Origin of the sequence: Streptomyces boninensis (assembly GCF_048572725.1) — a bacterium.
GTDB lineage: Bacteria > Actinomycetota > Actinomycetes > Streptomycetales > Streptomycetaceae > Streptomyces > Streptomyces boninensis.
In genome coordinates this window covers 6992453-7047688 of sequence record NZ_CP183837.1, presented here as the reverse complement: position 1 = coordinate 7047688, position 55236 = coordinate 6992453, and the positions used below count along the sequence as shown (strand labels likewise).

Annotated in this window: 57 protein-coding genes and 1 pseudogene (2 of these 58 only partly in view); 20 read left to right on the top strand and 38 right to left on the bottom strand. The window is 71.4% G+C overall.

The window, feature by feature from the left end; all coding sequences use genetic code 11:
• From smc to ACNNMR_RS32260, 3 genes are all read right to left on the bottom strand, one after another.
• Window positions 1-2099: the 5' portion of a chromosome segregation protein SMC gene (gene smc / locus ACNNMR_RS32270; protein WP_419998219.1), read on the bottom strand. It extends 1459 nt beyond the left edge of the window; 2099 of the gene's 3558 nt are visible here — the first part of the coding sequence; it begins with the start codon at window positions 2097-2099; its stop codon lies off the left edge, out of view.
• A gap of 243 nt (window positions 2100-2342) precedes the next feature.
• A complete protein-coding gene (locus ACNNMR_RS32265; RefSeq protein WP_419998218.1) occupies window positions 2343-2546 on the bottom strand; it encodes a hypothetical protein in 204 nt (67 codons plus the stop codon).
• Window positions 2547-2845: 299 nt separating this feature from the next.
• Window positions 2846-3127: an acylphosphatase gene (locus ACNNMR_RS32260; RefSeq protein ID WP_419998217.1), complete on the bottom strand. Its 282-nt coding sequence runs from the start codon at window positions 3125-3127 to the stop codon at window positions 2846-2848.
• Between the two features lie 172 nt (window positions 3128-3299).
• Here ACNNMR_RS32260 and ACNNMR_RS32255 point away from each other — a divergent pair, with 172 nt between their 5' ends.
• Window positions 3300-4196 carry a CAP domain-containing protein gene (locus tag ACNNMR_RS32255; RefSeq protein ID WP_419998216.1) on the top strand — a complete coding sequence of 299 codons (897 nt, stop codon included), beginning with the start codon at window positions 3300-3302 and terminating at the stop codon, window positions 4194-4196.
• A gap of 9 nt (window positions 4197-4205) precedes the next feature.
• Here ACNNMR_RS32255 and mutM read toward each other — a convergent pair whose 3' ends face one another.
• The 9 genes from mutM to ACNNMR_RS32210 all read right to left on the bottom strand — a co-directional run bounded on the left by mutM (window position 4206) and on the right by ACNNMR_RS32210 (window position 12879).
• The gene (gene mutM / locus ACNNMR_RS32250) at window positions 4206-5063 is read right to left on the bottom strand and encodes a bifunctional DNA-formamidopyrimidine glycosylase/DNA-(apurinic or apyrimidinic site) lyase (protein ID WP_419998215.1); all 858 of its coding nucleotides are present in this window, start codon (window positions 5061-5063) and stop codon (window positions 4206-4208) included.
• The gene (gene rnc, locus ACNNMR_RS32245) at window positions 5063-5815 is read right to left on the bottom strand and encodes a ribonuclease III (RefSeq protein ID WP_419998214.1); all 753 of its coding nucleotides are present in this window, start codon (window positions 5813-5815) and stop codon (window positions 5063-5065) included. The genes mutM and rnc overlap by 1 nt, the downstream gene beginning before the upstream one ends.
• Before the next feature lie 17 nt (window positions 5816-5832).
• Entirely contained in the window at window positions 5833-6006 is a 174-nt protein-coding gene (gene rpmF / locus ACNNMR_RS32240; protein ID WP_419998213.1) for a 50S ribosomal protein L32, read from the bottom strand.
• Window positions 6007-6008: 2 nt separating this feature from the next.
• Entirely contained in the window at window positions 6009-6623 is a 615-nt protein-coding gene (locus tag ACNNMR_RS32235) for a YceD family protein (protein ID WP_420000554.1), read from the bottom strand.
• A 93-nt stretch (window positions 6624-6716) separates the two neighbouring features.
• Window positions 6717-7799 (bottom strand): cell division initiation protein, encoded by a 1083-nt coding sequence (locus tag ACNNMR_RS32230; RefSeq protein WP_419998212.1) that lies wholly within the window; start codon window positions 7797-7799, stop codon window positions 6717-6719.
• Window positions 7800-7824: 25 nt separating this feature from the next.
• Window positions 7825-8304, bottom strand: a complete 480-nt coding sequence (coaD, locus tag ACNNMR_RS32225; protein WP_420000553.1) for a pantetheine-phosphate adenylyltransferase — start codon at window positions 8302-8304, stop codon at window positions 7825-7827.
• A gap of 35 nt (window positions 8305-8339) precedes the next feature.
• Window positions 8340-8903, bottom strand: coding sequence for a 16S rRNA (guanine(966)-N(2))-methyltransferase RsmD (rsmD, locus tag ACNNMR_RS32220; RefSeq protein ID WP_419998211.1), 564 nt, complete (start codon window positions 8901-8903; stop codon window positions 8340-8342).
• A 27-nt stretch (window positions 8904-8930) separates the two neighbouring features.
• Window positions 8931-11144, bottom strand: coding sequence for an ATP-dependent DNA helicase RecG (gene recG / locus ACNNMR_RS32215; protein WP_419998210.1), 2214 nt, complete (start codon window positions 11142-11144; stop codon window positions 8931-8933).
• Window positions 11145-11169: 25 nt separating this feature from the next.
• On the bottom strand, window positions 11170-12879 hold the full coding sequence (locus tag ACNNMR_RS32210) for a DAK2 domain-containing protein (RefSeq protein WP_419998209.1): 1710 nt from the start codon (window positions 12877-12879) through the stop codon (window positions 11170-11172).
• Window positions 12880-13024: 145 nt separating this feature from the next.
• Here ACNNMR_RS32210 and rpmB point away from each other — a divergent pair, with 145 nt between their 5' ends.
• Window positions 13025-13210 carry a 50S ribosomal protein L28 gene (gene rpmB, locus ACNNMR_RS32205; RefSeq protein ID WP_165240806.1) on the top strand — a complete coding sequence of 62 codons (186 nt, stop codon included), beginning with the start codon at window positions 13025-13027 and terminating at the stop codon, window positions 13208-13210.
• 63 nt (window positions 13211-13273) lie between these two features.
• Here rpmB and thiD read toward each other — a convergent pair whose 3' ends face one another.
• Together thiD and ACNNMR_RS32195 are read right to left on the bottom strand one after the other, a co-directional pair.
• Window positions 13274-14068, bottom strand: coding sequence for a bifunctional hydroxymethylpyrimidine kinase/phosphomethylpyrimidine kinase (gene thiD, locus ACNNMR_RS32200; protein ID WP_419998208.1), 795 nt, complete (start codon window positions 14066-14068; stop codon window positions 13274-13276).
• Complete coding sequence (locus ACNNMR_RS32195) at window positions 14069-15031, bottom strand: thiamine-phosphate kinase (protein ID WP_419998207.1); 963 nt, start codon at window positions 15029-15031, stop codon at window positions 14069-14071.
• 203 nt (window positions 15032-15234) lie between these two features.
• Here ACNNMR_RS32195 and ACNNMR_RS32190 point away from each other — a divergent pair, with 203 nt between their 5' ends.
• Together ACNNMR_RS32190 and ACNNMR_RS32185 are read left to right on the top strand one after the other, a co-directional pair.
• Window positions 15235-15468 (top strand): Lrp/AsnC family transcriptional regulator, encoded by a 234-nt coding sequence (locus ACNNMR_RS32190; RefSeq protein ID WP_419998206.1) that lies wholly within the window; start codon window positions 15235-15237, stop codon window positions 15466-15468.
• Between the two features lie 19 nt (window positions 15469-15487).
• Complete coding sequence (locus ACNNMR_RS32185) at window positions 15488-15985, top strand: DUF3515 domain-containing protein (protein ID WP_419998205.1); 498 nt, start codon at window positions 15488-15490, stop codon at window positions 15983-15985.
• Here ACNNMR_RS32185 and ACNNMR_RS32180 read toward each other — a convergent pair.
• The 4 genes from ACNNMR_RS32180 to ACNNMR_RS32165 form a co-directional block, all read right to left on the bottom strand.
• Window positions 15954-16166, bottom strand: a complete 213-nt coding sequence (locus tag ACNNMR_RS32180; RefSeq protein ID WP_419998204.1) for a hypothetical protein — start codon at window positions 16164-16166, stop codon at window positions 15954-15956. The two genes, ACNNMR_RS32185 and ACNNMR_RS32180, sit on opposite strands and share 32 nt — an antisense overlap.
• 109 nt (window positions 16167-16275) lie before the next feature.
• Window positions 16276-17430 carry a D-alanine--D-alanine ligase family protein gene (locus ACNNMR_RS32175; RefSeq protein ID WP_419998203.1) on the bottom strand — a complete coding sequence of 385 codons (1155 nt, stop codon included), beginning with the start codon at window positions 17428-17430 and terminating at the stop codon, window positions 16276-16278.
• Between the two features lie 33 nt (window positions 17431-17463).
• Window positions 17464-18465, bottom strand: a complete 1002-nt coding sequence (locus ACNNMR_RS32170) for an NAD(P)H-dependent glycerol-3-phosphate dehydrogenase (RefSeq protein WP_419998202.1) — start codon at window positions 18463-18465, stop codon at window positions 17464-17466.
• Entirely contained in the window at window positions 18462-19202 is a 741-nt protein-coding gene (locus tag ACNNMR_RS32165) for a lysophospholipid acyltransferase family protein (RefSeq protein WP_419998201.1), read from the bottom strand. The genes ACNNMR_RS32170 and ACNNMR_RS32165 overlap by 4 nt, the downstream gene beginning before the upstream one ends.
• 90 nt (window positions 19203-19292) lie before the next feature.
• On the opposite strand from ACNNMR_RS32165, the gene cofC reads away from it, so the two are divergent.
• Together cofC and ACNNMR_RS32155 are read left to right on the top strand one after the other, a co-directional pair.
• On the top strand, window positions 19293-19985 hold the full coding sequence (gene cofC, locus ACNNMR_RS32160; RefSeq protein WP_419998200.1) for a 2-phospho-L-lactate guanylyltransferase: 693 nt from the start codon (window positions 19293-19295) through the stop codon (window positions 19983-19985).
• A 9-nt stretch (window positions 19986-19994) separates the two neighbouring features.
• A complete protein-coding gene (locus tag ACNNMR_RS32155) occupies window positions 19995-20198 on the top strand; it encodes a hypothetical protein (protein ID WP_419998199.1) in 204 nt (67 codons plus the stop codon).
• A 137-nt stretch (window positions 20199-20335) separates the two neighbouring features.
• Here ACNNMR_RS32155 and ACNNMR_RS32150 read toward each other — a convergent pair whose 3' ends face one another.
• From ACNNMR_RS32150 to leuC, 4 genes are all read right to left on the bottom strand, one after another.
• Window positions 20336-21040 (bottom strand): HU family DNA-binding protein, encoded by a 705-nt coding sequence (locus tag ACNNMR_RS32150; RefSeq protein ID WP_419998198.1) that lies wholly within the window; start codon window positions 21038-21040, stop codon window positions 20336-20338.
• A gap of 126 nt (window positions 21041-21166) precedes the next feature.
• Complete coding sequence (locus ACNNMR_RS32145) at window positions 21167-21379, bottom strand: hypothetical protein (protein WP_419998197.1); 213 nt, start codon at window positions 21377-21379, stop codon at window positions 21167-21169.
• A 139-nt stretch (window positions 21380-21518) separates the two neighbouring features.
• Window positions 21519-22112, bottom strand: a complete 594-nt coding sequence (gene leuD / locus ACNNMR_RS32140; protein WP_419998196.1) for a 3-isopropylmalate dehydratase small subunit — start codon at window positions 22110-22112, stop codon at window positions 21519-21521.
• Window positions 22113-22117: 5 nt separating this feature from the next.
• Window positions 22118-23542: a 3-isopropylmalate dehydratase large subunit gene (gene leuC, locus ACNNMR_RS32135; protein ID WP_419998195.1), complete on the bottom strand. Its 1425-nt coding sequence runs from the start codon at window positions 23540-23542 to the stop codon at window positions 22118-22120.
• A gap of 144 nt (window positions 23543-23686) precedes the next feature.
• Here leuC and ndgR point away from each other — a divergent pair, with 144 nt between their 5' ends.
• A complete protein-coding gene (gene ndgR / locus ACNNMR_RS32130) occupies window positions 23687-24403 on the top strand; it encodes an IclR family transcriptional regulator NdgR (protein ID WP_165234597.1) in 717 nt (238 codons plus the stop codon).
• 120 nt (window positions 24404-24523) lie between these two features.
• On the opposite strand, the gene murA is transcribed toward ndgR, so the two are convergent.
• The 4 genes from murA to ACNNMR_RS32110 all read right to left on the bottom strand — a co-directional run bounded on the left by murA (window position 24524) and on the right by ACNNMR_RS32110 (window position 27728).
• Window positions 24524-25834, bottom strand: a complete 1311-nt coding sequence (gene murA, locus ACNNMR_RS32125; protein ID WP_419998194.1) for a UDP-N-acetylglucosamine 1-carboxyvinyltransferase — start codon at window positions 25832-25834, stop codon at window positions 24524-24526.
• Window positions 25835-25897: 63 nt separating this feature from the next.
• Window positions 25898-26659 carry a hypothetical protein gene (locus ACNNMR_RS32120; RefSeq protein WP_419998193.1) on the bottom strand — a complete coding sequence of 254 codons (762 nt, stop codon included), beginning with the start codon at window positions 26657-26659 and terminating at the stop codon, window positions 25898-25900.
• On the bottom strand, window positions 26656-26994 hold the full coding sequence (locus tag ACNNMR_RS32115) for a PadR family transcriptional regulator (RefSeq protein ID WP_419998192.1): 339 nt from the start codon (window positions 26992-26994) through the stop codon (window positions 26656-26658). The genes ACNNMR_RS32120 and ACNNMR_RS32115 overlap by 4 nt, the downstream gene beginning before the upstream one ends.
• Window positions 26991-27728, bottom strand: a complete 738-nt coding sequence (locus tag ACNNMR_RS32110; protein WP_419998191.1) for a CPBP family intramembrane glutamic endopeptidase — start codon at window positions 27726-27728, stop codon at window positions 26991-26993. Before ACNNMR_RS32110 ends, ACNNMR_RS32115 begins: the two co-directional genes overlap by 4 nt.
• 133 nt (window positions 27729-27861) lie before the next feature.
• Between ACNNMR_RS32110 and ACNNMR_RS32105 the strand changes: the two genes are divergently transcribed.
• The 3 genes from ACNNMR_RS32105 to ACNNMR_RS32095 all read left to right on the top strand — a co-directional run bounded on the left by ACNNMR_RS32105 (window position 27862) and on the right by ACNNMR_RS32095 (window position 30620).
• A complete protein-coding gene (locus tag ACNNMR_RS32105) occupies window positions 27862-28614 on the top strand; it encodes an RICIN domain-containing protein (RefSeq protein ID WP_419998190.1) in 753 nt (250 codons plus the stop codon).
• Between the two features lie 285 nt (window positions 28615-28899).
• Window positions 28900-29907, top strand: a complete 1008-nt coding sequence (locus ACNNMR_RS32100; protein ID WP_419998189.1) for an AraC family transcriptional regulator — start codon at window positions 28900-28902, stop codon at window positions 29905-29907.
• 413 nt (window positions 29908-30320) lie between these two features.
• Window positions 30321-30620, top strand: coding sequence for a hypothetical protein (locus ACNNMR_RS32095; RefSeq protein WP_419998188.1), 300 nt, complete (start codon window positions 30321-30323; stop codon window positions 30618-30620).
• 102 nt (window positions 30621-30722) lie between these two features.
• Here ACNNMR_RS32095 and ACNNMR_RS32090 read toward each other — a convergent pair whose 3' ends face one another.
• The 7 genes from ACNNMR_RS32090 to ACNNMR_RS32060 all read right to left on the bottom strand — a co-directional run bounded on the left by ACNNMR_RS32090 (window position 30723) and on the right by ACNNMR_RS32060 (window position 37299).
• A complete protein-coding gene (locus tag ACNNMR_RS32090) occupies window positions 30723-31988 on the bottom strand; it encodes an MFS transporter (RefSeq protein ID WP_419998187.1) in 1266 nt (421 codons plus the stop codon).
• 31 nt (window positions 31989-32019) lie between these two features.
• Window positions 32020-33843 (bottom strand): APC family permease, encoded by a 1824-nt coding sequence (locus ACNNMR_RS32085; protein ID WP_420000552.1) that lies wholly within the window; start codon window positions 33841-33843, stop codon window positions 32020-32022.
• Between the two features lie 102 nt (window positions 33844-33945).
• Entirely contained in the window at window positions 33946-34476 is a 531-nt protein-coding gene (locus ACNNMR_RS32080) for a hypothetical protein (RefSeq protein ID WP_419998186.1), read from the bottom strand.
• A gap of 218 nt (window positions 34477-34694) precedes the next feature.
• On the bottom strand, window positions 34695-35591 hold the full coding sequence (locus tag ACNNMR_RS32075; RefSeq protein WP_419998185.1) for a helix-turn-helix domain-containing protein: 897 nt from the start codon (window positions 35589-35591) through the stop codon (window positions 34695-34697).
• A gap of 63 nt (window positions 35592-35654) precedes the next feature.
• On the bottom strand, window positions 35655-36194 hold the full coding sequence (locus ACNNMR_RS32070; protein ID WP_419998184.1) for a GNAT family N-acetyltransferase: 540 nt from the start codon (window positions 36192-36194) through the stop codon (window positions 35655-35657).
• Between the two features lie 152 nt (window positions 36195-36346).
• Window positions 36347-36475, bottom strand: coding sequence for a hypothetical protein (locus tag ACNNMR_RS32065; RefSeq protein WP_419998183.1), 129 nt, complete (start codon window positions 36473-36475; stop codon window positions 36347-36349).
• A complete protein-coding gene (locus ACNNMR_RS32060; RefSeq protein ID WP_419998182.1) occupies window positions 36472-37299 on the bottom strand; it encodes an SDR family NAD(P)-dependent oxidoreductase in 828 nt (275 codons plus the stop codon). Before ACNNMR_RS32060 ends, ACNNMR_RS32065 begins: the two co-directional genes overlap by 4 nt.
• Window positions 37300-38052: 753 nt before the next feature.
• Between ACNNMR_RS32060 and kdpF the strand changes: the two genes are divergently transcribed.
• From kdpF to ACNNMR_RS32025, 7 genes are all read left to right on the top strand, one after another.
• Window positions 38053-38142, top strand: a complete 90-nt coding sequence (kdpF, locus tag ACNNMR_RS32055; protein WP_063801986.1) for a K(+)-transporting ATPase subunit F — start codon at window positions 38053-38055, stop codon at window positions 38140-38142.
• 10 nt (window positions 38143-38152) lie between these two features.
• The gene (kdpA, locus tag ACNNMR_RS32050; protein WP_419998181.1) at window positions 38153-39814 is read left to right on the top strand and encodes a potassium-transporting ATPase subunit KdpA; all 1662 of its coding nucleotides are present in this window, start codon (window positions 38153-38155) and stop codon (window positions 39812-39814) included.
• 2 nt (window positions 39815-39816) lie between these two features.
• Window positions 39817-41943 (top strand): potassium-transporting ATPase subunit KdpB, encoded by a 2127-nt coding sequence (kdpB, locus tag ACNNMR_RS32045; protein WP_419998180.1) that lies wholly within the window; start codon window positions 39817-39819, stop codon window positions 41941-41943.
• A 6-nt stretch (window positions 41944-41949) separates the two neighbouring features.
• On the top strand, window positions 41950-42585 hold the full coding sequence (locus ACNNMR_RS32040; RefSeq protein WP_419998179.1) for a potassium-transporting ATPase subunit C: 636 nt from the start codon (window positions 41950-41952) through the stop codon (window positions 42583-42585).
• A 2-nt stretch (window positions 42586-42587) separates the two neighbouring features.
• Window positions 42588-43271, top strand: coding sequence for a response regulator (locus tag ACNNMR_RS32035; RefSeq protein WP_419998178.1), 684 nt, complete (start codon window positions 42588-42590; stop codon window positions 43269-43271).
• Between the two features lie 81 nt (window positions 43272-43352).
• Window positions 43353-44312 carry an ATP-binding cassette domain-containing protein gene (locus tag ACNNMR_RS32030; RefSeq protein ID WP_419998177.1) on the top strand — a complete coding sequence of 320 codons (960 nt, stop codon included), beginning with the start codon at window positions 43353-43355 and terminating at the stop codon, window positions 44310-44312.
• The gene (locus tag ACNNMR_RS32025) at window positions 44309-45103 is read left to right on the top strand and encodes an ABC transporter permease (protein ID WP_419998176.1); all 795 of its coding nucleotides are present in this window, start codon (window positions 44309-44311) and stop codon (window positions 45101-45103) included. The genes ACNNMR_RS32030 and ACNNMR_RS32025 overlap by 4 nt, the downstream gene beginning before the upstream one ends.
• A gap of 6 nt (window positions 45104-45109) precedes the next feature.
• Here ACNNMR_RS32025 and ACNNMR_RS32020 read toward each other — a convergent pair whose 3' ends face one another.
• The 4 genes from ACNNMR_RS32020 to ACNNMR_RS32005 form a co-directional block, all read right to left on the bottom strand.
• Window positions 45110-48265 (bottom strand): ATP-binding protein, encoded by a 3156-nt coding sequence (locus tag ACNNMR_RS32020; RefSeq protein WP_419998175.1) that lies wholly within the window; start codon window positions 48263-48265, stop codon window positions 45110-45112.
• A gap of 30 nt (window positions 48266-48295) precedes the next feature.
• Complete coding sequence (locus ACNNMR_RS32015) at window positions 48296-48904, bottom strand: TetR/AcrR family transcriptional regulator (RefSeq protein WP_419998174.1); 609 nt, start codon at window positions 48902-48904, stop codon at window positions 48296-48298.
• Between the two features lie 19 nt (window positions 48905-48923).
• Window positions 48924-50510 carry an MFS transporter gene (locus ACNNMR_RS32010; RefSeq protein WP_419998173.1) on the bottom strand — a complete coding sequence of 529 codons (1587 nt, stop codon included), beginning with the start codon at window positions 50508-50510 and terminating at the stop codon, window positions 48924-48926.
• 90 nt (window positions 50511-50600) lie between these two features.
• Window positions 50601-51326: a TioE family transcriptional regulator gene (locus tag ACNNMR_RS32005; protein ID WP_419998172.1), complete on the bottom strand. Its 726-nt coding sequence runs from the start codon at window positions 51324-51326 to the stop codon at window positions 50601-50603.
• A 58-nt stretch (window positions 51327-51384) separates the two neighbouring features.
• On the opposite strand from ACNNMR_RS32005, the pseudogene ACNNMR_RS32000 reads away from it, so the two are divergent.
• The 3 genes and pseudogenes from ACNNMR_RS32000 to ACNNMR_RS31990 form a co-directional block, all read left to right on the top strand.
• Window positions 51385-52116: pseudogene (locus ACNNMR_RS32000) on the top strand (erythromycin esterase family protein); the annotation flags it as partial.
• Between the two features lie 77 nt (window positions 52117-52193).
• Window positions 52194-52649 carry a GNAT family N-acetyltransferase gene (locus ACNNMR_RS31995; protein ID WP_419998171.1) on the top strand — a complete coding sequence of 152 codons (456 nt, stop codon included), beginning with the start codon at window positions 52194-52196 and terminating at the stop codon, window positions 52647-52649.
• Window positions 52650-52730: 81 nt separating this feature from the next.
• A complete protein-coding gene (locus tag ACNNMR_RS31990) occupies window positions 52731-54665 on the top strand; it encodes an amino acid transporter (protein ID WP_419998170.1) in 1935 nt (644 codons plus the stop codon).
• 7 nt (window positions 54666-54672) lie between these two features.
• Here the strand turns inward: ACNNMR_RS31990 and ACNNMR_RS31985 are convergent, their stop codons facing one another.
• Window positions 54673-55236 carry the 3' portion of a LacI family DNA-binding transcriptional regulator gene (locus tag ACNNMR_RS31985; RefSeq protein WP_419998169.1) on the bottom strand. It continues 459 nt past the right edge of the window, so the window shows 564 of its 1023 coding nt (coding positions 460-1023); the start codon falls outside the window, past its right edge — the gene reads right to left on this strand; its stop codon occupies window positions 54673-54675.

Here is a 55236-nt window from a genome sequence, read left to right as displayed (position 1 = left end):
ATCTGGTCGAGGGCGGTGACCCGCTGCGCCCGCGCGTCGGTGGCGAGTCGTTTCCTCTCGGCGAGCCGCTCGCAGGTCGTCTCCAGCTCGGCGAGCTCCGCAGCGGCCTCGTCCACGGAGGCCTGCACCTCCAGGAGGCTGGGCGCGCCGGCCGAGCCGCCGTGCGCGAAGTGCGCGGCGAAGACGTCGCCTTCCGCGGTGACGGCGGTCAGCTCTGGCCGTACGGACACGAGGTCCTCGGCGTCCTCCAGCGTGGCCACGTACACCATGCCGCCCAGCAGCCGCCGCACCGCGGGCAGCAGCTGGTCGGGCCCGCCGACGAGGTTGGCCAGGTGCCGGGCGCCGGGCGGCAGCACGCCTTCGGGCACCGAGGCGTACGGGGCGTCGCCCACGAGCAGCCCGGCCCGGCCCGCGTCGTGCTTGCGCAGCAGCCGCAGCGCGTCGGCGGCCGAGGAGGGCCCGGACACGGCGATCGCGTCGGCGGCGGCGCCGAGCGCGGCGGCCACGGCGACCCCGTATCCGGGGGCGACGGTGAGCAGTTCGGCGGCCGGGCCGAGCAGCCCGGTGAGCTTGTCGCGCGCCTCCAGCAGCGTGCCGGTGCCGTCCTTGCGGCGCAGGCCGAGCGCCAGCGCGTCGTGCCGCGCGGAGGTGGCGGCCCGGGCCCGCTCGGCCTCGGACAGCGCGTCGCGGGCCGCGCTCAGCTCCGCCTCGGCCTCGGCCAGCTCGGCCTTCGCGGTGTCGTGGCGGGCGGCCAGCTCCGCGTCCCCGGCCTCGACCCCGTCGACCTCGGCGCGCAGCGTCTCGTACGCCTCCTGCGCCTCCACCGCCCGCTGCTGCGCCCCGTCCTGCGAGGCGACCAGCCGGTCGATCTCCGACTGCGCCGAGGCCGCCCGGCCGCGGGCCGCGGTGACCTGGCCGCTGAGCCGGGCGAGGCGCTCGCGCCGGTCGGCGATGGAGCGGGCCGCGTCCTTCAGCCGGCGCTCCTCCTCCATCAGCGAGCGCTCCAGCTCGGCGCGGTGCGAGACGGTGTCTTCGAGAGCGCCCTGCGCGGCCTCCAGGGCCGCCTCCAGCTCGGCCTCCTGCTCCCGGATCCGGGCGGCCTCCCGCTCCATGTCCTCCGGGTCCCGGCCGCGCCGCTCCTCGGGCTGCTGCTGGGTGGCGGCCCGTACCCGCGCCTCGGCCAGGCTTACGGTGCCGCGCACCCGCTCGCCGAGCTGCCCCAGCTCGTGCCAGGTCTCCTGGGCGGCGCGCAGCCGCGGGGTCAGGGCGCGCACCTGCTCTTCGAGCTCGGCCTCGCGCTCCTGCGCCGCCTGCAGCTGCGCCTCGGCGGCCTCCTTGCGCTCCTTGAGCGCGGCCTCGTCGGCGATCTCGGCGGCGAGCGCCTCGCGCAGCTGCACGAGGTCGTCGGCGAGCAGCCGCAGCCGCGCGTCCCGCAGGTCGGCCTGGATGACCGCGGCCTTACGGGCCACCGCCGCCTGCCGCCCGAGGGGCTTGAGCTGCCGCCGCAGCTCGTCGGTGAGGTCCTGGACGCGGGCGAGGTTCGCCTGCATCGAGTCCAGCTTCCGCAGCGCCTTCTCCTTGCGCTTACGGTGCTTGAGAACCCCGGCCGCCTCCTCGATGAAGGCCCTGCGGCCCATCGGGTCCGCGTGCAGGACGGAGTCCAGCTGGCCCTGGCCGACGATCACGTGCATCTCGCGGCCGATGCCGGAGTCGGAGAGCAGCTCCTGGATGTCGAGCAGCCGGCAGGTGTCGCCGTTGAGCTGGTACTCGCTGCCGCCGTTGCGGAACATCGTCCGCGTGATGGTGACCTCGGCGTAGTCGATGGGCAGCGCGCCGTCGCTGTTGTCGATGGTCAGCGACACCTCGGCGCGGCCGAGCGGCGGGCGCCCGGTGGTGCCCGCGAAGATGACGTCCTCCATCTTGCCGCCGCGCAGCGACTTGGCGCCCTGCTCGCCCATGACCCACGACAGGGCGTCCACGACATTGGACTTGCCGGACCCGTTCGGGCCGACGACACAGGTGATGCCCGGCTCGAAGCGCAGGGTGGTGGCCGAGGCGAAGGACTTGAACCCGCGGAGAGTCAGGCTCTTCAGGTGCACGCTGAGCTCTCCTCCGGCGACGAATCTCTCTGATCTGCTCGCCGGAGACTCTATCGTTCCCGTCCGTTTCACCGGGGAACGTGCAGGGCACATCAGATGTAAGGGTCACCGCCCAGCGGCGAGACAAACAGGGGTACGACAAACCGCTCACAAATGACGAAGGGACGCCGAAGCGTCCCTTACAACAATCTCAAGCGGCTGACGTGCAGCACTGACTCCGCGTGAGTGACGATGAGCGCGAGGTCAGGTGAGCGCAGGCTCCGCCTGGGGTACGTCGACACTGTCGAACGCCATTTCGCCGTGTGCGGCGGCGGCCAGCATGTCGTTCTCTGCCTGGATGCGTACGAGCTCTGACTCCAGGTCCTGGACACGCTGCTGAAGCCGTCGCATCTCGGCGAGAAGTCGCGGGTCAGTGCCGCCGACGTAACCGAGAAGCGCCTTTGCCATGATTGATGGTCCTCCACACTGAGTGACCGACCGAGCGGTGTGGGTCGTGAGGGATTGGCACCCGCGTCGTCTGGTGTTTCTCGATGACATCCATGCCGAACAGCACGGGTGCGCGGGGCTTCCAGCGTCTCACCAAATAGTTTGACGGTCAACACGATCACGCCCCGCAACCGCGGCCGGCCCGGTATACAGGGCGCCCGGGGGGCTCTGGTGATCTCTGCACCGCTCTTGGGCGGCAGCCTCCCATGACCGGGCCCGGATGGCAACCAGCAGTTCAGAACAGGTACAGCGCGGCGCTATCAGCGGATGTCGAAGGTCGGATAACCACCTCGCGGGGTATCCCAGATTTCCGTCACACCGTCGACCCGCCCGGGCGTGTCGCCCTCCCGCAGCCACGCCAGCAGGCGCTCACAGGCCGCACGCTCCCCTTCCGCCACGACCTGCACGCGGCCGTCGGACAGGTTGGAGGCGAAGCCGGTCAGGCCGCCGATCTCCAGGGCGGTGGCGCGGGTGAACCAGCGGAAGCCGACGCCCTGGACGATCCCGCGGACCCAGGCGGTGAGCCGAACACTCTCGTTCATAGGCGCAAGGTAACCGGCCATTTCGCGGGAATCACATCCGCCCCACCCGACATGGCGTACGGTGGCCGGTCAAATGGATCCCCCGAATGGGTGACAATAGGGGCCGGGTGTTGACACTATCAACCTCCGTCACCCCCGACACAGCCGCCTAGCCATGTAAGGAACGATCCGGATGGGACGCCACAGACGCGACGCCGACGAGCCCGCTGCGGTCCCCACCCCTCGGAGCGGGGAGCGGGGCCAGCACCGCAAGCAGAGCGCCGCGCGCGCCGGCATGCTCGGGGCCTCCGCCGCGGTCGCGGTGGGCGCGCTCGCCATGGGCTCCGGGCTGGTCGGCGGCAACTTCGACCTCTCGCCGAGCGGCGGCGACGGCAAGGTGACCGCGGGCGGCGGCGCGAAGCCGAGCCTGGAGAGCCAGCAGGTCGACCCGGATGACGTGGCGCCGCGCGACTCCTCCCCCGCGAGCCGCGAGTCGTCGCGCTCGCCGCTGCCGTCGACGTCCTCCCCGGCGCCGGAGAAGAAGAAGTCCGAGAAGCCGGCCCCGCCGTCCTCCTCGGCCCCGTCCTCCGACGACGCGCCGGAGTCCAAGAGCAGCACGCCGACCCCGACCCGTACGCCGTCGGAGAAGCCCTCCACCACCAAGGCGCCCGACCCGACGCCCTCGAAGTCGGCCTCCAAGACGCCGAGCGCCACCACCGCCGCCGAGCAGCAGGTGCTGACGCTGGTGAACCAGGAGCGGGCCAAGGCGGGCTGCCAGCCGCTGAAGGCCGACCCGGCGCTGGCCTCGCTCGCCGGTGACTTCAGCGAGGACATGGCCAACCGCGACTTCTTCGACCACACCGACCCCGACGGCGACGACCCCTGGGACCGCGCCCAGTCGGCCGGCGTAGACAACCTCGGCGGCGAGAACATAGCCCGCGGCCAGGCCAACGCCCAGTCGGTGATGGACTCTTGGATGGAAAGCGAAGGCCACAAGGCCAACATCCTGAACTGCGACTTCAAGACCCTGGGCGTGGGTGCGTACTTCGCCGACGGCGGGCCTTGGTGGACGCAGAGCTTCGGGTACTGAGCCGGCGCGCTATCCCTTGCGCGGCGGGCGCTGGCAGCGGGGGCAGTAGTAGCTGGAGCGGTTCATCCAGGGGCGGCGGCGGATGGGGGCGCCGCAGCGGCGGCAGGGTTCGTCCTCGCGGCCGTAGGCGTCCAGTGAGCGCTCGAAGTAGCCGGACTCGCCGTTGACGTTCACATAGAGGCTGTCGAAGCTGGTGCCGCCGACGTCCAGTGCGGCGTTCATCACATCCCGGGCGTGGCCGACGAGGGCCGCGGTCGCCGGGCGGGTGAGGGTGGCCGTGGGGCGCTCGTAGTGGAGCCTGGCGCGCCAGAGGGCCTCGTCGGCGTAGATGTTGCCCACGCCGCTGATGAGGGACTGGTTCAGCAGCGCGCGCTTGACCGTCGTACGGGAGCGGCGCAGGGCCGCGTGGAAGGCGTCCTCGTCGAAGAGCGGGTCGAGCGGGTCGCGGGCGATGTGCGAGATCGCGTCCGGCAGGCCGGCGTCGTCCGTGTCGTGGAGCGACAGGCCGCCGAAGGTGCGCTGGTCGACGAACCGCAGCTCCGAGCCCTCACCGTCGCTGAAGCGCACGCGGATGCGGAGGTGCTTCTCGTCGGCGGCGTCCTCGGGCTGGACCAGGATCTGGCCGCTCATGCCGAGGTGCGCGAGGATCGCGGCCGGAGCGTCGGCCAGGGGAAGCCACAGGTACTTGCCGCGCCGGGCGGGCTCGCCTATGCGATGGCCCTTCAGCCGCAGCGAAAAGTCCTCGCCGCCCGCGGGGTGCCGCCGGACGGCACGCGGATGCAGCACGTCGACATCCGCGACCGTACGCCCGGCGACCCAGCGGGCGAGCCCGCGGCGTACTACTTCGACCTCGGGCAGCTCCGGCATCAGGCGGAGGCCGCGTCCGCCGGCTCGCCGCCCGACGCGGCCTTCGCCTCGTCCGCCGCCGAGCGGATGGCGCGCCACGCCGTCTCCGCCGCCTGCTGCTCCGCTTCCTTCTTGCTGCGGCCGGTGCCGGTGCCGTACGCGACACCACCGACGCGAGCAGCAGCCGTGAAGGTCTTCTCGTGGTCGGGGCCGGTCTCCGAGACCAGGTACTCGGGCACGCCGAGGCCCTCCGCCGCGGTCAGCTCCTGCAGCGAGGTCTTCCAGTCCAGGCCCGCGCCCAGGTTCGAGGAGTGCTCGATCAGCGGGTCGAAGAGCCGGTGCACCAGCTCGGAAGCGGCCTCCAGGCCCTTGTCCAGGTACACCGCGCCGATGACCGCCTCCAGCGTGTCCGCCAGGATCGAGGCCTTGTCGCGGCCGCCCGTGCCCTCCTCGCCCTTGCCGAGGCGGATGAAGGCGCCGAGCTCGAGGCCGCGGCTCACCTCCGCGAGCGCGCGCGAGTTGACCACTGCGGCCCGCAGCTTGGCCAGCTGGCCTTCCGGCAGGTCCGGGTGGGTGCGATAGAGGGTGTCCGTGACCACCAGGCCAAGGACCGAGTCGCCCAGGAACTCCAGGCGCTCATTGGTCGGCAGCCCGCCGTTCTCGTACGCGAAGCTGCGATGAGTCAGCGAGCGCGCCAAAAGGGCGGACTCGACTTCATAGCCGAGCCGCCCTTCCAAGAGCGCGAGGGGCTGGGTCGTGCTGTCGTCCGACATACGCCGTCCCCTGCCGGTCAGACCTCGAGGACCTGGCGCTTGTTGTACGTACCGCAGCTGGGGCACGCGATGTGCGACTGCTTCGGCTCGTGGCAGCGCTCGCACGCCACCAGGTTCGGGACCGCAGCCTTCCACTGCGAACGGCGGTGGCGCGTGTTGCTGCGCGACATCTTCCGCTTGGGAACAGCCACGGCTACTTCTCCTGGTTCTCGCCGGCGCCGTCGCCGGCACCGTTCACGTCGATATCCTTCAGCGCCGCCCACCGGGGGTCGGCTGCTTCATGCTGGTGGTCCGGGTCGTCCGCCAGCCGCGCTCCGCATACGGAGCACAGGCCCGGGCAGTCTTCCTGGCACACCGGCTGCAGCGGCAGTGCGAGCACCACCGCGTCGCGCAGCACGGGCTCGAGGTCGAACAGGTCGTCCTCGAGGTGGTACGACTCCTCCTCGTCGTCCTCCTCCTCGGCATCCGCGCCCTTGAGGGTGCGGCCCTTGAAGTCGATCTCCGGGTAGGAGTACATCTCCTGGAAGTCCACCTCGAGCTCGCGCTCGAGAGGCTCCAGACACCTTACGCATTCACCCGTCGCCTTGGCACCGGCGGTGCCTGTGACGAGCACGCCCTCCATCACCGACTCGAGCCGCAGCTCCAGCGTGACAGGGGCGCCCTCCGGGACCCCGATGACCTCGATGCCGAGATCCTTCGGAGCCTGCACGGAACGCTCGATGCGCTGCATGGCACCGGGGCGCCGACCCAGCTCGCGGGTGTCGAATACGAGCGGGCTGCGGTGGTCCAGACGGCCTTTCACAGCGATGAGCTTCTTCCATGCACCCTGCACGCGGGCAGGGACGAGTGACGCGAACGTTCAGGATACCCGGATGGGGCCGCAAGACCCAATCGGGGTGGATCAGCGGCTGTGGCCGCCCTGGCCCTCTTCATAGCGGCGGACGTCGTCCAGGTTGATCATGCTGGTGTCGAAGAGGGAGGTCTCGTCGAGGGCGGCAGCCTGAGGGGCGAGCTGCTGGTGTTGCTGGTGCTGCTCGTAGCCCTGGTGCTGGTAGCCCTGGGCGGCGTACTGCTGCTGGTAGGCGGCCGGGTCGTACGCGGGCTGCTGCTGGTACGGGTCCTGGTACTGCTGGTAGCCGCCGGCGTCGTAGTACGCGGGCTGCTGCACCTGCTGGGGCTGGGGCTCCGGCTGGACCTGCGGCTGGGCGACCGGCTGCGCCGGGTGCTCGGCCAGGTCCGCGAGGTAGCTCTCCTCGCTGCCCGTCTGGTGCGGGATCAGGGCGCGGTCCTGGTCCTCCTGGCCCGGCATGTGCCCGGACAGCTCCTCGATCGGCTTGGCCCGGCCCTCCAGCTTCTGCCGGCCGCGGCCGACCGCCTCCAGGGTCTTGGACAGCACCGCCTCGAAGGCGCCGAACTGCTTCTGCACGTACTCGTCGGCCCGGCGCCGCAGCGTTTCCGGGTCGTGGCTGCGCTCCGGGGCCTCGTCGTAGCCCGGGTCGGGGTTGTTCGGGTCGTACGGCTCCTGCTGCTGGTCGTAGTCGTCCATGCCGAGCAGCTTGGTGCGGCCGCGGTCCACCGAGCCGATCGTCTTCGTGAGGACGACCTCGAAGTTCGCCAGCTTGCTGTCGACATAGTCGTCGGCGGACGCCCGTACCTCCTCGGCCTCGGCCTGCGCCTCGGCGAGGATCCGCTCGGCCTCGGCCTGGGCGCGGGAAGCGACCTCGGTGTGCGAGATCAGCTCCCCGCGCTGCGCCTGGGCCTGCTCGATGATCCGCTCGGCCTCCATGCGGGCCTGCTCCACCACCTGCTCACGCCCGCCGATCAGCTCCTGCGCCTGGGCGAGCGAGCCGGGCAGCGCCTGTCGTACCTCGTCAAGCAGCTCGAGCAGCTCTGTGCGATTGATCACGCAGGATGCCGACATCGGCATGGAGCGCGCGCCTTCTACGGCGGCGACGATGTCGTCGAGCTTCTTCTGTACGTCCATGGGGGATGACTCTACGGCCAATCCGTCAGCGCTGTGCGAGCCGTTCGGCAAGTGCTGACTGGATGAGCGGCGGCACGTACGCCGAGATGTCGCCGCCCCATGCCGCGACCTCCTTGACCAGCGAGGACGACAGGAAGCTGTGGGTGGGGTTGGTCGGGATGAAGAGGGTCTCCACGCCCGAGAGGCCGTTGTTCATCTGGGCCATCTGCAGCTCGTAGTCGAAGTCGCTGACGGCTCTGAGGCCCTTGACGATGGCAGGGATGTCGCGCTGCTTGCAGAAGTCGACAAGGAGGCCGTGGTACGACTCGGCCTTCACATTGCCGTACTCGGCGGTGACCTGGCGGATCAGGTCGATCCGCTCGTCGACGTCGAAGAGGCCCTTCTTCGACTTATTGATCATCACGGTGACGTAGACCTCGTCGTACAGCTTCGAGGCGCGGGCGATGATGTCGAGGTGTCCGTTGGTGATGGGGTCGTAGGACCCCGGACAGACGGCGCGACGCACAGGTCGTTCCTCGCTCTCCGGTCCGGTCGTGAGGGTCATGAGGCGGCGCGACCGTACCAGAGGGTGCCCTCGCCGTAGCGACGGTCACGGAGGGCTTCGAAACCCTCGGGCCACTGGAACGCACCGCCTCTGGTGCTGCGTTCCACGGTGGCCAGGGCGTCGGCGGCTAGCCAGCCTCCGGTACGGAGTGTGACCAGGATCTCCCGTACCGACTGGTCGGTCACCTCGTAGGGGGGGTCCAGGAAGACGATGTCATAGGGGTTGCCAGGAGGCGGGCCGGTGACCACCTGCTCGGCCTTGGCGGCGCGGATCTCCGTGCCCGGGAGGTCGATGGCCTTGGCGTTGGCGCGGATCGTACGGACGGCTTTCGCGTCGGCCTCGACGATGAGGGCGTGGGCGGCGCCGCGGGAGAGGGCCTCCAGGGCGACAGCTCCCGAGCCGCCGTAGAGGTCGAGGACGCGGCTGCCCTCCACGCCGTGGAGGGACTCCCAGGTGGAGAAGAGGGCCTCGCGGGCGCGGTCGGAGGTGGGGCGGGTGCCATTGCCTGGCGGCACTGCCAGGCGGCGGCCACCTGCAGTTCCGGCGATCACGCGGGTCATGGGACAACTTTATGGCTTGCCATGGCTTCAGCCCTTGTCGAGGTATTGCTCGCGTTCCTCGTCGAGAAGAGCGTCTATGGCCGTGCGCAGGTCCGGGTAGGCGGTCAGCTCCGGGTCGTCCGCGACGATCGCCGTGGCCTCCTCGCGGGCCGCCTCGATGACCTCCTCGTCGTCGATGACGGTGAGCATCCTCAGGCTGCTGCGGGCGCCCGACTGGGCCTGGCCGAGGACGTCGCCCTCGCGGCGCTGCTCCAGGTCGATGCGGGAGAGCTCGAAGCCGTCGAGGGTGGCGGCGACCGCGTCGAGGCGGGTGCGGGCGGAGCTGCCTTCGGGCATCTCCGAGACCAGGAGGCACAGGCCTGGCGCCGAGCCTCGGCCTACCCGGCCGCGGAGCTGGTGCAGCTGGGAGACGCCGAAGCGGTCGGCGTCCATGATGACCATGACGGTGGCGTTGGGGACGTTCACGCCGACCTCGATGACCGTGGTGGCGACCAGGACGTCGACCTCGCCGGCGGCGAAGCGGCGCATGACGTCGTCCTTGGCGTCGGGGGGCATGCGGCCGTGGAGGTATTCGAGGCGGAGGCCCTGGAGGGGGCCGGTGGACAGCTGGTCGGCGATGTCGAGGACGGCGAGGGGTGGGCGCTTCTCGGCCTCGTCCTCGGGGGTCGGGTTCTTTTTCTTGGCCGCCGCCTTGTCGTCCTCGTCGTCGCCGATGCGGGGGCAGACCACGTACACCTGGTGGCCCGCCTCCACTTCCTCGCGGATGCGCTCCCAGGTGCGGGACAGGAAGTGCGGCTTGTCCTTGGCCGGGACCACGTGGGTGGCGATGGGTGAGCGGCCGGCGGGGAGCTGGTCGAGGACGGAGGTCTCCAGGTCTCCGAAGACGGTCATCGCGACCGTGCGCGGGATGGGGGTCGCCGTCATCACCAGGAGGTGGGGCGGCTGCTTGCCCTTGGAGCGGAGGGCGTCGCGCTGCTCTACGCCGAAGCGGTGCTGTTCGTCCACGACGACCAGGCCGAGGTCGTGGAACTGGACCTTGTCCTCGATGAGGGCGTGGGTGCCGATGACGAGCCCCGCCTCGCCGGTGGCCAGGTCGAGGAGCGGCTGGCGGCGGGCCGCCGTGCCCATGGAGCCAGTGAGCAGGACGACCTTGGTGGCGTGTTCCGTGCCGCCGAGCATGCCGCCTTCGGCGAGGTCGCCCATCATCTCCGTAATCGAGCGGTGGTGCTGCTGGGCGAGCACCTCGGTGGGGGCGAGGAGAGCCGCCTGGCCGCCGGCGTCGACGACGGCGAGCATCGCGCGGAGGGCGACGAGGGTTTTGCCGGAGCCGACTTCGCCCTGGAGGAGGCGGTGCATGGGGTGGTCGGTCGCGAGCTCGGTGAAGATCTCCTTCGAGACCTTGCGCTGGCCGTCGGTGAGGGTGAAGGGGAGGCGCTTGTCGAATTCGGCGAGGATGCCGTCCTGTTTTGGCTTGCGCGGTACGGCCGGGAGCTGGCTCTCGGCGGCGCGGCGGCGGGCCAGGGCTACCTGGAGGACGAAGGCCTCGTCCCACTTCAGGCGCTCGCGGGCGATGGCGATGTCGGCCTTGGTGCGGGGGCGGTGGATCTTGAGGAGGGCTTCGGGGAGGGTGGCGAAGCCGCGATCGGCGCGGAGCGCCGGTGGGAGGGGGTCGATGACGCCCTGCCAGTTGGTCGACTCCATTGAGTCGAGGACTACGTCGACTGCCTGCTGGATGCGCCAGGACGCGAACTGGCGGACGGCCGGGTAGATCGGCAGCAGCTTGTTCGCCCACTCGTCCGCTGCTTCGGTGCCGTCGGCGTCCTGGCCGGTGAGGAGCTTGTAGTCCGGGTGGGAGAGCTGGCGCTTGTGGTTGAAGACCGTCACCTTGCCGGCGAAGAGGGCGCGGCGGCCGGGGATGAGCTCCTTCTGCGGCTTGTACGCGCCCTTGCCGAAGTAGACAAGGGTGAGGCGGCCGCTGCCGTCCGTGATCACGACCTCGAGCCGGTGGCCCCGGCCCGTACCGAGCATGCCGGCCTTCTCGACCTGGGCGACGACGGTGGCGTGCTCGTCGACCTCCAGGTCGGTGAGGCGGGTGAGCTCGCCGCGCTCGGCGTACCGCCGGGGGTAGTGGTGGAGGAGGTCGCCGGCGGTGTGCAGGCCTAGGTGCTCGGCCATGACCTTTGCGGTGCGGTCGCCGAGGGATTTCTTGAGGGGCTCGTCGAGGGCCGGCATGCGGTCCATTTCACACCATGGGTGTGACATGGGGTTACTCGACGCCGATGAGGAGTGGTGGGCCTTGGCCGGCCCGGTCGTCGCTTTCGTAGATCACCGTGTCTACGGCTAGGTGGTGGCGCTGGACGTGGGTTTCCAGGCGGGCCGCCAAGTCGACGGGGGCGTGCGGGCCGGTGACCAGGGTGACCAGTTCGCCGCCTGCAGCCAGCATGCGGTCGAGGACTGTTTCGGCGGTGGTTGCCAGGTCCTTGCCGATCACCGCTACGTCGCCGTCGATCACGCCGAGCGTGTCGCCCTCCTCGCAGATGCCGGCCGAGGTCCAGGACTGGCGTTCGGCGATGGCGAGCTCGGCGTAGCGGGTGGCGCCGGCGGCGGAGGTCATGGCTACGACGTCTTCGTCGAAGCGGTGGTCGGGGTCGTGTACGGCCAGGGCGGCGATGCCTTGGACCGGGGAGCGGGTGGGGATGAGGGCGACTCGGATGTCTTCGGCGCGCGTCTGCTCGACTGCTACTGCGGCGGCGTGGCGGAGGGCGGGGTCGTTGGGGAGGAGAACTACCTCGCGGGCGCCGGTGTGCCGGATGGCCTGGGCGATTTCGCCGGCAGGTGGGGGTTCGCCGGGGTGGGTGCGGAGGACGGTGGCGCCGGTGTCGGTGCAGGCCGCCGCCAGGGCGGTGTGGGCGTCCGGGAGCACGATGACGACCGCCCGGGCGGGGGGTGGCTCGGCGGGGGGCTGCTCAGCGTCGCCGCAGAAGTGCGTGACGGAGATGCGGTGCGGGCGGCCGGCTTCGGTGCCGGCTTCGATGGCGGCGCCTGGGTCGTCGCAGTGGACGTGGAAGCGGTAGAGGCCGTCGCCTCCTGAGACGACGAGGGAGTCGGCGTTTTCGAGGGCGTCGAGGCGGGCGCGGAGGCGGGTGGCGGCTGCCTCGTCGGCGTCGAGGAGGTAGATCACCTCGTAGGCCGGGCCGCCTTCGGTCAGGTGGGGATCGTGGGCCGGGGACGGGGTTCCGCGACACCACCGAAAAACCTCTGTGGTCGGCCGCCGTCGGGGACGCTGGGGTTTTTCGGCGGCGTCGCTCCACCCCGTCCCCTCCCTAGCGCTGCCGTGTGCGGTCAGGCGGGTGGTTTCGCCCTCGCCCGCGAGGGTGTCGGCGAGCGACGCCAGGATCGTTACGAGGCCCAGGCCGCCGGCATCCACCACGCCCGCGGTGGCGAGGACCGGGAGCTGGTCCGGGGTGGTGCGGAGCGCGTCCCGCGCTCCCTCGTACGCGGCTATGGCGACCGCCGCGGCGTCGCCCTCCGCAGCCCGCGCGGCGACCGCGGCTGCCGCCGCCACTGTGACCATCGTCCCCTCGACCGGGTGCGCCACCGCCGCGCGCGCAGCGCTCGCGGCCGACTCCAGGGCCGCCGCCATCGCGGCGCCGGTCTCGGTGGCGCTGCCCGGGCCGGAGGCCCCCCGCAGCCACTCCGCCAGGATCGTGCCCGAGTTCCCCCGCGCCCCCAGCAGCGCGCCATGCGCCATCGCCTGCATCGCGTCCGCGGGGCCGGGGCCGCCGGAGGCGGGGTCGTAGGCTGTGGAGACGGCGTCCACTGCCTGGGCGGCGGACTCCACCGTCAGGTAGAGGTTCGTGCCTGTGTCGCCGTCTGCCACGGGGAAGACGTTGATCGCGTCGATCTCCTCGCGGGAGCGGCCCAGGGCGTCCAGGGCCAGGGCGCACCAGGTGCGGACGGCGGGGGCGGGGAGCATGGGGGCAGGGTAGCGATTTCGTTCCGCCGGGACGACCTTGGTATGCTGCTCAGGTTGCCCCGGTATCCACTGGGCCATCATCTTCCCGGCCGACCGTTCTGGCGTCGGGAGTTCCGTTAAGTATCTGAAGTCTTTGGAGTGACCCGTGGCTGCCAACTGCGACGTCTGCGGCAAGGGGCCGGGCTTCGGCAACAACATCTCGCACTCCCACCGCCGGACGCGCCGTCGCTGGAACCCCAACATCCAGTCGGTTCGCACGGTGGTCGGCGGGACGCCGAAGCGCCTCAACGCCTGCACCTCGTGCATCAAGGCCGGCAAGGTCTCGCGCTGACTCCAGCGCAGCCCTTGCCGGGAGCAATGGCCGGTTCGCCTGTGGCGGGCCGGCTTTTTTGCGTTATCTGAGGGCGAAGCCGTGGTCCACCGGGCCGATTCCTGAGCCCAGGGGGAAGCCTGCCCTGATCGCTCCTGTTACGTACTGCTTCGCCGCTCTGGTTGCTCCTGGCACGTCGTAGCCCCTGGCCAGATACGTCGCTATCGCGCTCGCCAGCGTGCAGCCCGTGCCGTGGGTGTGGCGATTGTCATGCCGCGGGGCGCGCAGCCAGTGTTCCTGCGTGCCGTCGGTCAGGAGGTCCACCGCCTCGTCCGACGACGGCAGGTGGCCGCCCTTGATCAGCGCCCACTGCGGGCCGTACTCCAGGATCGCTGCCGCGGCCCGGCGCATGTCCGGCTCCGCCGTCACGCGGACGCCGGTGAGCTGCGCCACCTCGTCCAGGTTGGGTGTGGCCACCGTCGCCGCCGGGAGGAGTTTCGTACGGACCGCGTCCAGGGCCTCTGCCGCGAGCAGTGAGTCGCCGTGCTTCGAGACGCCCACCGGGTCCACGACGGCTGGTGCCGCCGCGGACGGGAGCAGGCCCGCCACCGTCTCCACCAGCTCCGCCGAGGCCAGCATGCCGGTCTTGAGCGCCTGGACGCCGATGTCGTCCACGACGCTGCGGAACTGCTGCTCCACCGCCTCCGGCGGCAGCGGCCAGGCGCCCTGGACGCCGAGGGAGTTCTGCGCGGTGATCGCGGTCAGGACGCTCATGCCGTGGGCGCCGAGCGCCAGCATCGTCTTCAGGTCGGCCTGGATGCCGGCGCCGCCGCCGGAGTCCGAGCCGGCCACGGTCAGTACGCGGGGTGGGGTTGTCATTTACTCGTCGCTTCCGAAGTGGTCCCAGCCGCCGGCGGCCAGCCAGGGCTTGCCGTCCACGGTCACCTGCGGGGTCGCCGACATGGCCTGCACCTCGCCGATGACGCGCCAGCGGGCCGGGAGCTGGCGGCCGCGGGGGAAGGTGGCGACCAGGGCGTGGTCCTCGCCGCCGGTCAGGACCCACTGGAGCGGGTCCACGCCTACTGCCTTGCCGATGTCGGACATCTGGGTCGGGATGTCGAAGCTCGCGGCGTTCAGGTCGATGCGGACCTTGCTGCCGTCCGCGATGTGGCCGACGTCGGCCACCAGGCCGTCGCTGATGTCCGTCATCGATGTCGCGCCGAGGCCCGCTGCCGCCGGGCCCGCCTGGTACGGGGGCTCGGGCCTGCGGTGGGCCTCCACGAAGGCGCGGGGGGAGCGGAAGCCGCGGGAGAGGACCGCGTGGCCCGCGGCGGACCAGCCGAGCCAGCCGGTCACCGCCACCACGTCGCCGGGTCTGGCGCCCGTGCGGGTGACCGGGTCGTGGCCCTGGAGGTCGCCCAGGGCCGTAATTGCGATGGTGATCACATCGCCGCGGACCACGTCGCCGCCGACCACGGCCGCGCCGGCGACCTGGGCCTCGTCGCGGAGGCCGTCCATCAGCTCGGTCGGCCAGGTGACCGGGAGCTCTGCCGGGACCACCAGGCCGAGGAGGAGGGCCGTGGGGACGGCTCCCATGGCGGCGATGTCGGCGAGGTTCTGGGCGGCGGACTTGCGGCCCACGTCGTACGCCGTGGACCAGTCGCGGCGGAAGTGTCTGCCCTCGATGAGGACGTCTGTGCTGGCCACGACCCTGCGGTCGGGCGCCGTGATCACGGCGGCGTCGTCGCCGGGGCCGAGCCGGACGGCCGGGGTGGTGGTGAGCCGGGAGGTGAGCTCGCGGATCAGCCCGAACTCGCCCAGCTCTCCCACAGTGCCCTTCACCGTATGTCCTCCCGAGTCCCGCGTCCTGCCGCACCCATGGTGCTACGTCCTGTCCCGCTGCCGTCGGATGCCATTGTCGTCAACTTCCCGCGACCATGCGTCGCCCTTGGCGCCCCGCAGAGGACTCCCGCCCGCGGCCTGCCACGCGATAGCGTGGGCTCCCCCCTCCCGCATGATCCTCGTAGCCGCCTCCTGGAGGTCCCGTGGTACAGGCGTACATCCTGATCCAGACCGAAGTCGGCAAGGCTTCCGCGGTGGCCGAGGTGATCGCCAAGATCCCTGGCGTGATCCAGGCGGAGGATGTGACCGGGCCGTACGACGTGATCGTGCGCGCGCAGGCCGACACCGTCGACGACCTCGGCCGGCTGGTGGTCGCGAAAGTCCAGCAGGTGGAGGGCATTACGCGCACCCTGACCTGTCCGGTCGTCCATATCTGAGCCCCCGTATGCTCGCCCGGTGAAGCACTACGCCCCACCGGTCCTACTCCGTACCGCCGCAGCCGGCCTCGTGCTCGCGGCCGCTGCCGCCTGCTCGTCCTCCGGCGGGTCCGCGCAGGTGGATCCGCCGAAGCCGGCCGGCGCCGCCCGCAGCGCCTGTGCGGCGCTGACGGACGGGCTGCCCAAGGCCGTGGACGGGCAGCAGCGGCGGGACGCGGAGCCCGCGTCCCGCTACACCGCCGCCTGGGGCGACCCGGCGATCGCGCTGCGCTGCGGGGTGCCCCGGCCGGAGGTGCTGAGGCCAGGCACAGCACATTACAACCCGACCGCGGATTCGGTGGAGGTGAACGGGGTGCAATGGCTGGCGGAGCAGCAGGACGACGGCTATCTCTTCACCGCGCTGGAGCGGGCGGCCTTCGTGGAGCTGTGGGTGCCGGACGCGTACGCACCCGAGGTCGACCCGCTCACCGACCTCGCGGCCTCGGTCAAGAAGGCGGTGCCGAAGACCGGAGTGTGAGGCTGTACTCCTGGGCCGCCAGCACCGCGCCCACCGCCTCCAGCGAGGCCGCGGCCGCGTCGCAGCGGTCCGCCTGGGTGATCACCAAGTCCGGGGCGTACGCGCCCTCGTGGGGCGAGATGGTCGCGCGCAGCTGCGCGCCCTGTTCGCGTAGGGTGCGGGCTTCTTCCAGTACGGTCATGGACCAGGGCTGCCGTCGTTCAACGCCCACTGCCGCCTACCTCACGAAGTGCCTGCCCCCCGGGTCCCCGAGAGGATGCACCACACCGCCGCGGGTGTCCACTTAAGCGTCAACGCAGGCCGGTGGGCCGTCGCAGCGCCGCCTGGATGAGCTTGTCGACCAGCTCGGGGTAGCTGACGCCGCTCTCCTGCCACATCCGCGGGTACATCGAGATGGGGGTGAAGCCCGGCATCGTGTTGATCTCGTTGATGACGAACTCGCCCTCGTCCGTGAGGAAGAAGTCGGCCCGTACGAGGCCCTCGCAGGACACCGCCTCGAAGGCGGCCACCGCCAACTCCTGGACCTTCGCGGTCTCCTCGGCGCTGATCGGCGCGGGGACGACGCCCGACGCCGAGTCGATGTACTTGGCCTCGAAGTCGTAGAAGTCGTGCTCCTGCACCGGCGGGATCCAGGCCGGGACGCTGGCCCGCGGGCCGTCCTCGAACTCCAGCACCCCGCACTCGATCTCGCGCCCGGTGAGCAGCGATTCGACGATGACCTTGGGGTCGTGGCGGCGGGCCTCGGCGATGGCCTCGTCCAGGCCCGCCAGGTCGCTCACCTTCGTAATGCCAAAGGATGAGCCCGCGCGGGCGGGCTTCACGAAGACCGGCCAGCCGTGGTCGGCGGCGAAGTCCACGACCTTCTTACGGGCCGCGGCCTGGTCGCCCTCCCACTCGCGGGGGCGGATCACCACGTACGGGCCGACGGGCAGGCCGAAGGAGATGAAGACGCGCTTCATGTACTCCTTGTCCATGCCGACCGAGGAGGCCAGCACGCCGGAGCCGACATACGGCACCCCGGCGAGGTCGAGCATGCCCTGGATGGTGCCGTCCTCGCCGTACGGGCCGTGCAGCACCGGGAAGACGACGTCGACCTCGCCGAGCGCCTTGGGCACCTGGCCCGGCTCGTTGTAGACGACGTCGCGGCTCTCGCCGCCGCCGACCGGCAGCACCACGCTGCCCGTATCGGACTCGACGAGCTCCTCCACCTGCGGCACCCTGCGGTCGGCGATCGCCATCCGCTCCGGGTCGTCGGCGGTCAGCGCCCAGCGGCCGTCGGAGGTGATGCCGATGGGCAGCACCTCGTACTTGCCGCGGTCGATGGCCCGCATCACGGCGCCCGCGGTGACCACGGAAATGCCGTGCTCGGAGCTGCGGCCGCCGAAGACCACGGCGACGCGCGGCTTGCGGCCGTGCTGGCTGGGGGTGGTGTTGTCGCTGCTCATCGCCGGAAACCCTACCTGTTCGAGCGGGGTGGGTCAGTGCCCCTCGGCCTTGGCGCTGCGCGACATGAGGTCCTTCAGCGCGACGAGCGGGGGCTTTCCGTCGTGCACGATCGAGACGACGGTTTCGGTGATGGGCATGTCGACGCCGTTGCGGCGGGCGAGGTCCAGCACCGACTCGCAGGACTTGACGCCCTCGGCGGTCTGCTTGGTTGCGGCGATGGTCTCCTGCAGCGACATTCCCCGGCCCAGATTGGTGCCGAAGGTGTGGTTACGGGACAGCGGCGAGGAGCAGGTGGCCACCAAGTCGCCCATGCCCGCGAGGCCCGCGAAGGTGCGCGGGTCGGCGCCGAGACCGGCGCCCAGGCGGGCGGTCTCGGCCAGGCCGCGGGTGATCAGCGACGCCTTGGCGTTGTCCCCGAGCCCCATGCCGTCCGCGATGCCGACGGCGAGGCCGATGACGTTCTTGACCGCCCCGCCGAGCTCGCAGCCGACCACGTCGGTGTTCGTGTACGGGCGGAAGTACGGGGTGTGGCAGGCGGCCTGCAGCCGCTTCGCGACCGCCTCGTCGGTGCAGGCGACGACGGAGGCGGCGGGCTGCCTGGCGGCGATCTCGCGGGCCAGGTTCGGCCCGGTGAGCACCGCGACCCGCTCCTGCGGGACCTTGGCGACCTCCTCGATGACCTCGCTCATCCGCTTGGCGGTGCCGAGCTCGACGCCCTTCATCAGGCTGACGAGGACGGTGTCGGGGGCCAGCAGCGGCGCCCACTGCGCGAGGTTGCCGCGGAGCGTCTGCGCCGGGACGGCGAGCACCGTGAACTCGGCGTCGGCGGCGGCCTCCGCCGGGTCCGTGGTGGCGCTGACCGTCTCGGGAAGCTCGGTGCCGGGCAGGTAGTCCGGGTTTCTACGGCCGGTGTTGATGGCCTCGACCAACTCCGGGCGGCGGCCCCACAGGCGCACCTCGCAGCCGGCGTCGGCGAGTACGAGCGCGAAGGCGGTGCCCCAGGAGCCGGTGCCGAATACCGCGACTCGCGTCACTTGTTCTCCTCTGCGGACTTGCGGCGCTGTGCTGCACGGACCTTGCGCGGGTCGTACCGCTCCGCCGGGGCCTTCTCTCCGCGCAGCTCCTCCAGGAGCGCCGTGATGGCGTCCATGATGACGTCGGTCGCTTCCTTGAGGACGTCCGGGGTGGGGTCTTTCCCGTAAAAATCGGAGAGGTCCACGGGCGGTCCGGCGAGGACCTGGAAGGTCTTGCGCGGGAAGAGCTTCGGCTTTCCGTACGGCGGCAGGGCGTGGTTGGCGCCCCACTGGGCGACCGGGATGACCGGGCAGCGGGTGTCCAGCGCGACGCGGGCGGCGCCGGTCTTGCCCGTCATGGGCCACAGGTCCGGGTCGCGGGTGAGGGTGGCCTCCGGGTAAAAGGCGACGCACTCGCCCTTCTCGATCGCGGCGACGGCGCCGCGGAAGGCGGCGGCGGCATTGCCCGATTCGCGGTAAACGGGAATCTGGCCGGAGCCGCGCATGAAGGAGCCGACGAACCCCTTCTGGAAGAGACCGTCCTTCGCGAGGAATCGCGGGACTCGACCGGTGTTGTACTGCCAGTGGGCGTACGAGAACGTGTCGAGGTACGAATTGTGGTTGATCGCGGTGATGAACCCGCCGTCGGCAGGAATGTGCTCCATGCCGCGCCAGTCCCGCTTGAAGAGGACCAGGAGCGGCGGCTTCGCAATCACCGCAGCGAGCCGGTACCAGAATCCGATCTTGCGCCGGGACACCCGCGCTCCCTCCTAGTCCTGAGGCTGTCGTGAACACCGTACGCCTATACGAGAAGCCTGCCCTCCTGGTCAGGGCGACAGGAGTGGAGAATGCCGGTTGATCCCGAAGATTCGGCGGCGAGACGAGGGGGATTCGTGACGGCAGAAGCGGGCTGGAGCCTGCTGATTCCGCTCAAGCGCCTGGGGCAGGCCAAGACCCGCCTCGCGGACGCCGCGAGCGACGAGCTCCGGCCCGCGCTGGCGCTGGCCTTCGCGCTGGACACGGTGGCCGCGGCGCTGGCCTGCGATGCGGTGCGCGATGTGACCGTTGTCACGGACGACCCGGTGGCGGGTGAGCGGCTGGCGGCGCTGGGGGCGTTCGTCGCCGCCGACGCCGAGGGGGGCGGGCTCAATGCGGCGCTGGTGCAGGGGGCGGCCTTTGTACGGGCGCGGCGGCCGGACGCGCCGGTGGCGGCCCTGAACGCGGATCTGCCGGCGCTGCGGGCGGCGGAGCTCGGGGTGGCGCTGGGGGCGGCGGGGGCGTTCGTACGGGCGTTTCTCGCCGATGCGGAGGGCGTCGGGACGACGCTGCTGACGGCGGCGTCCGGGGTCGCTCTCAACCCGGCCTTCGGCGGGCCCTCGCGGGCCCGGCACCGGGCGTCGGGGGCGCGGGAGATCGTGGCCGCCGGGGTCGCTTCGGTGCGCCGCGATGTGGACACGGCGGCGGATCTGCGGGCGGCGCTGGCGCTGGGCGTGGGCCCGTACACCTCGGTGGCGGCGGCCGAGTTGCGGGCGGCCCGCTAACCTGCTGGCATGCAGGCGACGGCGTACACCTATGACGCGGAGAGCAGGAGCGGCAGCGTGCTGCTGGACGACGGGACGCCGTTGCCTTTTGATGCGGCGGCGTTCAACGCGGGGGGCTTGCGCTTGCTGCGCGTTGGCCAGCGGGTACGCATCGAGGTATCCGGGTCCGGGGAGGACCGACGGGTCACGTTCGTGACGCTGCAGACCTTCTAATTCAAGCCCGTCCGGCGTTTGAGGACGAGGCGCGAAGCGCCGATCCGGGGCGAAGCCCCGGTCCCCCTGACGGCCGCGGGCCGGGCCCCCGAAGGAGCCCGGCCCGCTGTGCGGTGTGGGACTGGCCAGCGCCAGCGTCAGCGCTTGCGCGCGGTGGCCTTCTTGGCCGTGGTCTTGCGCGTGGTCGCCTTCTTGGCAGGTGCCTTCTTGGCCGTGGCCTTCTTGGCAGGCGCCTTCTTCGCCGCGGTCTTCTTGGCCGTGGTCTTCTTGGCGGTGGTCTTCTTGGCGGGAGCCTTCTTCGCCGTGGCCTTCTTGGCGGTGGTCTTCTTCGCCGCCGACTTCTTGGCCGTGGTCTTCTTGGCTGCCGACTTCTTGGCGGTGGTCTTCTTCGCCGTGGTCTTCTTCGCGGCCGTCTTCTTGGCCGTGGTCTTCTTCGCCGCCGACTTCTTGGCCGCGGACTTCTTGGCGGTGGCCTTCTTGGTGGCGGACTTGGTGGTCGACTTGCCGCCGGAGAGGCTGCCCTTCGGGGCCTTCTTCACGGCGGTCTCGCCCGTCTTCGGCAGCTTCTTCGCGCCGCTGACCAGGTCCTTGAAGCCCTGGCCCGCGCGGAAGCGCGGCACCGACGTCTTCTTGACCCGGACGCGCTCGCCGGTCTGCGGGTTGCGGGCGTAGCGGGCCGGGCGGTCCACCTTCTCGAAGGAACCGAAGCCGGTGACCGAAACCCGGTCGCCGTTGCACACCGCACGGACGATGCCGTCCAGCACCGCGTCCACGGCCTTCTCGGCCTCGGCGCGGCCGCCGAGCTTGTCTGCGATCTGGTCTACGAGCTGTGCCTTGTTCACGTCTTCCCCTTCGGAGACTTAACTGGAACGAGTTTGTTCAAGCCTTTTCGCACGTTAGGCAGATATATACCGGCAAATCAAACGCGAAACGGTCTAATCACCCTCGTGTCGCAACCGAGTCAACCCTCAGGAGCGGGCTTCGAGCTCCGCCATGAGCCGGTCCAGGCGCCGGGCTGCGGCGGCCAGATCGTGCTTGGCGGCGGCGGTGATGACCAGCAACTGCCTAGTCAGCGCGGTCCGTTCACTCTCCGGTGCGTCCAGAGTCCGCACGCGGCTGTGCGCCTCCTTGAGTCGTGCGGCGACGGTCTCGTACAGGTCGAGTTGGCCGTCGCTTTCCATGCGCCGATTGTGCCATCTGGGGTGAGTTGTCGCCTGTTGGGGGCACAACGAGTCGCCACACGCACGACGGCGCCCCCCACCTCGCGAGGTGGGGGGCGCCGGGGCCGGAAAACCGGGCGTACTTGAGGAAAACCGCCGGTCAGGCCTGCAATGTCCGCGGCTTGAAGGCCGGCCGGGAGGCCTCGTAAGCGGCGATGTCGGGCTCGCTCCGAAGGGTGATGGAGATGTCGTCCAGGCCGTTGAGCAGCCGCCAGCGGGCGTTCTCGTCGAGTTCGAAGTCGGCCGTTACGCCTTCCGCGCGTACCTGGCGGTCCTCCAAGTCGACCGTAATCTCGGCGGTCGGGTCGGCCTCCACCAGGTCCCACAGGGCGTCCACGACCTTTTGGTCGAGTACGACGGTGAGCAGGCCGTTCTTCAGCGAGTTACCGCGGAAGATGTCGGCGAAGCGGGACGAGATGACCGTCTTGAAGCCGAAGTTCTGCAGCGCCCAGACGGCGTGCTCACGGGAGGATCCGGTGCCGAAGTCGGGGCCCGCCACCAGGACGGAGGCGCCCTGCCGTTCGGGCTTGTTCAGCACGAACTCCGGGTCCTTGCGCCAGGCCTCGAAGAGGCCGTCCTCGAAGCCGTCCCTGGTGACCTTCTTCAGCCAGTGGGCGGGGATGATCTGATCGGTGTCGACGTTGCTGCGGCGCAGCGGGACGGCCCGGCCGGTGTGCTTGGTGAATGCTTCCATGGCTCTCAGACTCCAGCCAGTTCAGTTACGTCGGTCAGGTCAGCCGGGGAAGCCAGCGTCCCGGTGACGGCCGTGGCGGCGGCCACCTGCGGGGAGACGAGGTGGGTGCGGCCGCCCTTGCCCTGCCTGCCCTCGAAGTTGCGGTTGGAGGTGGAGGCGGAGCGCTCGCCGGGGGCCAGCTGGTCGGGGTTCATGCCCAGACACATGGAGCAGCCGGCGTGCCGCCATTCGGCACCCGCGGCCGTGAACACCTTGTCGAGCCCCTCCTCGACGGCCTGCAGCGCCACCCGTACGGAACCGGGCACGACCAGCATCCGTACGCCATCGGCGACCTGACGCCCGTCGAGGATCGACGCGGCGGAGCGCAGGTCCTCGATGCGGCCGTTGGTGCAGGAGCCGACGAAGACCGTGTCCACCTTGATGTCGCGGAGCTTCTGGCCCGCGGTGAGGCCCATGTACTCCAGGGCCTTCTCGGCGGCGAGCTTCTCCGAAGCGTCTTCGTACGACGCCGGGTCGGGGACCGCGGACGACAGCGGCGCGCCCTGGCCGGGGTTGGTGCCCCAGGTGACGAACGGGGCCAGTTCCGCGCCCTCGATGACGACCTCGCGGTCGAAAACGGCGTCGTCGTCGGTCTTCAGGGTCTTCCAGTACGCCACCGCGGCGTCCCAGTCGGCGCCTTCGGGGGCGTGCGGGCGGCCCTGGATGTAGTTGAACGTGGTCTCATCCGGGGCGATCATCCCGGCGCGGGCGCCCGCCTCGATGGACATGTTGCAGATCGTCATGCGGGACTCCATCGAGAGCTTCTCGATGGCCTCGCCGCGGTACTCGATGACGTAACCCTGGCCGCCGCCGGTGCCGATCTTCGCGATGATGGCGAGGATCAGGTCCTTGGCGGTGACGCCGTCGGGCAGCTCGCCGTTGACGGTCACGGCCATGGTCTTGAACGCGCCCATCGGCAGCGTCTGCGTGGCCAGCACGTGCTCGACCTGCGAGGTGCCGATGCCGAACGCCAGCGCGCCGAACGCGCCGTGCGTGGAGGTGTGGCTGTCGCCGCAGACGACGGTGGTGCCCGGCTGGGTCAGCCCCAGCTGCGGCCCGACGACATGGACGACACCCTGCTCCACGTCACCGAGCGGGTGCAGCCGCACGCCGAACTCCGCGCAGTTCTTGCGCAGCGTCTCCAACTGCGTGCGCGAGACCGGGTCGGCGATCGGCTTGTCGATGTCGAGGGTGGGGGTGTTGTGGTCCTCGGTGGCGATGGTCAGGTCCGTCCTGCGCACCGGGCGGCCGGCCTTGCGGAGGCCGTCGAAGGCCTGCGGGCTGGTCACCTCGTGCAGCAGATGGAGGTCGATGAAGAGAAGGTCCGGCTCGCCTTCGGCGTGCCTGACGACGTGGTCGTCCCAGACCTTCTGCGCGAGTGTCCGTCCCATCGCTTTCCTCATTCGTAGATTGCGTGCGTGTGCGCCGCCGTCCGCTCCCCACGTCCCGGACGGTGACTGCCGTGCGATACAGAGTGGCGCGTCCCACGGAAATTTGAACTTGCGTTTCACAGTGTGAGACGTGAGTATCGTTGCATGGACAACTCTAGCGGCGTCGGCGTTCTCGACAAGGCGGCCGTGGTGCTCAGCGCTCTGGAGTCCGGTCCGGCCACCCTGGCCGGGCTGGTCTCGGCCACTGGCCTTGCGCGGCCCACTGCCCACAGGCTCGCGGTGGCTCTTGAGCACCACCGCATGGTGGCCCGCGACATGCAGGGCCGTTTCATCCTCGGCCCGCGGCTCAGCGAGCTCGCGGCGGCGGCCGGCGAGGACCGGCTGCTCGCCACGGCGGGCCCGGTGCTCACGCACCTGCGCGATGTGACGGGCGAGAGCGCCCAGCTGTATCGCCGCCAGGGCGACATGCGCATCTGCGTGGCGGCGGCCGAGCGCCTCTCCGGCCTCCGGGACACGGTCCCGGTCGGCTCGACGCTGCCGATGAAGGCCGGCTCCGCGGCGCAGATCCTGCTCGCCTGGGAGGAGCCGGAGCGGCTGCACCGCGGCCTGCAGGGCGCGCGCTTCACCGCGACGGCGCTTTCCGGCGTACGGCGCCGGGGCTGGGCTCAGTCGGTCGGCGAGCGGGAGCCGGGCGTCGCGTCGGTGTCGGCGCCGGTACGCGGTCCGTCGAACCGGGTGGTGGCGTCGGTGTCCGTCTCCGGGCCGATCGAGCGGCTCACCCGGCACCCCGGCCGGATGCACGCCCAGGCGGTTATCGACGCCGCCGGGCGCCTCTCGGAGGCGCTGCGCCGGAGTTCTTGAGCCGCCGTCTCGTTCATGGGCGCGCCGGTTGTCCTCGGCGCAAGCCGGCTGGGCGGCCCGCGAAACGTCCCGGGCCAGCCCGTCCCGCCTTGCGGGACACCCTCCCCCGGAGGTGCGTTGTCAGGCCTCCCGGCTGCGCAAGCGCAGGCCCAGCGCCTGGAATTGCTCCACCGGCCGGTGATAGCCGCGCTCGATGTGGTGGACGCCACGCAGCGTGGACGGGCCCTCGGCGGCCGCCGCCGCCAGCACCGCGGAGAAGCCGGCCCGGATGTCGGGCATCGTGACGTCGCCGCCGCGCAGCTTGGTCACGCCGCGGACCACGGCGGAGTGCACCGCGCCCGTGTCGTGGTAGCGGCAGGCGGGGCCGCCGAGGCACGTGTCGTAGACCTCTATTTCGGCGCCCATGCTCTGCAGGGCGGGCACGTAGGCGAGGCGGTTCTCGTACACGGTCTCGTGCAGCACCGACATCCCGGACGCCTGGGTGAAGAGCACCATCAGCGGGGTCTGCCAGTCCGTCGCGAAGCCCGGGTGGGTGTCGGTCTGGACGGCGGCGGAGCGGAGGCCGTTCGGGGCCGAGGCCATGATCCAGTCGTCGGTGATCTGGAATTCGGCGCCCATCCTGGCGAGGGTGGTGATCGGCGTCACCAGGCGGTCCTGCGGGCAGCCGTGGACCCGCACCTCTCCCCCGGTCACCAGCCCGGCCACGAGATACGAGAACGCCTCGATCCGGTCGCCGCCGAGCCGGGTCTCCGCGCCGCGCAGCGACTCGACGCCCTCGACGACGATGCGGCGCTCGGGGCTGAAGGAGACGCGGGCGCCCATCCGCTGCAGGAACAGGGCGAGTTCGACGATCTCGGGCTCGGTGGCGGCATTGCGGATCACGGTGCGGCCCTTTGCCCGTACGGCGGTGAGCAGCACCGTCTCGGTGGCGCCGACGCTCGGGTACGGAAGGTCGATCCGGGTGCCGCGCAGCTCCTTCGCGCGGGCGTGGATGCCGTCCTCGGCGATGTCCACCTCGGCGCCGAAGGCGCGCAGCGCGTCCACGTGGAAGTCGACCGGGCGGCGGCCGATGGGGTCGCCGCCGACCAGCGGCACGAAGGCCTCGCCCGCGAGGTGGAGGAGCGGGCCGAGCATCAGGATCGGGATCCGGTTGAGGCCCGTGAAGGCCTTGGCCACACCGGCGTTGGCCACCGGGCCCGGCACGACGGTGATCTCGCTGTCGCTTCGCTCCACCCGCATGCCGATGTGCTCCAGCATGGCGGCGGTGAGCCCGGCCTCGCCCACGTCCGGGGCGTTACGGATGGTGCTCGGCCCGTCGCCGAGCATCGCGGCCACCATGTGCTTGCTGACCGCGTTCTTGGCGCCCCGGACGGTGACGTCCCCGCGCAGCGGCCCGGAGGGCTCGATCTCCCACAGCTTCTCGGTCGTCATCAGAGCAGCGTACGGACCGCCGCGGGGACGGCGGGCAGCGGCCCGCTTCCGGGGCCCGCCCGGTCAGCTCTCCGGCGGCCGCCTGCGGTTCTGCCAGGCCGCGTACGCCGCGAACAGGCCCAGCATCCCCAGCCCCCCGACGAGACCCCCGACCGCCGCCCCCGCCGCGCGGGTCAGCCCCTCCCCCGCGTCGTCCTCGGCGAACCCCTCGTACACGCCGAGGCCGGCCAGCACCACCACGACCACCGCCACCGTCGCGAACAGCCGCCAGGTCACGAAGAACCTGCGGCCCGGGGCCGGCGGCACCTCGGCGAGCCGCGCCGCCGGGCCCTCGCTGGCCGCGCGCGGGCGCTTGAAGTACGCGTACGTGGCCCACACCCCGCACACCTCCCACCCGTCCGGCGCCAGCCGCGCCTCCAGCTGCGGGCGGTCGCCGAGCACCAGCTCCCTGCGGTACTCCCAGCGCTGCGGCTGCTCGGCGTCGCGGCGGCTGATGAAGCGGCCGAGCGGGTCGACGCGGTGCAGCTCCCAGCCCTGCTCGCCGTACTCGTTGAGCAGCCGCTCGTCGGAGGCGGCACCTGCCGACCAACGCCACTCCTCGGCGCCGGCGGGCGGCGCCGCCGCGCCGGAGACGCCCTCATCCCCCGCCAACTGCGCCGCGAACTCGTCCACCGGGCCGAACTCCTCCTCGGCCGCCGCCCCGGTCTCCTGCAGATACGCCGCGAGGTCGGCGACCGTCGCGGCCCTGCGGTCCGCGGGCATGCCGCGCTTCTCGAGCCCGTATCCGAGCGCGTCCAGATACCGTTCCGCTCCCCGTCCGGTCACCGGACTCCCCCCTTGTTCAGCAGTGCGCGTACGGATTCGTCGAAGGCCAGCCACAGCCGGCCCTGCTCGCCGAGGACCTCGGTCCCCGCGTCGGTCAGCCGGTAGTAGCGCCGCCCGGGACCGCGCTCGGTCGCCCGGAACTCCGCGGCCAGCAGGCCCGCTTCCTCCAGCCGGTTGAGCACGGGATAGAGCGTGCCCCCCTTGATCTGCCCGAGCCCGGCCCCGTCGAGCCGCTTGGCGATCTCGTAGCCGTAGCTCTCGCCCTCGGTCAGCGCGGCGAGCACCAGCAGGTCGAGTACGCCCTTGAGCCAGCTGGCGCGGCGGTCTGCGGTCACACGGTCTCCGGTTCGGGTGCGGGCGAGGGGCTCAGCGCGAGCAGGTCCCTGGCGGTGAGGGCGGTGGAGGCGAGCGCCACCACCAGCAGGCTGCCGGTGAGCAGGTACAGGGCGGTGAACCCGACGGCCACGAAGGCGAACAGCGGGATCCGCGAGACGCCTTGGTAGATCCCGGCCAGCGAGAAGATGGCGATGGATACGGCGGCGGCCGCGTACACGCTGCCGAAGAGGTCGGCGAAGAGGGCGATCAGCAGGCCCCGGTAGACCAGGCTGCCGCAGACGCCGTCGACGACCGCGACCGCCAGCGCGAGCCGGCGCTCGGCGGGGGTGCGCGGCAGCATCGGCTCCACGTCCGAGAGGCCGGGCACATTGCGGCCCTCGGCGGTGAGCTTCCGCATGTGCACGGCGCCGAACACGATCATCGCGAAGAAGAACGCGACGACGGCGGCGGCCGCGAAGGACCACTCCGGCGCGGCGAGCCCCGCGTCGGCGGCGCTCACGTCCGGCGCCAGCAGCAGGGCCGCGCCGGCCAGCGCGCCCAGGGCCACCCAGGCGGCGATGACCTGCGTGTAGTAGCGGGTGAGGGCGCCTTCGTCGTGGTCGCGGCGGCGCTTCAGGTCCGCGTACATGCGGCGGCCGAGCCACGGGTCGGCCACGGTCAGATAGGCGGCGATCACCAGGGCCAGGACGAGTCCGGCACCGGAGAAGTCAGGTGTTATGTCGTCGAGCTGCATGTGTCCCCCATTGACTCGCTGCCGGTTCTCCGGCACTAGCTAGACCGTAGAGCGACCTAGTTAGGAATGCAACCTAGTTGGCGAAACCAGCCTGGTAGCTTCGGGGCGTCCACCTCAGTACCCCGGAGCCTTCGTGACTGACCCCCAGCCGCCCGAGAGCGAGGACCCGACGGAGGTCATCCCGGCGGTCCCGCCCACGCCGCCGCAGGAGTCGACCGCGGTGATGCCGCCCATCACCGACGGGCCGCCGCTCCCGCCGCCGCCCGCGCCGGCTCCCGAGCGCCGCGTTCCGGTACGGGCCTGGGTGGCCGTCGGCGCGATCCTCGCCTGCGCGCTCGCCGGGCTCGGCATCGGGGCGCTGATGACCGCGGACGACGACTCCGGCCCGCCACCGTCCGACGCGAAGGGCAAGAGCCCCGCCGCCAGCCCCTCCCCCGGCGAATCCTCGCCGTCGCCCACCCCGACCGGCCCCGCCCCCGTGCTGGGCGGACCGTATCTGATGGTCAACGCGGACACCGGCACCGCCGCCGACGTCCGCGGCGCCTCGGTCGACGACGGGGCGCCGGTGATCGCGTTCAACAAGACCGGCACCCCGAACCAGCGCCTGACCCTCCTCGACGCGGGCAACGGCCTGGTCCAGATCAAGGTCGAGCACTCCGGCAAGTGCCTGCAGTCCGACTCGGCCACGCCGGACGCCCCCGTACAGCAGCTGCCGTGCGCGAACAGCGACGTCCAGCACTGGCGCCTCAACCCCGACGGGGACGCCTACACCCTCACCCTCGCGAACGGCACGGCGGCCATCGGAACCGGCTCCCCCGACGCCGAGGGCCTGGCCCCGCTGCAGCTCCAGGAGCCGGGCCAGCGCTGGACCTTCGTCGCGCCGTAAGCGCGGCGCCTGGACGGCCTGAGCGCGCGCTATCCGCTCGCGGCGTCGTATGTCCGGTTTACGCAACGAAGTTGGCGGGCCCCGCGTTGCGTCGCCCAAGTCGGGCCCCGGAAGGGCGACTCTGGTCCTCGCGGCGCGCTGCGCCTGTGACGCGGACGTATCCGCGTCATACGGACATCCATCGCGTGTGCCGGATATCGCTATTTTGTTGAATCTGGAACGGGTAGCTAGTCTGTGCCCAGTTGTACACCGTAGGTGAACACCTGCCAGGATCATGGGGGCTAGTTGAACGGGGATTTACTGTCGCCGATCTCGCGCCTGTCGGTGCGTACCGCCGACCGGGACGAAGCGGGCGCCATCGCGGTCGACGCCTTCAACGTCAGCGGCTTCGAACTCCCGGACACCGCCGGGGACTTCTCGGCGGGCTTCGACATCATGCGGCTGGGCCGGATGACCGTGGGCTGCCTGGCCTTCTCCGCTCCTGTCGGCCTCACCTTCGCCGGTGACGACCTCTACCGCGTCAGCGCCGCGCTGTCGGCGCCGGTGTCCTGGTCCCGCGACGAGGGCGAGGCGGGGGTCGCCGACGACCGGCAGGCCGCCGCGTTCAACCCGGGCGAGGAGTTCACCCTCACCGCCCCGGCCGCCGCGTCGCTGACCCTGGTCTTCCAGATCTCGGCCGACACGTTCCGCCGCCACCTGGAGTCACTGCTCGGCCGCCCGCTCACCCAGCCGCTGGAGCTGGAGCGCACGCTGGACACCGGCGGCGGCCCCGGCGGCAGCTGGCTGCGGCTGGCCACGCTGCTGGTGCAGGAGCTCGCCCACCCCGACAGCCTGATCCCGCACAAGGTGATGGGGAAGACCACCGAGGACCTGCTGCTCACCGGCCTGCTGATGGCCGCAGGGCACCGCTATGGCGAGGAGCTGCTGCGGCCCACCGCCCCGCTGCGCCCGGCCACGGTCAAGCGCGCCCTCGACGCCATCCACGCGGACCCGTCCCGGCAGCTCAGCACCGCCGATCTCGCGGACATTTCCCGGGTGAGCGCCCGCCGGCTGCAGGAATCCTTCCGGCATTACGTCGGCATGACCCCGCAGTCCTATCTGCGCCAGGTCCGGCTGGATCACGTACACAAGGATCTGGTCGCCGGAAATCCCTGGGACCAGAGCGTGAGCGAGATCGCGCAGAATTGGGGATTTACTCATATGGGCAGGTTCGCGGCCGTATACAAGGACCGATTCGGCGCGAGCCCTTCCCAGACGCTCGCCGTCGAGGAATCGCAGCCGATGGCCTGCTGACCAAACATTTCACTTCGGGAATCTTCGGGAATCTTCAGGAATTACGACAGCCCCCCTGCCGCTCGCAGGGGGGCTGTCGCATGCGATCCAGCCTTGTCCGTTCCGGCGAAACTCAACGGGATCGCAATCAGGGAGAGGGCCGCCGCGGCGCGGTGCGCCCGTCGGCCCCAGAAGCAACATTAGGGAATTCCGCGGCCCGTATCCGCCGCACTACGCGACACGCCCACGGGAATCTCAACACGGTGCGCTTTACGGACATCCCGGTACCGGTCGCGGATAAAAAATCCGCTGAGCGCGGCTCATTATCCGGCATCCGCGAAATTAGCCACACCTACGGCTCAGCAACCCCTTGACAAAAGAGATCGTTGACAGGAAGAACGACTTCCCCGATCCCCAGAAAGGGATTAAGCACTATGCGCAAGCCCCTGGCCCGCACCGCCGCTGTCCTCGCCGTCGCCGGTTTCTCCATCGTGGGCGGCGCCGCTGCCGCCTCCGCGGACGACCACGACAACCTGGCGACCGTTCACGACGTCAACGTCCTGAACGACTCGCCGATCCTGAACAACCTCGCTCAGGGTTCGACCGACCTGGTCGACGTCCTCACGGTCAACCCGGTCGTGACCGACGCCGTGGACGTGACGGACTCCCTGAACCCGTCGGACACCGTCGACCTCAACGAGAGCCCGGTCGGCGTCACCGGCTCCTACAAGTAGGACAGCCTGCACAACGCGTCCGCCCCGGCACCCGCAACTGCGGTGCCGGGGCGGACGCGTTCGTGTTCACGGAGCCGGTCCCCGCTTCCGGCGGACGGACGGCTAATGCAGCTCCGTCCCCCGGGTCTCCGGCAGCCCGAGCAGCGTCACGAACGCCAGTGCGTACCCCGCCGCCGCGAAGCCCAGCGCGCCGCCCACACCCCAGCTGTCGGACAGGAAGCCGACCAGCGTGGGGAAGACGGCGCCGATGCCGCGCCCCGTGTTGTACGTGAACCCCTGCCCGGTGCCGCGGACTTCGGTCGGGTAGAGCTCGGCGAGGAAGGAGCCGAAGCTGGAGAAGATCGCGGACATGCAGAAGCCGAGCGGGAAGCCGAGCAGCAGCGAGACCTCGTCCCAGTCCGCGGGGACCTGCGAATACGCCAGCACACAGGCCGCCGAGAGCACCGCGAAGACCTGGATGGTGGCACGGCGGCCCAGCCGGTCCGCGAGGTGCGCCCCGGTCACGTAACCGGAGAAGGCGCCGGCGATCTGCACCACCAGGAAGCCGCCGACGCCGGTGACCGCGAGGCCGCGCTCGTCGCTGAGGTACTTCGGGATCCAGGTGGCGAGGGTGTAGTAGCCGCCCTGGACGCCGGTGGAGAGCAGGGCGGCCAGCAGGGTCGTACGCAGCAGCCCGCCCTGGAAGATCGTGACGAACGGCAGCGACTGGCGCTTCTCCCGCAGCCGCGCGGTCGCGGCCGGGGCGTCCTTGACCTTGGTGCGGAGATAGAGCACCAGCAGCGCGGGCAGCGCGCCGGTGAAGAACAGCACCCGCCAGGCGAGATCGTCCCCGGCCAGGTGGAAGACGATGGTGTACGCGAGGACCGCGAGCCCCCAGCCCACCGCCCACGCCGACTGGATCCAGCCGAGCGTCCGGCCGCGCTGCCGGCTCGACGCGTACTCCGCCACCAGGACCGCGCCGACCGCCCACTCGCCGCCGAAGCCGAGGCCCTGCAGCGCGCGGAAGACCAGCAGCGTCTCGAAGTTGGGCGCGAAGCCGCAGGCCACGGTGAAGGCGGCATACACCGCCACCGTCCACATCAGCGCCTTGACCCGGCCGACCCGGTCGGCGAAGACGCCCGCCAGCGCGCCGCCCACGGCCGAGACGACGAGGGTGGTGGTGGCGAGCAGCCCGGTGTGGCCGTTGTCGAGCGCGAAGTAGCTGCCGATGGCGGCGAGGCCGAGGGGCAGGACGTAGAAGTCGTACGAGTCCAGGCCGTAGCCCCCGTAGGCGCCGAAGAAGGCGCGGCGGCCGTCCGGGGGCAATTCGCGGTACCAGGCGAACCGCGGCTCTGCCGCCGCCTGCGGCACGGTGCGAGTCATGCCCATGGCCGTACCCCATGGGCATGACAGGAAATCCCTATTTCGCCGGCAGCCGGAAGCGCAGCCGGCACACCACCGCGTCGCTGCCCTTGCGGACCGCATGGGCGACCACGGACCCGCGCTGGTTGTGCAGCAGCCGCTGCCAAACGTGCGCCGGCTCGACCTCGGGGATCAGCACGGTGACCCGTATCCCCTGGTCACCGGCGGCCAGCCGGCGAGCGTAGTCCGCTATCGGGCGGCCCACCGCGCGGCTGGCGGAGGGTATTTCGACCAGGTCGACGCCCGGCGACCAGAGCTCCCAGTCGCGGCGCAGGGCCTGCGCGGCGAGGCGGTCGGGGTGCTCGTCGTGGGTGACCGTCACCGCCAGCACCTCGTCGCCGAGCGAGCGGGCCGCCGTCAGCGCCTCGCTGGTCAGCCGGGAGAGGCCCGCGACCGGCACCAGGACCAGCGAGCGGTCGCGGTGCGGGCAGTCGGGGATGCGGCCGAGGCCGAGGCCCTCGCCGATGCGGTCGTACGCGGCGTGCACCCGGCCGAAGGCCAGCACCAGCAGCGGCAGTGCGACCACGATCAGCCAGGCGCCCGCGCTGAACTTGGTCGCCGTCACCACCACCGCGGAGACGCCGGTCAGCAGCGCGCCGAAGCCGTTCAGCGCCGCCTTCGCGCGCCAGCGCATGCCGCGCTCGGCGCGCCAGTGCACCACCATCCCGACCTGGCAGATGGTGAAGCCGACGAAGACGCCGATGGCGAAGAGCGGCACCAGGGTGTTCACATCGCCGCCGGAGAAGAGCAGCAGCGCCGCCGATACGGCCGCGAGCGCGAGCACGCCGTGCCGGTGCACCTGGCGGTCCGCCTTGAGGGCGAAGGCGTGCGGGAGGTAGTTGTCGCGGGCGAGCAGGCTCATCAGGACCGGGAGGCCGCCGAAGGAGGTGTTCGCCGCCAGCGCGAGCAGCACGACGGTCGCGAACTGCACCACGTAGAAGCCCCAGTTGTGGCCGAGCGAGGCGTCCGCGAGCTGGGCCAGCACCGTCACGCCCTCGACCGGCTGCAGCTGGAAGCGGCCGATCAGCACGGACAGGCCGATCAGCATAACGCCGAGCAGCGCGCCCAGTGCGACCTCGGTGCGCTGCGCGCGCTTCGGGGCGGGGGTGCGGAAGGACGGCACGGCGTTGGCGACCGCTTCCACGCCCGTAAGCGCCGAGCAGCCGGAGGCGAATGCTTTCAGCAGCAGCAGCGCGCCGACCGTGGTGGCGTCGTCGCCGAGCGCCGAGGCGTGCCCGGCGGCGGAGGCCTCGGAGACCGGGCCGTCGCGGAAGAGGCCCACGGCGATCAACGTCAGGATGGAGCCGACGAAGACCGCGGTCGGCAGCAGGAACGCCTTCGCGCTGTCCACGATCCCGCGCAGATTCACCGCGGTCACCAGCACCAGCACGCCGAGGCACAGCCACAGCCGGTCGCCGTACAGGCCGGGGAAGGCGGAGGTCAGCGCCGCGACGCCGGCGGTGACGGAGACGGCGACGTTCAGGACGTAGTCGAGGATCAGCGAGGCGGCGGCCACCAGGGAGGTGCGCCGGCCCAGGTGCGCCTTCGCGACGCCGTACGAGCCGCCGCCGCCCGGGAAGGCCGCGATCACCTGCCGGTACGAGGCCACCAGCACCGCCAGCAGCCCGGCGATGGCGAGGGTGACGGGGAGGGTGAAGCCGAGTCCGTGGGCCCCGGCCGCGGCCAGGACGAGGACGATCGCCTCGGGGCCGTACGCGATGGACGCCATCGCGTCGAGGGAGAGGGCGGCGAGGCCCTGGAGGGAAGTCAGCTTGTGCTGCTGCCGGTCGGCGGCGCCGGTATCCGGAGGCTCCTCGACCAGAGCGGGGGCCTCGTCTTCGGTCACTGATGTCTGCAGCGTTGACCGGCCCGGCCCCGGCGACCAGCCGCCTTGGCGCATCCCTGACGGCGGTGGCGGCTATCTTCACGAACCGCTGACGGCCCGGCTGAGGATGGCCGCGCCCAGCTTGCCGTCGATGGCGGCGGCGATCTCGTCGACGGCGGCCCGGTCGTAACGGCAGGAGTGCAGGGTGCCGGTGCGGAGGGAGTGGTGGATGCCGGACTCCAGGTTCTGCCACACCAGGGGGTAGTCGAGGAGCATCGTCACGTCGGCGTCGAGGGTGCGGCCCTCGGTGTCGCGCAGCGTCAGCAGCGGAGAAGGGCCGCGGCCGCGGTGGACGAGGACCAGCTGGTCGGTGCGGACGGACTGGGTGCGGAAGAGGCCGCGTACGGTCAGCCGGCCGGTCCAGGACCGCGCCCGGTTCGGGAACAGCACCGCGAGGACCAGGGCCCCCAGGCCCAGCCAGCACACCGCGCGCGGAGCGCTCGCCGATCCCCGGTCCAGGTCGAGCAGCAGCAGAAGCGCGCTGAACACGGCGCCGCTGCCCAGCGCCGCCCGCACGGAGAATCCGGTCCTGCCGTACGCCTCGGTGGATGCCGGAAGGAGAGAGCCCATGTGCCGGAAGCTAGCCAGCCGGCGCGGGGTTGCCGAGCCGATTGACGGTCCGCTGACGGGTCGCCGACGGCTCTCTTACGCGCCGCCGGGGCGGGTCGCTCGGCGGCGGGGCGCTCGGCGGTGGGCCGCTCGAACACCTGGCCAGGTCAAATTTTTCCAATACCGGAACCCGAGGCCCCGGTAATGTCCCCGGCACGGGGAGGCCACGGGCGCCGCGTTCAGCGCGGCGCCCTGGCCAGGTTCGGCGTCGCCTTTCGCGCCAGCGCGCCCTCCGCCCAGCGCGCGGCCGCCACCTGTCCCGGGGTGGTCCCGGACAGCGCCCTGAACTCCCGGTTGAGATGGGCCTGGTCGTAAAACCCGCAGGCCACCGCCACTGCCCCGGGATCCGCCCCTTCGTGCGCGAGCCGGCCCACCGCCCGGTGGAAGCGCAGCACCCGCGCCGCCGCCTTCGGTGTCAGGCCGATCTGCTGGGTGAAGCGGCGCACCAGATGGCCCTGGCTCCAGCCGACCTCGGTCGCGATGCTGCTGACGGGCAGCGCCCCGCCCGCGCCGGCCAGCAGCCGCCAGGCGTGGCTGACCTCGGGCGCCGCCTCGGGGCCCGCAGCGAGCCGCGCCAGCAGCGCGGCGTCGAGCAGGTCGAAGCGCTCGCCCCAGTCGGCGGTGGTGGCCAGCCGCTCCACCAGCAGCCGGGTGTCCCGCCCGAAGACGTCGTCCAGCTCGACGACCCGGTTGGTCAGCTCCCGGAGCGGCAGGGCGAAGAGCCGGTACGCGCCGACCGGCGTCAGCTCCACCCGGATCGCCTCCTGGCCGCCGGGGTGGGTGAGCACCCGCGGCCCGTCCTCGAGTCCGGCGACCAGCGAGCCGACGACTCCGCCGTGCGGCACCCCGGCCTCCTGCGGCCGGTGCACCTGGGCGAACGTCTCGCGCAGATTGAGCACCAGCGCGACGCGCCCGTTGGGCACAATCCGCACGCTGTACGGCTCCGGCCGCCCCGACTCCCAGTAGCCGGCATAGCTGTGCACATACGGCCGCAGCCCGGCCGGCCACGGCCGGCTCACCCGCCACATGGACCCGCCGAGCCGGGTGGTGCACAACAGCCCGTCACGCCTCGTCACACGCGAAATTCAAGCATGCTGCCGATGGCCGTACGGGCCGGGGGAAAGATCTCCCCCAATCCATCACACCCGCTCCCGCGGCGGATGTGCACCGCGCTGCTCCGGCACCGCGGCGTGCGGGGTCCGTGGCCGGCCGACCGCGTAGTGGTCGTACTCGTGCTGCAGCCGGAATCCGGTGGTCCAGGCGAGCAGCCGGCTCGGCTTGTTGTCGCGGGCGCAGGTCCAGCTGGGGGTGCGGCCACGCGCCGCGATGTCCTGGCACAGCGCGGTGACGCAGGCCGCGGCCAGGCCGCGGAGGCGGTGCTGCCGCGCGGTGAAGCAGGCGACGTCCTCGTACGTGCCGCCGCGGAAGTATGTGCAGGCGACCGCGAGTACCACGCCCTTGCGCACCGCACCCCACGCACACCCGGAGCCAGCCAGCCCGGCGGGCCCGCCCCAGCTGTCGCTGAGCCAGGCGGCGTCGGCCGGCGGGGAGCCAGGCGGTCGCCGCCGCCGATCCGGGCCTGCGGCACGGGTCAGCGGCGGACCGCGGCGAAGCCGCCTAGGGCCTGTCTTTCGGATCTTGTCGGCTAGCACGGGGGAGTGCCAATCATGGGTGGGCATGCGGCTGGCTGGGGGCACAGGAGCGTCGTCCGGTGCGTGCGATCGGCGTGCGGTGGACCGGGTCATGTGGCGGAGCCACCTGTCCCGGTCCGCCGTGCGGCGAGCGTGCGTGCCGGGCGGCGCGGGACCCGGCAGGATCCGAAAGACAGGCCCTAGCGCTGGCCGGCCTTGCTGCCGTGGTTGGCGGCCTTCTTGCGGCGGGACTTCTTCTTGCGGGCGCGCTTGGACATGGTGACGTGGTCCTCTCGGAAAGGGTGGGATATGGGTATGAACCGGATCAAGCGGTCGTGCCAACGAGTAGGCCCGCCAGCTTGTTGAGCCGCTGCACAGTCCGCTCCTCCGTCGCCGCCGGCGCCGGGTCGACGCGCTCGCCGCGGTCGTAGTACGCGCCGTTGACGATCTCGGTCGCCGGGTCGCACAGCCGCGCCACGTGCGCCGCGCCCTCGGCCGGAGTCGCGCCCTTCAGCCCGTACAGCGGCATCAGCCCGGTCTCGCAGATGCCGGGGTGCACGGACACGCCCGTCACCCGCGGGTCGGAGGCGAAGACCGTCAGCGCCAGCTGGGCCTGCGCGTAGGCGGCGAGGCGGGAGTAGCGGCGGGCGCGGTTGGGGTCGGACCACTGGATGGAGGCGGTGCGGTGCAGGGAGGAGGAGACGTTGACGACGCGGCCGCCCGGGTCGCTGGTGAGCGCCTGCTCCAGGAGGTTCGTGAGCAGGTAGTGGGCGAGGAAGTTGACCTGGAAGGCGATCTCGTTGCCGTCCGCGGTGATGGTGTGCCGCTCGGGGGCGGCCATGCCGGCGTTGTTGACCAGCACGTCCAGGTGCGGGTGCTCGCGTACGACGCGCCCCGCCAGCGCCTCGACCTCCTCCAGCCGCGCGAAGTCGGCGGCGCAGGCGCACAGCCGGGCGCCGTCGACGCCCGCGGTGGCGACCAGGCGGTCGGCGGCGGCCTGCGCCTCCTCCGGCGTGCGCCCGTGCAGCAGCACGGTGGCGCCGCGCTCGGCGAGCAGTCGCGCGGTCTCGTAGCCGATGCCGGAGGTGGCGCCGGTGACCAGGACGTGGCGGCCGGTCAGGGACGAAGGAGCCGGGGACTCGGGTGCGGACATATTCCCTTCCGGGGGTGTGTGGGTGGGTGCCCTGAGGCGGATGCGAGAACGGGGCGCCGGACCCAATCGGTCCGACGCCCCGGGACTTGGCGGAGCCTGCGTCAGCGTGGTGCGGCAGGCTCCGGGCAGCGCGGGGCACGGATCGTCGACGCCAGACGATGCGGCGGACGATCGAGCAGGAGCCACGCGCTGTTCATGTCGGTCATGCAACTGCCGCGCGGGGCCCGCCCACAAGGCGAGGACGCCGGTATTGACGCCACCTCAGCGGACTCATGACGTCCCCCTGATACGGCGGGATCCCCCCGGCTCGGGGCTCGTCAGGATGGTGTCAAGCATCGGCGGCGGGGGGTCCGCCTGCGGCGCGGAGGGGCGATCCTGAGGCCGGAAACGGGACTCGGAGAGTGGGAGCTGGGGCCGGTGAGTGCAGAGCTTGTCGTCGGAATCTTGATCGCTGCCGCGCTGGTCGGCTGGCTGACGCTGGCCCGGAAGTACCCGGATTGGTTCTGAGAGGGCCCCGGCAGTGGTGGCGGTCACACCGTGCCCTGATGCCCGTTAGGGATCCGTCAAGGCTGGTCAGGCAGCCGTAAAGGACCTATCAACGGCGATCACATTCAGCCAGAAGCGCGGTTTCCTCGAGGCGTCAGAACAATCCGACCCACCCAGGGAGCATGCGATGGCCGACGTGGCCTTCGTCGTCACCACGATCGCGATCTTCGCGCTGGTGGCCCTTGTCGCAAAGGGGGTGACCAAGCTGTGACCGCCGAGAACATCGTCGGCCTGATCGTGGCCGTCGCCCTCCTTGGTTACCTCGTCCTCGCCCTCGTCTACCCGGAGAGGTTCTAGGTACCGCGATATGAGCCCCGTCCTCGCCGGCGTGCTCCAGCTGATCGCGCTCATCGGCGCGCTCGCCCTGGCATACCGCCCCCTCGGCGACTACATGGCCAAGGTCTACTCCTCGACCAAGCACCTGCGGGTCGAGAAGTGGATATACAAGGCCATCGGCGCCAACCCCGACACCGAGATGCGCTGGCCCGCGTACCTGCGCGGCGTCCTCGGCTTCTCGCTGATCAGCGTCCTCTTCCTGTACGGGCTGCAGCGGCTGCAGGGCAGCCTGCCGGGCTCGCTCGGCTTTGTCTCGATCGACCCTGACCAGGCGTTCAACACCGCCGCGTCCTTCGTCGCCAACACCAACTGGCAGTCGTACTACGGCGAGCAGGCCATGGGCCACGTCGTGCAGACCGGTGGCCTGGCGGTGCAGAACTTCCTCTCCGCGGCCGTCGGCATCGCCGTCGCGGTCGCGCTGGTCCGCGGCTTCGCCCGCTCCCGTACCGGCGAGCTCGGCAACTTCTGGTCCGACCTCGTCCGCGGCACCGTCCGCATCCTGCTGCCGATCGCCGTCATCGGCGCGATCGTCCTGGTCGCCTGCGGCGCCATCCAGAACTTCTCCGGCATCCACGAGGTCGGCCAGTTCGCGGGCGGGACTCAGCAGTGGAACGGCGGCGCCGTCGCCTCCCAGGAGGTCATCAAGGAGCTGGGCACCAACGGCGGCGGCTACTTCAACGCCAACTCCGCCCACCCCTTCGAGAACCCCAACGCATTCAGCAACCTCTTCGAGATCTTCCTGATCCTGCTGATCCCGTTCGCGCTGACCCGCACCTTCGGGCGCATGGTCGGCAGCGTCCGGCAGGGCTACGCGATCCTCGCCACGATGGGCACCATCTGGCTCGGCTTCATCGCCCTGATGATGTGGACCGAGTTCCACCACGGCGGCCCGGCCTTCGACATCGCGGGCGGCGCCATGGAGGGCAAGGAGACCCGCTTCGGCATCGGCGGCTCGGCGATCTTCTCGATCTCGACGACGCTCACCTCCACCGGCGCGGTGAACTCCTTCCACTCCTCCAACACCGCCTTCGGCGGCGGCCTCGACCTGCTCGGCATGATGCTCGGCGAGATCGCGCCCGGCGGCGTCGGCTCCGGCCTCTACGGCATGCTGATCATGGCGATCATCGCCGTCTTCATCGCGGGCCTGATGGTCGGCCGTACGCCCGAATACCTGGGCAAGAAGATCGGCACCCGTGAGATCAAGCTCGCCGCCTGCTACATCCTCGTCACCCCGACGCTGGTGCTCGGCTTCACCGCCGCGGCCATGGCGCTGGACACCCCGGCGAACTCCATGACCAACAGCGGGGCACACGGCTTCTCCGAGATCCTGTACGCCTACACCTCCGGCGCCAACAACAACGGCTCCGCCTTCGCGGGCCTGAACGCCGACACCCAGTGGTTCAACAGCACCATCGGCATCGCCATGCTGCTGGGCCGCTTCCTGCCGATGGTGTTCGTGCTGGCGCTGGCCGGCTCGCTGGCCGAGCAGCGGCCCGTACCGGAGACGGCGGGCACGCTCCGTACCGAAAAGCCGCTCTTCGCGGGCCTCCTCGTCGGCGCCATCATGATCATCACCGGCCTCACCTACTTCCCCGCCCTGGCACTTGGCCCGCTGGCTGAAGGGCTCGCATAACCATGACCACTGATCTGAAGCAACAGGACGTGCGCAGCGCCCACAGCGCGCCGCACCAGGACCTCCCGACCGGGCACAAGCCCGCGGAGGGCCGCGTCGGCGCGGGCCTCTTCGACCCGAGGCAGCTGCTGAAGTCGCTGCCGGATGCCTTCCGCAAGCTGCACCCGCGGGTGATGGTCAAGTCCCCCGTCATGTTCGTCGTGCTCGTCGGCTCGGTGGTCACCACCCTGCTGGCGGTCAAGGACGCCGGTGACTGGTTCGGCTGGGTCATCGCCGCCTGGCTGTGGCTGACCGTCGTCTTCGCCAACCTGGCGGAGGCGGTGGCCGAGGGCCGCGGCAAGGCGCAGGCGGACACCCTGCGCAAGGCCAAGACGGACACCGTCGCGCGGCGGCTGGTGGACGGCCGCGAGGAGCAGTGCGCGGGCACCGACCTCAAGGTCGGTGACCGGGTGGTCTGCGAGGCCGGCGACATCATCCCCGGCGACGGCGACGTCGTCGAGGGCGTGGCCAGCGTCGACGAGTCGGCGATCACCGGCGAGTCGGCCCCGGTCATCCGCGAGTCCGGCGGCGACCGCTCGGCCGTCACCGGCGGTACGAAGGTGCTCTCCGACCGGATCGTCGTGAACATCACGACCAAGCCGGGCGAGACCTTCATCGACCGCATGATCAACCTGGTCGAGGGCGCCGCCCGGCAGAAGACCCCGAACGAGATCGCGCTGAACATCCTGCTCGCCTCGCTCACCATCGTCTTCCTGCTGGCCGTCGTCACGCTGAAGCCGTTCGCGATCTACGCGGGCGCCGACCACCAGACCTCGCTGATCGTCCTCACCGCACTGCTGGTCTGCCTCATCCCGACGACGATCGGGGCGCTGCTGTCGGCCATCGGCATCGCGGGCATGGACCGCCTGGTCCAGCGCAATGTCCTCGCCATGTCGGGCCGCGCGGTCGAGGCCGCGGGCGACGTATCGACGCTGCTGCTGGACAAGACCGGCACCATCACCCTCGGCAACCGGCAGGCAGCCGAGTTCGTCCCGGTCACCGGCGCGACCGCGGCCGAGGTCGCCGACGCAGCACAGCTGTCGTCGCTGGCCGACGAGACCCCCGAGGGCCGCTCCATCGTCGTACTGGCGAAGGAGAAGTACGGGCTGCGCGAGCGCCACCAGGGCGAGCTCGCGCAGGCGGAATGGGTGCCGTTCACCGCCCAGACCCGGATGTCGGGGGTGGACGTGGACGGCCGCAAGGTCCGTAAGGGCGCCACCGGCGCGGTCCTCGCCTGGGTGCGGGAGCGCGGCGGCAGCATCGCCGACGACGCCGACCGGGTCTCCAATGAGATCTCGGAGGCGGGCGGCACCCCGCTGCTGGTCGCGGTCGAGGACGCCGACGGCGCCCGCGTCGTGGGCGTCATCCACCTCAAGGACGTCGTCAAGGAGGGCATGCGGGAGCGGTTCGACGAGCTGCGCCGCATGGGCATCAAGACCGTCATGATCACGGGCGACAACCCGCTGACCGCCAAGGCGATCGCGGAGGAGGCCGGCGTGGACGACTTCCTCGCCGAGGCCACCCCCGAGGACAAGATGGCGCTGATCAAGCGGGAGCAGGCCGGCGGCAAGCTGGTCGCGATGACGGGGGACGGTACGAACGACGCGCCCGCGCTCGCGCAGGCCGACGTCGGCGTGGCCATGAACACCGGCACGTCCGCGGCCAAGGAAGCCGGGAACATGGTCGACCTCGACTCGAACCCGACGAAGCTGATCGAGATCGTCGAGATCGGCAAGCAGCTGCTGATCACCCGCGGCGCACTGACCACGTTCTCCATCGCCAACGACGTCGCGAAGTACTTCGCGATCATCCCGGCGATGTTCGCGGTCGCCTACCCGGGCCTGGACAAGCTCAACATCATGCAGCTCGCCTCGCCGGAGTCCGCGATCCTGTCCGCGGTCATCTTCAACGCGCTGATCATCATCGCGCTGGTGCCGCTCGCCCTGAAGGGCGTGCAGTACCGGCCGCTGAGCGCCGACAAGATGCTCCGCCGCAATCTCGGGATCTACGGACTCGGCGGGCTCATCGCCCCGTTCATCGGCATCAAGATCATCGACCTGCTCATCTCCCTCATCCCTGGCATCGGGTGACTTGAAATGAACAACTCCGTAGCGAACACGACCCGCCTCCTGTGGGCCGGACTGCGCGCCCTGCTGGTCCTCACCGTCGTCACCGGCGTCATCTATCCGCTGGTGGTCACGGGCGTCGCCCAGGCGGCCTTCAACAACAAGGCCAACGGCTCCGAGATCAAGGACCACGAGGGCAAGGTCGTCGGCTCCAAGCTCATCGGCCAGACCTACAAGGGCAAGCAGTGGTTCCAGCCGCGCCCGTCCAATGGCCTCGGCGAGAACAGCGTCAACACCCAGTACAAGCTGCTCCTCTCCGGCGCGACGAACCTGTCGGGCGACAACAAGGAGCTGATCAAGTCGGTGAAGGACGCCAAGGCGGCCGTGGTCAAGGACAACTCCACGTCCGACTACAAGGTCAAGCCGTCCGACGTCCCCGCCGACGCGGTCACCTCCTCCGGCTCCGGCCTGGACCCGCACATCTCCCCCGCGTACGCGGAGCTGCAGGTGCACCGGGTGGCGGCGCAGAACCACCTGCCGACCGACCAGGTCGAGAAGCTCGTCGACGAGCACACCGACGGCCGCGTCCTCGGCTTCATGGGTGAGCCCCGGGTGAATGTCCTCGAACTCAACCTTGCGCTCAAGGAACTCGCCGCGAAGGGGTGACGATGACCCGGGTGCTGGTCGTCGAGGACGACGCCCACCTTGTACGGACCCTCGTGCTCAATCTGCAGGCGCGGGACTACGGCGTGGACGCCGCACCCGACGGCGCCACCGCCCTCCGCCTCGCAGCCGCCCGGCAACCGGATGTCATCGTGACCGATCTCGGCCTGCCCGACATGGACGGGCAGGCCGTGATCCGCGCGCTACGGGGCTGGACCCGGGTCCCGATCCTGGTGCTCTCCGCCCGCCGGGCTCCCGAGGAGAAGGTCGCAGCCCTGGACGCGGGCGCTGACGACTACCTCACGAAGCCGTTCAGCATGGACGAGTTCTACGCCCGGCTGCGGGCCGCCGTGCGGCGCACCCAGGGCGGCCCGCCGGCCGGGACGCCGATGGTGGTGCGCACGGACGCGTTCACGATCGACCTCTCGGCCAAGAAGATCAAGCGCAACGGACGGGACGTCCATCTGACCCCGACCGAATGGCATCTGCTGGAGATACTGGTCTGCCGTCCCGGCATGCTGGTCTCCCAGAAACAGCTGCTGGAGGAGGTCTGGGGCTCGTCCCGCGACCACCGCACCAACTATCTCCGGGTCTACATGGCCCAGCTCCGCCGCAAGCTGGAGCGGGATCCGTCCCGTCCGCGGTACCTGATCACGGAGCCGGGGATGGGCTATCGCTTCGAGGCGTGACCCCCACCGCTTTCGGGGCTGATCGCGGTCTGAAATGCCGCAGAAAGGCCGCTGAGCGGAGCGCGCCGCATGCTCCGGGGCATGACGACAACGACTCACTCACCCGCCATCGCGGCCACCGGCCTGCGCAAGGCGTACGGGGACAAGCTGGTCCTCGACGGCATCGGCATCCATGTGCCGGCCGGCACGATCTTCACGCTCCTCGGGCCGAACGGCGCGGGCAAGACCACCGCCGTGAAGATCCTGTCCACCCTCATCGGCGCCGACGGCGGTGAGGTCCGGGTCGCCGGCCACGACCTCGCCACCGACCCGCAGGCGGTACGGGCCGCCATCGGCGTCACCGGGCAGTTCTCCGCCGTCGACGGGCTCATCACCGGCGAGGAGAACATGCTGCTGATGGCCGACCTGCATCACCTGTCCAAGACGGAAGGCAGGCGCACCGCCGCCGAGCTGCTGGAGCGCTTCGACCTCGTCGACGCCGCCAAGAAGCCCGCGCAGTCCTACTCCGGCGGAATGAAGCGCCGCCTCGACATCGCCATGACCCTGGTCGGCAGCCCGCGGATCATCTTCCTCGACGAGCCGACCACCGGGCTCGACCCCCGCGCCCGCCACAACACGTGGGGCATCATCCGCGACCTGGTCTCCGACGGCACCACCGTCTTCCTCACCACCCAATACCTGGAAGAGGCCGACGAACTCGCCGACCGCATCGCCGTACTCAACGACGGCAAGATCGCCGCCGAAGGCACCGCGGACGAGCTCAAGCGGCGCATCCCCGGCGGGCATGTACGACTGCGGTTCCAGGACCCCGCCGCGTATCAGAGCGCCGCCCGCGCGCTGCGCGACATCACCCGCGACGACGAGTCGCTCACCCTGCAGATCCCCAGCGACGGCAGCCAGCGCGAGCTGCGCTCCATCCTCGACTGGCTGGACTCCGCCGATGTCGCCGCCGACGAGCTGACCGTGCACACCCCCGACCTCGACGACGTCTTCTTCTCGCTGACCGGCGGCGTCAACAAGCCCAAGGAGGCCGTCCGATGAGCTCCCTCGCCCTCGCCGTGCGCGACTCGTCCACCATGCTGCGCCGCAACATGCTGCACGTGCGCCGCTATCCCTCGCTGACCCTCAACGTCCTGCTGACGCCGATCGTCCTGCTGCTGCTCTTCGTCTACATCTTCGGCGACGCGATGAGCGCGGGCCTCGGCGGCGGTGGCGGCGACCGCTCCGACTACATCGCCTATCTGGTGCCGGGCATCCTGCTGATGACCATCGGCGGCACCACCGTCGGGACCGCGGTGTCGGTGGCGATGGACATGTCGGAGGGCATCATCGCCCGGTTCCGTACGATGGCGATCCACCGCCAGTCGGTGCTGATCGGGCGGGTCGTCGGCTGTGTGCTGCAGTCGATCGTCAGCGTGGTGCTGGTCGGGGGCGTCGCGGCGGCCATCGGCTTCCGGTCCACCGGCGCCTCCGTGCTGGAGTGGCTGGCGGCGTTCGGGCTGCTGCTGCTCGTGACCTTTGCGCTCACCTGGATCGCGGTCGGGATGGGCCTGGCCAGCCCGAACGCCGAGGCGGCCAGCAACAACGCGCTGCCGCTGATGCTGCTGCCGTTCATCTCCAGCGCCTTCGTGCCGGTGGACTCGATGCCGGGCTGGTTCCAGCCGATCGCCGAGTACCAGCCGTTCACCCCGGCCATCGAGACCCTGCGCGGCCTGCTGCTCGGCACGGAGATCGGCCACAACGGGTGGCTCGCCCTCGCCTGGTGCCTGGGGCTGACCGCGGTCGGCTTCCTCTGGTCGAAGTCGCTGTTCGACCGGGAGCCGGCGAACTGACCGCGCTCACAGCAGCCCGAGCGCCGCGGCCCGCAGCTCCGCCCGCCCGAGGGCGGCGTACTCCGACACCGCGTCGGCGTACGCCGCCCCGTCGGCCTCCTCGGCCGCCGCCCGTGCCCGGTCCGCGGACATCGTCGGCTGGAACTCCCGCATCACATGCAGCCGTTCGGCCAGCGCCAGCAGCCGCACCGCGGAGGTGTCCCCCTCGGCGATGCCCACCAGGCCCAGGGCCAGCAGCGCGGTCCCGTACACCGCGATGTCCCCGACCGCGCGGGAGGCGTCGGGCAGCAGCCCGCGCAGCCGCCCCCGCAGCTCGGCCACCAGGTCGGCGGCGAGCTCCAGCCGGCCCGCGTAGGCGTGCGCGGCCACCGCGGCGGCCAGGATCTGCAGCGCCCACGGGTCCACATACGGGTCGGTGGCCTCCGACAGCTGACCGCCGCGCAGCCGCTCCACCGCCGTCCGCCACCGCTTCAGCCCGACCTCGGTGAGGCCGCGGGCCAGCGCGATCTCTGCCCGCAGCGCCAGGTCGGGGGCGAAGGCCGAGGTGTACTCGGCCGCCTGCCCGCGCTCCGCCCGCGCCAGCCACTCCTCGGCCTCATCCAGCTCGCCGCGCTGCAGGCAGGCCAGCGCGAGACCCCAGCGCAGACCCATGGTGTCCGAGAGGTCGCCGAGGTCCTCCACGACCTCCAGCGCCGCCAGCAGATGCCGGTACGCCTCCTCCCCCAGCCCGAGGTGCATGGCCAGCTCGCTGATCCGCGAGTGGCTGAGCATCTTCAGGGTCGGGTGGGGTGCGGCGTCGACCACCGTGAGCATCCGGCGGGCAGAGGCCAGCGCCCGCTCGGGCTGGTGCTCGTACTCCCAGAGATAGCCGGCCACGCACTCGGCGACGCCGGCGAGCAGCGTCGAGTCGCTTGCGCACAGCTCCTGCAGCTTCTCGTAGCCGGGCGGCCGCAGCTCCGGTACGGCGCACAGCACGATGGCGAGGGACCGCAGCAGGGTGTCCGGCGGGGCGGGCGGCAGTCGCCGCAGGATGGCCAAGTGGCGCAGCTGGCGCGGCCCGTAGCCCATGAAGAGGGAGGCGGTGCACAGGGCGGAGAGGGTGCGGAGCGGTTCGACGCCGGCGGCGTCGGGGCGGTAGTGGGACAGCGGTGGCGCGGTGTCGGCGGCGAGGGTGACGAGGCGGTGGAAGCTCGCGGATTCGGTGGACCAGAGGCCGGCCAGCACCGCGCCTGCGGACGCGGTGGTGGCGTGGTCCGCGCGGGCCAGGGCGAGGCGCAGGGCGAGCACGAGGTTGTCCTGCTCGGCGCGCAGCCGCGGCCAGTGCTGCAGCGGGTCGGGGCCGAACGGCAGGTCGTGGTCGGCCCGCCCGAACTCCCGCGCCCAGGCGAGGAACCGGCCGGTCACCGCCTCTTCCTCGCCGGCCGCCGCGCGCCGGGCGGCGCTGAACTCCCGCACCGTCTCCAGCATGTGGAAGCGGATCCCGGCGGCGGTGTCGGCCGCCCTCAGCAGCGACTGGTCGACGAGCTGCTCCAGCAGGAAGAGCGCGTCGCCGCTCTCGCCGAGCAGCGCGTCGGCCGCCTCCTCGGTGCAGCCGCCGGGGAAGAAGGACAGCGCGCGCAGCGCCGCCCGCGCGTCCTCTTCCAGCAGATTCCAGCTCCACTCGACGACGGCGTGCAGGGTGCGGTGCCGCTCGGGCGCATCCCGGCTTCCGCCGCGGAGCAGCTTGAAGCGGTCCCGCAGCCGCCGCGAGATCTCCGCTACGGACAGCACCCGCACCCGCGCCGCCGCCAGCTCCACGGCCAGCGGCAGCCCGTCGAGGTGCCGGCACAGCTCCGCCACCGCGTCGGGGGGCAGCTCGACGCCGGGTCGGGCGGCCCGCGCGCGCTGCTCGAAGAGCTCGACCGAGGTGGCCAGGCTCAGCTCGGGCAGCTGGTACACCGCCTCCGAACTCAGCCCCAGCGGCGCCCTGCTGGTGACCAGCACCCGCAGCCCCTTCGCCAGCGACACCAGCGCCCGCACCAGGTCGGCGGCGCCGCCGACGACCTGCTCGCAGTTGTCCAGCACCAGCAGCACGGGCCCGCTGCCGAGGGCGGCGGCGATGGCGGCGGCGATGGCGGCGGGCGCGCCCTGGGCCCCGCTGCCGTACGGGCCGACGCCGCCGCGCGGCGTGCCCGACTCCGCGCCGCCGCCGAGAGCCGAAGCCACCTCGCCGGCCACGTCCTCGTCCGCGCCGACGCCGGCCAGCGACACGAAGTGCACCACCCGCTGGTCCGCCGCCCGGCTGACGGCGTACGCGAGCCGGGTCTTGCCGAGGCCGCCCGGGCCGACGATCGAGGTCACCCGCGAGGAGCGCAGCAGCCCGGCGACGGCGGCGATGTCGTCGGCCCGCCCCAGCAGCGGGTTGGGGTCGTGCGGCACGCCGTAGCGGACGATGGGCGTCTCGTCCTGGAGCAGCTCCTGGTGTACGGCGGCCAGCGCCGGGCCCGGGTCCGTGCCCAGCTCGTCGCGGAGGCCGCGGCGGTATGCGTCGTAGCGGGCGAGGGCCGCCGCGGGGCCCGCGGTGGCGGCCTCGGCGCGCAGCAGCCCGGCGAGCACCTCCTCGTCGCGGGGGTGGTCGGCGGCCAGTGCGGCGAGCGCCGCGGCGGCCTCGGCGTGCCGGGCGAGGCGGGCGAGCGCGAGCGCCTTGGCCCGTACGAGGGCGGCGTGCACCGGGGCCCGCTCGGCGCGCAGCTCCGCGACGGGGTCGCCGAGCGGCGCGGGCCCGGCGTCCGGGGCGGTGTCCCAGAAGGCGAGCCCCGCCTCGGCGCTCGCCAGTGCGGCGGCATGGTCCCCGGCCCGGCCGTGGCGGGCGGTGTCCTCCGCACAGCGCAGCACCGCGGCGGTATCGACCTGCTCCTCGCCCAACGCCAGCCGGTAGCCGGTCGGGGTGCTGACGACGACGTCGGGGCCGAGCTGGGCGCGGGCCCTGGACACCAGGATCCGCAACGCGTTGGCGGGATTGGCGGGCGGCTCCTCCTGCCACAGCCCCTCCACGAGACGGGCAGTGCCGCACCCGGACCGCAACTCCCCCGCGAGCAGCGCCAGCAGCCCGCGCAGCCGGGGCGCGGTGATCTCTTGGCCGCGGTAGGCCACACGGGAGAGAAGGGTCAGGTCAGCGGTCACTCGGCCAGGCTATCGATGGCATGGGGCCGGTCAGCGCGGGGAGGCGCCCCTGAGGAAGGTGTCCACCAGGTGTTCCGTCAGGTCCTCGGCCAGGGGCGCGTTCATGGACGCCCGGTAATAGAACGGGCCGACCAGCAAGTCGATGAGGAAGTCGAGGTCGTCGCCCAGTTCGGGGCGGAGCTCGCCGGTTTCGATGCCGCGGCGCAGCACGGTGGCGAAGACCTTGCGGCGGGGGGCGATCGCCGTGTCGCGGTAGCACTGCCAGAGCTCGGGGTTGGTCTTGAGCATCGTCGTCATGTTCCGCATCAGCGCGGACGTTTCCTTGGACAGGCTGCGCTTCCTGGTGGCCTCCATGATCTCCAGCAGGTCGGCGCGCAGCGACTTCCCGGCGGGCTCGGGCAGCGGCTCCTCCGCGGCCAGCAGCACGTCGACCAGCAGCGCGTCCTTGGTCGGCCAGCGCCGGTAGACGGTGGCCCGGGTGACGCCGGCTTCGCGGGCGATGGCGACCATCGAGAGGTCCGCGAAGACGGCGCCCCCGGCGAGCAGCCGCAGGACGGTGTCGATGACCGCGCCGTCGACGGCCGCGTTGCGCGGGCGGCCGCGCGGCGCGGCCGCCGTACGGTCGGGAGCTTCCGTCACTGCTGGGCACCTGCCTTGGTCACCGTCGGGCCTCGGCCCCCTGCGGCCGCGGGCCGCCGTCGCCGGGCGGCGCGCTGGCCCGCCGCGGATCCGCCGAGGGCTTGCCGGCCATGGTCACCAGCACGATAACCGCTCCGAGGGCGCTCGCGACGGCCGCGGTGGCGGCGGTGAGGTGCATGGCGTGGATGAACGCGTCGTTGGCCGGACCCACCAGCCCCCGCCCCTCCGGGCCGAGCCGCGCGGCCGCGCTCAGGGTGGCCTGGATGGACTCGCCCGCGGCGTGCCGCACCCCCGCGGGCAGCACATCGACGTCGTCCCGGACCCCGCTCCGGTACGCGGCGGACAGCAGCGAGCCGAGCACCGCGATGCCGATCGCCCCGCCGACCTGCCGGAAGACATTGTTGATCGCCGAACCCGCGCCCGCCTTCTCGCGCGGCATCGAGCTCATGATCATGACGGTGGCGGGCGGGAAGACCAGCGCAAGCCCCGCGCCCATCAGCGCGAAAAGCACCGCCAGCACCCACACCGGCGTCGACCGCCCCAGCAGCAGGAACCCGGCGAAGGCCACGGCGTTGACCAGCAGCCCGCCGGCGCACACCGCCCGCGCCCCGAACCGCGCCACGAGATGCCTTGCCCGCGGCGCCAGATACATCTGCGCGGCCGCCAGCGGGAGCAGCAGCAGGCCCGTCTCCAGGGCGCTGTAGCCGCGTACGGACTGGGCGTAGAAGACCATGAAGAAGGTGACGCCCATCAGCGCGAAGGAGCACACGCCGATGGCGGTGACGGCACCCGCGAAGCGCCGGTCCCTGAAATACGCCATGTCGAAGGCCGGATGCTCGGTCCGCCGCTCCCACAGCACGAAGCCCGCCAGCACCGCGAGCCCGCCAAGACCGGGACCCCACGCCCCCGGCCGGGTGAAGTCGCCGAGCTGCCCGCCCTTGATGACGCCGTAGACCAGCAGCGTCATCCCGGCGATCGACAGCAGCACGCCGACCGGATCGAGCCGCCCGGCCCGCTCGTCCCTGGACTCGGGCACCAGCACGACCATGGCGATCAGGGCGATGATCACGATCGGCACGTTCACGAGGAAGATCGATCCCCACCAGAAGTACTCGAGCAGCGCCCCGCCCGCGATCGGCCCGGCGGCGACGGCGAGGCCGACCACGCCGGTCCAGATGCCGATCGCCCGGGGCTGCTCCTCGGGCTCGAAGATCTGCGCGATGATCGCCAGCGTCGCGGGCGGGGTGAAGGCGCTGCCGATGCCCATCAGGCCGCGGTACGTGATGAGTTCGGCGGGCGAGCTCGCGTACGCACACAGCGCGGAGGCCACCCCGAAGACGAACATGCCGAAGAGCAGCGCCTTCTTGCGCCCCAGCCGGTCGCCGAGCACGCCGCCGGTGAGCAGCAGCCCGGCGAAGACCAGCGTGTACGAGTTGACCGCCCACTCCAGCTGGCTCTGGCCGGCGCCGAGGCCGGTGGGGGACGGCTGGGCGAGGGTCTGGATGGCGACGTTGAGGATGGAGTTGTCGAGGACGGTGACCAGCACGCTCAGCAGCAGGACGGCGAGGATCGCCCAGCGGCGGCGGTGGATGAGTTCTGCGGACATGGCGGCAGCGTACATCTTTGCGATACAGAGCTGCACTGTATTTAAAATCCAGCCGCTGCGGCCGGGCCCATCACTCCCGATCGCTCCCGCTCACCCCCGCTCGCGCAGATACGCCTCCAGCTCCGCCGCGCCCGCCAGCATCGCCCGCCCGCGGTCGGCCAGCCGCTCCCGCCAGTCGCTCATCGCCGCCTCCAGCGGCTCGAGGCCGCCGGCCGTCCGCACCTGCTCGATCAGCGGGGCGATCTGCGCGAGCAAGTAGCCGCCGCGGCGCAGCTGGTGGGTCATGCGGGCGTCCCGTACGGCGCTCGCGTCGTACACGCGATAGCCGGTCCGCGCGTCGCGCCGGGGGCGTACCAGACCGGCGCGCTCCCACTTGCGGAGCGTCGCGGGGCCGATGCCGAGCTGGTCCGCGAGGGGGCCGATGAAGGTGGCGGCAGGCGCGGGCGTCGGTTCCGGTGCCGTGGTGGGCTCCAAGTCGCGGAGAGCGCGCTCCACCGCCAGCAGTGTCCGCCGGTCGTCGAGGAGTTGGGCGTGACTGTCGTCGATGAGGCGGAAGGCGTCGTCGGCCGCACCCTCGTTCACCTCGCGCATGATCGAGGCCGCGGTCGCGTGGCCGTGCCCCGGCACCAGGGCGAGGAAGGCGCGCAGGGCCTGGGCATGCAGCGGCGTGTAGGTGCGATAGCCGGCGGCGGTGCGAGCGGCGGGCGGGAGGATGCCGGCCTCCTCGTAATTCCTGATCGCCTGCGTCGACAGCCCGTGCCCGCGCGCCAGGTCCACCGGCCGTAGCCGCACCCCGGTTTTAAGGTTTCGTACCACGCCACCGACAATAGTGCGGGCAAGTTTCAACCGAAGGTTCAACGATACCGTTTATGGCATGGATACGGATGACCTCGGCCCGCTGCTCGCGATGCGCAACCACCTGTTCCGGCGGCTTGTCGCGCAGGAGGGCTACCGGACGATCGCGATCGGGAGCGACTGCCTCGCGGGCCTGATCGTGGACGACTTCGTCACCCTGGGTACGGGCAGTCTCGACGAGGCCATGGAGCGCGGATTCAGCCGCGGCTGGGGCGAGTTCGAGGGCAATCGTGAGCTCGTGCGCTGGATGCGCGACCACAACGACGGCCGGCCGGCGTCCGGACAAGTCCGCTTCGCCGGCCTCGACGGCCCGCTGGAGGCGCATGCCGCGGCAAGCCCCCGCCACGCCCTCACCGCGCTCCACGACCACCTCTCCGCCCGGGTCGCCCCCGACCTCCTCCCCTGCACCGCGGAAGCCCTCGACCACCTGCTCGGCACGGACGAGCGCTGGACCGACCCGGCCGCGATGACGGACCCGTCGCGATCGGTCGGCCGCTCCGCCGACGCCGGCCAACTCCGGGTCCTCACCGGCGACCTGACGGCCCTCCTCGATACGCAGCCGCCGCCGCACCCGGCCGCCCGCGAGGGCTGGGACCGCGCCCGCCTGTACGGCCGTACCGCCGCCGGCCTGCTCTACTACCACTTCTGGATGGCCGCCCCCGCCCCCGACCGCGCGCTGCGGATGGCCCGCCTGCGCGCCCGGATGCGGGCCGACAACCTCCTCGCCCTCGCCGACCGGGGCCCGACGCTGGCCTGAGCAAAAGGTCCAGGTGGGCGGGTGGCAGACTCGTCGGACGGCAAGGGTCCGGAGACAGCGGGAGAGCGCGAATGCAGATCATGGTGGACGACCTGTCCGGACCGGCGATCGCCAGTTTCCTCGACGAGCACGTGCAGCAGATGCGGTCCATCACGCCTCTGGAGAGCAAGCACGCCCTCGACCTCGGCGAGCTGCGCAAGCCCGGGGTCACCTTCTGGTCGCTCATGGACGGTGACACCGTGGCGGGCTGCGGTGCGATCACGCGGCTGGACGCGGGACACGCGGAGCTGAAGTCGATGCGTACGCGCCCGGCGCAGCAGCGCAGCGGGATCGCCTCGCGGCTGCTGGAGCACATCATCGGCGAGACCAGGGGCATGGGCTTCACGCGGCTCAGCCTGGAGACCGGCTCGGCCGACTTCTTTCTGCCCGCCAGGAGGCTCTACGAGAAGTTCGGGTTCGTCCCGTGCGAGCCGTTCGCGGACTACCGGCCCGATCCGCACAGCGTGTTCATGACGAAGCTGCTCTGAGAGCCGCCGTCCCACGGCTGAACGGCTGACGGGTGCACGCCTTTCCCGGTTCTGGGCTTTTGGGTGCATACGCTGCTTTTCATGGCTTCGGGCGATCGCTTGCGTAACTGGATGCTCGACGGCCAGACGGAGCGCGTGCAGCGGCACCCGGGGCCGCACGCCAGGGTGCCGAAGGAACAGCGGCGGCACGCCTGGTGGAAGGTCATGTGCCTGTCCGGGCTCGACTACTTCTCCACCCTCGGCTACCAGCCCGGCATCGCCGTCGCGGCCGCCGGACTCGTATCGCCGCTGGCCACCCTGGTGCTGGTGTGCGTCACGCTCTGCGGGGCGCTGCCCGTCTACCGGCGGGTGGCGGAGGAGAGCCCGCACGGGCAGGGGTCGATCGCGATGCTGGAGCGGCTGCTGCCGTTCTGGAAGGGGAAGCTGTTCGTCCTTGTGCTGCTCGGCTTCGCCGCCACCGACTTCGTCATCACCATCACGCTGTCCGCCGCGGACGGCGCCGCGCACTTCGTGGAGAACCCGCATCTGTCGGGCACCTTCGGCGGCCACAACCTCGGCATCACGCTGCTGATGATCGCCCTGCTCGGGGCCGTGTTCCTGAAGGGCTTCAACGAGGCCATCGGCTTCGCCGTGCCGCTGGTGGGGATCTTCCTCGCCCTCAACGCCGTGGTCATCGCGGTCGGCCTGTGGCACGTCGCCACCACCCCGCACGTGATCCCCGACTGGACGGACGCGCTGACCGCGGACCACGGCAACGTCTGGGCGATGGCCGGGATCGCACTGCTGGTGTTCCCCAAGCTCGCCCTCGGCCTGTCCGGCTTCGAGACCGGCGTCGCGGTCATGCCGCACATCAGCGGCAAGGCGGGCGAGCCGGAGCGGCGGCCGCTCAGCCGGATCATCGGCGCCAAGAAGCTGCTGACCACCGCGGCGGTCACCATGAGCGCCTTCCTGGTGACCAGCAGCGTGGTCACGACGCTGCTCATCCCGGAGAAGGAGTTCAAGCCCGGCGGCGCGGCGAACGGCCGGGCGCTGGCCTATCTCGCGCACGAGCACCTCGGCAACACCTTCGGCAGCGTCTACGACGCCGCGACCATCGCCATCCTGTGGTTCGCCGGCGCGTCGGCCATGGCCGGGCTGCTGAACCTGATGCCCCGCTACCTCCCCCGCTACGGGATGGCCCCGCACTGGGCACGGGCCGTCCGCCCGACCGTCCTGACGCTCGTCGCCATCGCCTTCCTCATCACCTGGATCTTCGACGCCGACGTCGACGCCCAGGGCGGCGCGTACGCCACCGGCGTCCTGGTCCTCATCACCTCGGCCGCCATCGCCGTAACCATCGCCGCCCGGCGGGCGAAGCAGCGCAAGCTCACCATCTTCTTCGGCGCCGTCGCGGCCGTCTTCCTCTACACCCTCGGCGCGAACGTGATCGAGCGCCCCGACGGCGTGAAGATCGGCGCCTGCTTCATCGCCGCGATCGTCGGCTCCTCGCTGCTGTCCCGCGCCCTGCGCTCCTTCGAGCTGCGGACCACCGGCGTCACCCTCGACCGGATGGCGCAGCGTTTCGTACGGGACATGGGCACCCGCACCATCCGGTTCGTGGCCAACGAGCCGGACGCCAGGGACGCGGCCGAGTACCACGACAAGCTCGCCCAGATCCGCGCCGACAATGACCTGGCGGAGGCGGACGACGTCACCTTCATCGAGGTCACCGTCGTCGACCCGTCCGAGTTCGAGGCCGAGGTGTATGTGTGCGGCTGGGTGCTGCACGACCGCTACCGGGTGCTGACGCTGAAGAGCGCCAGCATCCCCAACGCGCTCGCCGCCGTCCTGCTGCACGTCCGCGACATCACCGGCCGGCGGCCGCACATCTACTTCGAGTGGACCGAGGGCGCTCCGCTGAGCCAGCTGCTGCGGTTCCTGCTCTTCGGCCACGGCGAGGTGGCGCCGGTGACCCGCGAGGTGCTGCGGAAGGCGGAGCCGGACCGGGCCAAGCGGCCGCATGTGCACGTGGGCTGAGCGGGTCCTACGCAGTACGGCGCGGGCCCGTGGAACCCCGGACCACCAGCTCCGGATGGAAGACGAACTCCCGGTTCGGCGCCGGTGACCCGCTGGTCATCTCGTCCAGCAGGGCACGGACCGCGGCCTCCCCCATGGCGCGTACGGGCTGGCGCACCGTCGTCAGCGGCGGGTCGGTGAAGGCGATCAGCGGCGAGTCGTCGTATCCGACCACCGACAGGCCGCCCGGCACCTGCAGCCCCCGCTCGCGGGCCGCGCGGATCGCGCCGAGCGCCATCATGTCGCTGGCGCACACGACCGCGGTGCAGCCGCGTTCGATCAGGGCCGAGGCGGCCGCGTGGCCGCCCTCCAGGGTGTAGAGGGAGTGCTCGATCAGCTTGTCCGCCGCGGCCGCCGACATCCCGAACAGCTCGGCGCAGCGGCTGCGGAAGCCCTCCGCCTTGCGCTGCACCGGGACGAAGCGCTCCTGGCCGAGGGCGAGGCCGATGCGCTCGTGGCCGAGGTCGGCGAGGTGGTCGACGGCGAGGTGGACGGCCTTGCGGTCGTCCGGGGAGACGAAGGTGCCCTTCAC

Excerpts from the sequence above, each read along its gene's own strand:
- ACNNMR_RS32265 (WP_419998218.1), bottom strand. The coding sequence starts at position 2,546 with ATGGCAAAGGCGCTTCTCGGTTACGTCGGCGGCACTGACCCGCGACTT.
- ACNNMR_RS32260 (WP_419998217.1), bottom strand. The coding sequence starts at position 3,127 with ATGAACGAGAGTGTTCGGCTCACCGCCTGGGTCCGCGGGATCGTCCAG.
- ACNNMR_RS32255 (WP_419998216.1), top strand. The coding sequence starts at position 3,300 with ATGGGACGCCACAGACGCGACGCCGACGAGCCCGCTGCGGTCCCCACC.
- mutM (WP_419998215.1), bottom strand. The coding sequence starts at position 5,063 with ATGCCGGAGCTGCCCGAGGTCGAAGTAGTACGCCGCGGGCTCGCCCGC.
- rnc (WP_419998214.1), bottom strand. The coding sequence starts at position 5,815 with ATGTCGGACGACAGCACGACCCAGCCCCTCGCGCTCTTGGAAGGGCGG.
- ACNNMR_RS32230 (WP_419998212.1), bottom strand. The coding sequence starts at position 7,799 with ATGGACGTACAGAAGAAGCTCGACGACATCGTCGCCGCCGTAGAAGGC.
- rsmD (WP_419998211.1), bottom strand. The coding sequence starts at position 8,903 with ATGACCCGCGTGATCGCCGGAACTGCAGGTGGCCGCCGCCTGGCAGTG.
- recG (WP_419998210.1), bottom strand. The coding sequence starts at position 11,144 with ATGGACCGCATGCCGGCCCTCGACGAGCCCCTCAAGAAATCCCTCGGC.
- ACNNMR_RS32210 (WP_419998209.1), bottom strand. The coding sequence starts at position 12,879 with ATGCTCCCCGCCCCCGCCGTCCGCACCTGGTGCGCCCTGGCCCTGGAC.
- thiD (WP_419998208.1), bottom strand. The coding sequence starts at position 14,068 with ATGACAACCCCACCCCGCGTACTGACCGTGGCCGGCTCGGACTCCGGC.
- ACNNMR_RS32180 (WP_419998204.1), bottom strand. The coding sequence starts at position 16,166 with ATGACCGTACTGGAAGAAGCCCGCACCCTACGCGAACAGGGCGCGCAG.
- ACNNMR_RS32175 (WP_419998203.1), bottom strand. The coding sequence starts at position 17,430 with ATGAGCAGCGACAACACCACCCCCAGCCAGCACGGCCGCAAGCCGCGC.
- cofC (WP_419998200.1), top strand. The coding sequence starts at position 19,293 with ATGCCGGTTGATCCCGAAGATTCGGCGGCGAGACGAGGGGGATTCGTG.
- ACNNMR_RS32155 (WP_419998199.1), top strand. The coding sequence starts at position 19,995 with ATGCAGGCGACGGCGTACACCTATGACGCGGAGAGCAGGAGCGGCAGC.
- ACNNMR_RS32145 (WP_419998197.1), bottom strand. The coding sequence starts at position 21,379 with ATGGAAAGCGACGGCCAACTCGACCTGTACGAGACCGTCGCCGCACGA.
- leuD (WP_419998196.1), bottom strand. The coding sequence starts at position 22,112 with ATGGAAGCATTCACCAAGCACACCGGCCGGGCCGTCCCGCTGCGCCGC.
- leuC (WP_419998195.1), bottom strand. The coding sequence starts at position 23,542 with ATGGGACGGACACTCGCGCAGAAGGTCTGGGACGACCACGTCGTCAGG.
- ndgR (WP_165234597.1), top strand. The coding sequence starts at position 23,687 with ATGGACAACTCTAGCGGCGTCGGCGTTCTCGACAAGGCGGCCGTGGTG.
- murA (WP_419998194.1), bottom strand. The coding sequence starts at position 25,834 with ATGACGACCGAGAAGCTGTGGGAGATCGAGCCCTCCGGGCCGCTGCGC.
- ACNNMR_RS32110 (WP_419998191.1), bottom strand. The coding sequence starts at position 27,728 with ATGCAGCTCGACGACATAACACCTGACTTCTCCGGTGCCGGACTCGTC.
- ACNNMR_RS32095 (WP_419998188.1), top strand. The coding sequence starts at position 30,321 with ATGCGCAAGCCCCTGGCCCGCACCGCCGCTGTCCTCGCCGTCGCCGGT.
- ACNNMR_RS32090 (WP_419998187.1), bottom strand. The coding sequence starts at position 31,988 with ATGGGCATGACTCGCACCGTGCCGCAGGCGGCGGCAGAGCCGCGGTTC.
- ACNNMR_RS32080 (WP_419998186.1), bottom strand. The coding sequence starts at position 34,476 with ATGGGCTCTCTCCTTCCGGCATCCACCGAGGCGTACGGCAGGACCGGA.
- ACNNMR_RS32070 (WP_419998184.1), bottom strand. The coding sequence starts at position 36,194 with ATGCCCACCCATGATTGGCACTCCCCCGTGCTAGCCGACAAGATCCGA.
- ACNNMR_RS32060 (WP_419998182.1), bottom strand. The coding sequence starts at position 37,299 with ATGTCCGCACCCGAGTCCCCGGCTCCTTCGTCCCTGACCGGCCGCCAC.
- kdpA (WP_419998181.1), top strand. The coding sequence starts at position 38,153 with ATGAGCCCCGTCCTCGCCGGCGTGCTCCAGCTGATCGCGCTCATCGGC.
- kdpB (WP_419998180.1), top strand. The coding sequence starts at position 39,817 with ATGACCACTGATCTGAAGCAACAGGACGTGCGCAGCGCCCACAGCGCG.
- ACNNMR_RS32040 (WP_419998179.1), top strand. The coding sequence starts at position 41,950 with ATGAACAACTCCGTAGCGAACACGACCCGCCTCCTGTGGGCCGGACTG.
- ACNNMR_RS32035 (WP_419998178.1), top strand. The coding sequence starts at position 42,588 with ATGACCCGGGTGCTGGTCGTCGAGGACGACGCCCACCTTGTACGGACC.
- ACNNMR_RS32030 (WP_419998177.1), top strand. The coding sequence starts at position 43,353 with ATGACGACAACGACTCACTCACCCGCCATCGCGGCCACCGGCCTGCGC.
- ACNNMR_RS32025 (WP_419998176.1), top strand. The coding sequence starts at position 44,309 with ATGAGCTCCCTCGCCCTCGCCGTGCGCGACTCGTCCACCATGCTGCGC.
- ACNNMR_RS32010 (WP_419998173.1), bottom strand. The coding sequence starts at position 50,510 with ATGTCCGCAGAACTCATCCACCGCCGCCGCTGGGCGATCCTCGCCGTC.
- ACNNMR_RS31995 (WP_419998171.1), top strand. The coding sequence starts at position 52,194 with ATGCAGATCATGGTGGACGACCTGTCCGGACCGGCGATCGCCAGTTTC.
- ACNNMR_RS31990 (WP_419998170.1), top strand. The coding sequence starts at position 52,731 with ATGGCTTCGGGCGATCGCTTGCGTAACTGGATGCTCGACGGCCAGACG.